This is a genomic window from Pediococcus sp. M21F004 (genome assembly GCF_051122535.1).
GTDB lineage: Bacteria > Bacillota > Bacilli > Lactobacillales > Lactobacillaceae > Pediococcus > Pediococcus inopinatus.
Genome location: NZ_CP177314.1, coordinates 115344 through 173014 on the forward strand (window position 1 = coordinate 115344; position 57671 = coordinate 173014).

Annotated in this window: 44 protein-coding genes (2 of these 44 cut by a window edge); 38 read left to right on the forward strand and 6 right to left on the reverse strand. The window is 39.5% G+C overall.

The genetic code is table 11. The features are described from left to right. From recD2 to ACLHK8_RS00685, 6 genes are all read left to right on the forward strand, one after another. Window positions 1-1826, forward strand: the 3' portion of a protein-coding gene (recD2, locus tag ACLHK8_RS00660; protein ID WP_063697797.1) for an SF1B family DNA helicase RecD2. It extends 655 nt beyond the left edge of the window; only the last 1826 of its 2481 coding nucleotides appear in the window; its start codon lies beyond the left edge, outside the window; it ends in the stop codon at window positions 1824-1826. Window positions 1827-1899: 73 nt separating this feature from the next. Continuing rightward, entirely contained in the window at window positions 1900-2880 is a 981-nt protein-coding gene (locus tag ACLHK8_RS00665) for a ribose-phosphate diphosphokinase (protein WP_063697794.1), read from the forward strand. Window positions 2881-3055: 175 nt separating this feature from the next. Next, window positions 3056-4111 (forward strand): AI-2E family transporter, encoded by a 1056-nt coding sequence (locus ACLHK8_RS00670; protein WP_063697791.1) that lies wholly within the window; start codon window positions 3056-3058, stop codon window positions 4109-4111. Window positions 4112-4185: 74 nt separating this feature from the next. Then, the gene (locus ACLHK8_RS00675) at window positions 4186-4941 is read left to right on the forward strand and encodes a DeoR/GlpR family DNA-binding transcription regulator (RefSeq protein WP_063697869.1); all 756 of its coding nucleotides are present in this window, start codon (window positions 4186-4188) and stop codon (window positions 4939-4941) included. Beyond that, on the forward strand, window positions 4938-5849 hold the full coding sequence (pfkB, locus tag ACLHK8_RS00680) for a 1-phosphofructokinase (RefSeq protein ID WP_063697787.1): 912 nt from the start codon (window positions 4938-4940) through the stop codon (window positions 5847-5849). The genes ACLHK8_RS00675 and pfkB overlap by 4 nt, the downstream gene beginning before the upstream one ends. Before the next feature lie 15 nt (window positions 5850-5864). Then, window positions 5865-7805, forward strand: a complete 1941-nt coding sequence (locus ACLHK8_RS00685; RefSeq protein WP_434520339.1) for a PTS fructose transporter subunit IIABC — start codon at window positions 5865-5867, stop codon at window positions 7803-7805. Between the two features lie 62 nt (window positions 7806-7867). Here the strand turns inward: ACLHK8_RS00685 and ACLHK8_RS00690 are convergent, their stop codons facing one another. Further along, window positions 7868-9091 carry an MFS transporter gene (locus ACLHK8_RS00690; protein ID WP_063697780.1) on the reverse strand — a complete coding sequence of 408 codons (1224 nt, stop codon included), beginning with the start codon at window positions 9089-9091 and terminating at the stop codon, window positions 7868-7870. A 252-nt stretch (window positions 9092-9343) separates the two neighbouring features. Between ACLHK8_RS00690 and pyrF the strand changes: the two genes are divergently transcribed. After that, complete coding sequence (gene pyrF, locus ACLHK8_RS00695) at window positions 9344-10051, forward strand: orotidine-5'-phosphate decarboxylase (RefSeq protein ID WP_063697862.1); 708 nt, start codon at window positions 9344-9346, stop codon at window positions 10049-10051. Between the two features lie 440 nt (window positions 10052-10491). Continuing rightward, the gene (locus ACLHK8_RS00700) at window positions 10492-11811 is read left to right on the forward strand and encodes a C40 family peptidase (protein WP_063697777.1); all 1320 of its coding nucleotides are present in this window, start codon (window positions 10492-10494) and stop codon (window positions 11809-11811) included. Window positions 11812-11911: 100 nt separating this feature from the next. Here ACLHK8_RS00700 and ACLHK8_RS00705 read toward each other — a convergent pair whose 3' ends face one another. Then, a complete protein-coding gene (locus ACLHK8_RS00705) occupies window positions 11912-13201 on the reverse strand; it encodes an ISL3 family transposase (RefSeq protein ID WP_320532055.1) in 1290 nt (429 codons plus the stop codon). Window positions 13202-13358: 157 nt separating this feature from the next. Next, complete coding sequence (locus ACLHK8_RS00710) at window positions 13359-13571, reverse strand: DNA-directed RNA polymerase subunit epsilon (RefSeq protein ID WP_057775369.1); 213 nt, start codon at window positions 13569-13571, stop codon at window positions 13359-13361. A 186-nt stretch (window positions 13572-13757) separates the two neighbouring features. Here ACLHK8_RS00710 and ACLHK8_RS00715 point away from each other — a divergent pair, with 186 nt between their 5' ends. Continuing rightward, window positions 13758-14237, forward strand: coding sequence for a hypothetical protein (locus ACLHK8_RS00715; protein ID WP_057775371.1), 480 nt, complete (start codon window positions 13758-13760; stop codon window positions 14235-14237). Window positions 14238-14284: 47 nt separating this feature from the next. On the opposite strand, the gene def is transcribed toward ACLHK8_RS00715, so the two are convergent. Then, window positions 14285-14842, reverse strand: coding sequence for a peptide deformylase (gene def / locus ACLHK8_RS00720; protein WP_105782197.1), 558 nt, complete (start codon window positions 14840-14842; stop codon window positions 14285-14287). Window positions 14843-14978: 136 nt separating this feature from the next. Between def and ACLHK8_RS00725 the strand changes: the two genes are divergently transcribed. From ACLHK8_RS00725 to holA, 16 genes are all read left to right on the forward strand, one after another. Further along, entirely contained in the window at window positions 14979-15263 is a 285-nt protein-coding gene (locus ACLHK8_RS00725; RefSeq protein WP_057775373.1) for a UPF0223 family protein, read from the forward strand. A gap of 5 nt (window positions 15264-15268) precedes the next feature. After that, window positions 15269-16039 carry an inositol monophosphatase family protein gene (locus tag ACLHK8_RS00730; RefSeq protein WP_179947334.1) on the forward strand — a complete coding sequence of 257 codons (771 nt, stop codon included), beginning with the start codon at window positions 15269-15271 and terminating at the stop codon, window positions 16037-16039. A gap of 61 nt (window positions 16040-16100) precedes the next feature. Further along, the gene (gene typA / locus ACLHK8_RS00735) at window positions 16101-17945 is read left to right on the forward strand and encodes a translational GTPase TypA (RefSeq protein ID WP_057775375.1); all 1845 of its coding nucleotides are present in this window, start codon (window positions 16101-16103) and stop codon (window positions 17943-17945) included. Window positions 17946-18010: 65 nt separating this feature from the next. Continuing rightward, on the forward strand, window positions 18011-18424 hold the full coding sequence (gene arsC, locus ACLHK8_RS00740) for an arsenate reductase (thioredoxin) (protein WP_057775377.1): 414 nt from the start codon (window positions 18011-18013) through the stop codon (window positions 18422-18424). A 420-nt stretch (window positions 18425-18844) separates the two neighbouring features. Beyond that, entirely contained in the window at window positions 18845-19855 is a 1011-nt protein-coding gene (locus ACLHK8_RS00745; protein ID WP_063697759.1) for a KxYKxGKxW signal peptide domain-containing protein, read from the forward strand. Window positions 19856-19947: 92 nt separating this feature from the next. Then, a complete protein-coding gene (locus tag ACLHK8_RS00750) occupies window positions 19948-28446 on the forward strand; it encodes an MBG domain-containing protein (RefSeq protein ID WP_434520340.1) in 8499 nt (2832 codons plus the stop codon). Between the two features lie 217 nt (window positions 28447-28663). Next, window positions 28664-29827, forward strand: a complete 1164-nt coding sequence (locus ACLHK8_RS00755; protein WP_057773581.1) for an FtsW/RodA/SpoVE family cell cycle protein — start codon at window positions 28664-28666, stop codon at window positions 29825-29827. Window positions 29828-29842: 15 nt separating this feature from the next. After that, window positions 29843-33274 carry a pyruvate carboxylase gene (locus tag ACLHK8_RS00760; RefSeq protein ID WP_063697751.1) on the forward strand — a complete coding sequence of 1144 codons (3432 nt, stop codon included), beginning with the start codon at window positions 29843-29845 and terminating at the stop codon, window positions 33272-33274. 16 nt (window positions 33275-33290) lie between these two features. Then, window positions 33291-33566: a YlbG family protein gene (locus ACLHK8_RS00765; RefSeq protein ID WP_057773586.1), complete on the forward strand. Its 276-nt coding sequence runs from the start codon at window positions 33291-33293 to the stop codon at window positions 33564-33566. A gap of 9 nt (window positions 33567-33575) precedes the next feature. Then, window positions 33576-34139 (forward strand): 16S rRNA (guanine(966)-N(2))-methyltransferase RsmD, encoded by a 564-nt coding sequence (gene rsmD / locus ACLHK8_RS00770; protein ID WP_434520341.1) that lies wholly within the window; start codon window positions 33576-33578, stop codon window positions 34137-34139. Then, window positions 34140-34616, forward strand: coding sequence for a pantetheine-phosphate adenylyltransferase (gene coaD, locus ACLHK8_RS00775; protein WP_057773590.1), 477 nt, complete (start codon window positions 34140-34142; stop codon window positions 34614-34616). It abuts the gene before it with no gap. A 12-nt stretch (window positions 34617-34628) separates the two neighbouring features. After that, window positions 34629-35675, forward strand: coding sequence for a SepM family pheromone-processing serine protease (locus tag ACLHK8_RS00780; protein ID WP_057773592.1), 1047 nt, complete (start codon window positions 34629-34631; stop codon window positions 35673-35675). A gap of 102 nt (window positions 35676-35777) precedes the next feature. Next, window positions 35778-36545 (forward strand): helix-hairpin-helix domain-containing protein, encoded by a 768-nt coding sequence (locus ACLHK8_RS00785; protein WP_063697744.1) that lies wholly within the window; start codon window positions 35778-35780, stop codon window positions 36543-36545. 48 nt (window positions 36546-36593) lie between these two features. After that, window positions 36594-37076, forward strand: coding sequence for a ComE operon protein 2 (locus ACLHK8_RS00790; RefSeq protein WP_057773596.1), 483 nt, complete (start codon window positions 36594-36596; stop codon window positions 37074-37076). A 121-nt stretch (window positions 37077-37197) separates the two neighbouring features. Continuing rightward, window positions 37198-39351, forward strand: a complete 2154-nt coding sequence (locus ACLHK8_RS00795; RefSeq protein WP_197460028.1) for a DNA internalization-related competence protein ComEC/Rec2 — start codon at window positions 37198-37200, stop codon at window positions 39349-39351. Then, window positions 39329-40366 carry a DNA polymerase III subunit delta gene (gene holA / locus ACLHK8_RS00800; RefSeq protein WP_434520342.1) on the forward strand — a complete coding sequence of 346 codons (1038 nt, stop codon included), beginning with the start codon at window positions 39329-39331 and terminating at the stop codon, window positions 40364-40366. Before ACLHK8_RS00795 ends, holA begins: the two co-directional genes overlap by 23 nt. 60 nt (window positions 40367-40426) lie before the next feature. Here holA and rpsT read toward each other — a convergent pair whose 3' ends face one another. Then, the gene (gene rpsT / locus ACLHK8_RS00805) at window positions 40427-40681 is read right to left on the reverse strand and encodes a 30S ribosomal protein S20 (protein ID WP_057773602.1); all 255 of its coding nucleotides are present in this window, start codon (window positions 40679-40681) and stop codon (window positions 40427-40429) included. A gap of 277 nt (window positions 40682-40958) precedes the next feature. On the opposite strand from rpsT, the gene rpsO reads away from it, so the two are divergent. From rpsO to ACLHK8_RS00845, 8 genes are all read left to right on the forward strand, one after another. Next, entirely contained in the window at window positions 40959-41228 is a 270-nt protein-coding gene (gene rpsO / locus ACLHK8_RS00810; protein WP_057773603.1) for a 30S ribosomal protein S15, read from the forward strand. Window positions 41229-41651: 423 nt separating this feature from the next. Further along, window positions 41652-43364, forward strand: a complete 1713-nt coding sequence (locus ACLHK8_RS00815) for a ribonuclease J (protein WP_063697738.1) — start codon at window positions 41652-41654, stop codon at window positions 43362-43364. Between the two features lie 79 nt (window positions 43365-43443). Beyond that, entirely contained in the window at window positions 43444-44367 is a 924-nt protein-coding gene (locus ACLHK8_RS00820) for a hypothetical protein (protein ID WP_434520343.1), read from the forward strand. A gap of 189 nt (window positions 44368-44556) precedes the next feature. Next, on the forward strand, window positions 44557-45744 hold the full coding sequence (gene tuf / locus ACLHK8_RS00825) for an elongation factor Tu (RefSeq protein ID WP_057773609.1): 1188 nt from the start codon (window positions 44557-44559) through the stop codon (window positions 45742-45744). A 209-nt stretch (window positions 45745-45953) separates the two neighbouring features. Continuing rightward, window positions 45954-47300: a trigger factor gene (tig, locus tag ACLHK8_RS00830; RefSeq protein ID WP_434520344.1), complete on the forward strand. Its 1347-nt coding sequence runs from the start codon at window positions 45954-45956 to the stop codon at window positions 47298-47300. Between the two features lie 131 nt (window positions 47301-47431). Next, window positions 47432-48679: an ATP-dependent Clp protease ATP-binding subunit ClpX gene (clpX, locus tag ACLHK8_RS00835; protein WP_057773613.1), complete on the forward strand. Its 1248-nt coding sequence runs from the start codon at window positions 47432-47434 to the stop codon at window positions 48677-48679. Window positions 48680-48780: 101 nt separating this feature from the next. Then, window positions 48781-49371, forward strand: coding sequence for a ribosome biogenesis GTP-binding protein YihA/YsxC (gene yihA / locus ACLHK8_RS00840; RefSeq protein ID WP_057773615.1), 591 nt, complete (start codon window positions 48781-48783; stop codon window positions 49369-49371). A 2-nt stretch (window positions 49372-49373) separates the two neighbouring features. Next, a complete protein-coding gene (locus tag ACLHK8_RS00845; protein WP_057773617.1) occupies window positions 49374-49664 on the forward strand; it encodes a nucleoside triphosphate pyrophosphohydrolase family protein in 291 nt (96 codons plus the stop codon). 38 nt (window positions 49665-49702) lie between these two features. On the opposite strand, the gene ACLHK8_RS00850 is transcribed toward ACLHK8_RS00845, so the two are convergent. Beyond that, window positions 49703-49852: a hypothetical protein gene (locus tag ACLHK8_RS00850; RefSeq protein ID WP_156406514.1), complete on the reverse strand. Its 150-nt coding sequence runs from the start codon at window positions 49850-49852 to the stop codon at window positions 49703-49705. 328 nt (window positions 49853-50180) lie between these two features. Here ACLHK8_RS00850 and ACLHK8_RS00855 point away from each other — a divergent pair, with 328 nt between their 5' ends. The 5 genes from ACLHK8_RS00855 to ACLHK8_RS00875 all read left to right on the forward strand — a co-directional run. After that, window positions 50181-51659 (forward strand): ABC transporter substrate-binding protein/permease, encoded by a 1479-nt coding sequence (locus tag ACLHK8_RS00855; protein ID WP_057773619.1) that lies wholly within the window; start codon window positions 50181-50183, stop codon window positions 51657-51659. Beyond that, window positions 51649-52392 carry an amino acid ABC transporter ATP-binding protein gene (locus tag ACLHK8_RS00860; RefSeq protein ID WP_057773621.1) on the forward strand — a complete coding sequence of 248 codons (744 nt, stop codon included), beginning with the start codon at window positions 51649-51651 and terminating at the stop codon, window positions 52390-52392. Before ACLHK8_RS00855 ends, ACLHK8_RS00860 begins: the two co-directional genes overlap by 11 nt. A gap of 158 nt (window positions 52393-52550) precedes the next feature. Beyond that, window positions 52551-54341: an excinuclease ABC subunit UvrC gene (uvrC, locus tag ACLHK8_RS00865; protein WP_063697732.1), complete on the forward strand. Its 1791-nt coding sequence runs from the start codon at window positions 52551-52553 to the stop codon at window positions 54339-54341. A gap of 121 nt (window positions 54342-54462) precedes the next feature. Further along, window positions 54463-55758: a GTPase ObgE gene (gene obgE / locus ACLHK8_RS00870; RefSeq protein ID WP_057773624.1), complete on the forward strand. Its 1296-nt coding sequence runs from the start codon at window positions 54463-54465 to the stop codon at window positions 55756-55758. A gap of 20 nt (window positions 55759-55778) precedes the next feature. Beyond that, window positions 55779-57671, forward strand: partial view of an acyltransferase family protein gene (locus tag ACLHK8_RS00875; RefSeq protein WP_082854854.1) — the 5' portion only. The gene runs 111 nt beyond the window's last position; 1893 of the gene's 2004 nt are visible here — the first part of the coding sequence; its start codon is at window positions 55779-55781; its stop codon lies off the right edge, out of view.

The window sequence follows — 57671 nt, forward strand, 5'->3', positions numbered from 1 at the left end:
CAGATCAAATTGCTGAAGCTACCGGCATTGAGTTTGACGCGCCCGCAAGAATTGGCGGGGCCATTTTAACTTCTTTAAGTGACTTGAGCAATTCAAATGGGGATACATATACGGATGCCCAATCCTTGTTGAAAGCCACTTTGTCCTTATTAGAGAATAGCCGTAATGCAGCGGTTGATCCTCAAAAAGTTGCTGATGAATTGTTAGTATTGGCGAAGGACAGTAAAATTGTTGGTGATGAGAATCGGATTTATTTACGGGCGCTATATGAGGCGGAATGGCGAATCTCTGAACATCTTAAGAGATTACAAGATGCAAAAGAAACCCATCATTTTGAAGACGATGAGATTGATGGTGCCATTGATTTAGCAGAGAAACAATTTAAGATCACGTATGATGACTCACAACGGCAGGCTTTAAGAGAGGCTATGCAAGCCAAAATGTTTTTGCTGACGGGTGGCCCGGGGACGGGGAAAACGACCATTATTAATGGAATTGTTAAAACGTATGCGGCGTTGAATGAGTTATCGTTAGATGTCAATGACTATCATGATACGCCGTTTCCAATTTTATTAGCAGCGCCCACTGGTCGGGCAGCCAAACGGATGAGTGAAGTGACTGGACTACCAGCTGGGACCATTCATCGATTATTGGGATTAACGGGTCGCGAGAACGATCCAGATAAAGAAACGAAAGATTTAGAGGGCGGTTTGTTGATTGTGGACGAAATGTCCATGGTGGATACGTATTTATTTAAAACCCTTGTCCGGGCCATTCCAAATAATATGAAAGTTATTCTGGTGGGTGATAAGGATCAATTACCATCTGTTGGTGCCGGTCAAATATTCAACGACTTGCTCCAAAGCCAAGTAATTCCTAAAATTGAATTATCGAAAATTTATCGCCAGGATGATCAGTCTTCGATAATTCCCTTGGCACATGCAATTAAAGAGGGACGTTTACCAGATGACTTCAGTCAAAATCAAAAGGATCGTTCTTTTATAGCGTGTCCAACTAATCAGGTTGATAGCGTGATTACGCAAGTTGTAAAAAAAGCTGAGGAAAAAGGCTTTACTTCCCAAGATATTCAGGTTTTAGCACCAATGTATCGCGGAATTGCGGGGATTGACCGGTTAAATAGTTCTTTACAACAAATCTTAAATCCTAAGAAAAATGAGCGAACGAAAGAAGTAGAGTTTCGCGGTCAACTTTTTCGAATTGGGGATAAAGTCTTACAATTAGTTAATGTTCCGGAGAATAATGTTTTTAATGGGGACATGGGAATTGTTAAGGGGATAATTTTAGCAAAAGATAAAGGAAACACTGACAAACAGGACAAATTGGTTATCGACTTTGATGAAACTGAAGTTACTTATGGGCGAAAAGATTGGATTCAGATTACTTTAGCTTACTGTACATCAATTCACAAATCGCAAGGTAGTGAGTTTAAAATGGTGATTTTACCAATGGTTCAGCAATATTCCCGTATGCTCCAACGGAATTTGTTATATACAGCCGTTTCGCGAGCTGAGTCTCTTTTAATTCTTTTAGGTGATCGGCAGGCTTTTGAAAGATGTGTTCAAAATCTGGCCGCCAATCGAAAAACGACCTTAAAAAAACGATTAATAACAGTTTTCAAAGGTGAACAAACTGAGAAAAATCCGGCTCCGGCGATTGACAAAGATAATGAAAAGCCTGTAATGACGCCTGAAAAACAGATGACAGAAACAGAAGGTGTCTTAACGCTAGCTAAGGTACAAAGCCAAGCAATAGACCCGATGATTGGTATGAATGGCATTACACCTCAAAGTTTTATGCCAGCTTAGGGTATTGCGCTTTTAAACGAGGACTGCAATAATAGTAATGAGATTAATTTGAGAGTTTTTAATGGAGGATGTCATGACAGCAGAAACTGCTAAACAACGAATGAAAATTTTTGCGCTAAATTCGAACTACCCATTAGCTGAAAAGATTGCTCAAGAGGTGGGAGTTCCCTTAGGTAAGGCAACCGTCAAACATTTTAGTGATGGTGAAATTCAAGTAAATATTGACGAAAGTATTCGTGGCGCACAAGTTTACGTTATCCAGTCCATTTCGGATCCGGTAAATGATATGTTACTCGAATTGGTGATTATGGTAGATGCGCTCAGGCGTGCTAGTGCCAGCCAAATTACAGTCGTTATTCCTTACTATGGATATTCACGGCAGGATCGTAAGGCCCGTTCAAGAGAGCCAATTACGGCTAAGTTGATCGCAGATTTATTGGAAATGGATAAAATTACGCGCGTGGTCACAATTGATCTTCATGCCGCCCAAATCCAAGGCTTCTTCGATGTTCCAGTTGATCATTTAGTAGCCGCACCATTACTGGCAAGCTACTTTACAGATCATAATATTACGGAAAACTTGGTCGTTGTTTCCCCTGATCATGCAGGGGTTTCTCGAGCACGGACAATGGCAGACTTGTTGGGAACGCCAATCGCTATTATTGATAATCGTAATGTGGAGTCGAGCGAATCACTCGATGAAATTCCAACCGAAATAATTGGCGAGGTTGCAGGCAAGACCTGTGTCGTCGTGGATGATATGATTGATACAGGAACGCGAATTACAATTTCGGCAACAGCATTAAAAAATGCGGGCGCGACAAAAGTGTATGGATGCGCAACCCATGCCATTTTCTCCAAACAAGCACCAGAAATTTTGCAAAACTCTCAATTAGAAAAAGTCGTTGTGACTGATACAATTCGAATTGGTGAAGAAAAACAATTTGATAAATTAGTTGAAATGTCAGTTGGTCCCTTGGTGGGAAATGCCATTAAGATGATCTTTAATAATGAACCTTTGGAGCCACTGTTTAGAAGTTCCATTAAGGATTAGTGAACTAGCGTCACCAAAAACGAATTTAAAACATCTTTTCTATAATCAGCGTTTTTAAAGTGAACTGGTGAAAGAAAGGATGTTATTTTTTTTAGCTTAAACAAATTAAGCGACGGTTTAATTCTGTTGGATTTCATGCTATGTTAATAACAAACGCTGGTTGGAGGGATGCATTTTGGAACAAATTATTCATTTTTTAAAACGTGAAGATGTCGAATTGTATGGCACTTTATTAGGAATTATCATCGTCTTATTTTTATTAAAACCATTTCTTTCTTTAATTTTATTTGTCATAATTTTTTCGTTTCTCGGACACGTAGGCACAAAAAAGATCAAAAAATTATTGCCCCTGAATCAGGCCGTAGCAACGGTTTTATTGTACATAGTTGTGATTGGCTTGTTTGTCACCATTGTCGTGGTGGCGGCACCGTTACTGGCAGATCAATTCAGTGGATTGCCGAAATTGATAGAAGCGACCATTAATAAGCATCCCGTATTTGATAAACAAGCGTATACATGGGCACAAAAAGCGATTCACAATTCTTCGATATTGAAACATGGCTCTAACCTTGCCATTACCGGATTGGTCAAATTAGGCCACATTGGGCAAGGAATAGAACACGTGCTGATCGCGATTTTTCTTAGCTTTATTTTTAATTTAACTTATAATCATCTGCGTAATTTTGGACACGCATTTTTGAATAGCCGTTATAAACATTTCTTTAATAATATCTATAAATTGGCCGCAATGTTCATTCATATTTTTGGAACAGTCATTGAAACACAATTAGTGATTTGCTCTATCAATACCGTTTTAATGACAATTGGTCTTTGGATTATTGGTATGCCAAGTCTGCTAGTTTTAGGGTTAGTTGTCTTTATTCTGGGGTTAATCCCGGTGGCAGGAGTCTTGATTTCGTTGATTCCGTTATCAGTAATTGGCTTTTCAGTAAATGGGTTTGTGACGGTCTTAGAAGTTTTGATTCTGGTGGTTTTGATTCATGCTTTTGAATCGTATTTTCTGCATCCACGGCTGATGGCAAACGCGACGGCTTTACCAATTTTTGTCACCTTTGTGACTCTGATTGTGAGTGGTGAATTATTTGGCACATGGGGATTAATTGTGGGGATCCCGATTGTCGCCTTTTTCATTGAAGTTTTGGGTGTGAATATTCGAAAACGACGTCCTAAGAACTTAAAACAAAGTATTGATTCAGAAATTGATGAATAATTTTAAATGATGACCTTTTGTGGTTGAATTTGAATGATTTTAGTGGTATATTATCAAAGGTGGGTGTGTTGAAAGTGCTTACAGAAGAAAGACAAGCAAAGATCTTAGCGCAGTTGGCTAGGGATGGCGTTATCAAGTTACAAGATCTTGTCAAAGATTTAGATAGCTCAACCTCAACAATTAGACGGGATTTACAGGAGTTAGAAGACCAAGGTAAACTAGTACGGGTGCACGGCGGAGCTAAGGCAATATCGACGTTGCAATCTGAACCAGGTGTGGTCGAGAAATCAACCAAAAACGTTCATGCAAAACGTCAAATTGCAAAATTGGCCGTTCAACAAATTAGAGCGGGTGAGGTTGTGTACTTAGATGCGGGAACGTCTACCGAAGCAATGATTCCATTTATGAGTAACTTAGATACTGTGCTAGTTGTGACAAACGGCGTTCAACTGGCTTCTGAACTGGCAGATATTAATGTTAAAACGTATCTGGTTGGTGGTGAGTTAAAAAACACAACTAAAGCTATCATTGGTGCAGATGTCGTTGAAACCATCAAAAAATTTCGATTTAATCGGGTTTTTATGGGCGTCAACGGTGTGCATCCAAAATTTGGAATTACCACCCCGGATCCAAATGAAGCGGCCGTAAAACGGGCTGTTTTGGCCCAAAGTGAAGTTAGTTACTTTCTAGCGGATGCTAGTAAGCTGAACGAAGTCTCGTTTGCAAAAGTGGCTGATTTAGAGGCTGGGGTGCTTTTGACAGATGAAGATGATCAAGATATTTTAAAAGATTTTGAACATTTAAAACAAATTATGGAGGCGGAAAAATGATTTATACAGTGACCCTAAACCCTTCAATTGATTATGTGGTTCAGCTTCCACAATTGGAACTGGGCGAAGTTAATCGGTTGAAAACTAGTTATAAATTTCCAGGGGGCAAAGGGATTAACGTTTCTAGAATTTTAAGTGAGTTAGGTTATGCCAATCAGGCTTGGGGATTTTTAGGCGGTTTTACCGGAGAGTTTGTCAGCCAAAGTTTGCAACGATTAAAGGTGGATGCGAATTTTACCAAAATTGCAGCCGATACCCGCATAAATGTCAAATTAAAGGCCGATCAGGAAACTGAGTTAAATGCGCCAGGCCCAGAAATCACAACGTCTGAAAAACAAGCTTTTGTGGATCAATTCGATGATTTAAAAGCGGGTGATATGGTGATTTTTTCTGGTAGTGTTCCAAGTAGCTTGCCAGAAACCTTTTATTTTGACTTAATTCAAAAGGTAAAGGCCTGCCAAGCGGAATATGCTGTGGATACAACTGGAGAAGCGCTTAAGAAAACATTGGCGACCCATCCAGTTGTGGTAAAGCCTAATAATCATGAATTAGCGGACTTATTTGGCGTTGAGTTGAATAGTTTAGCTGAAATTAAACATTATGGGCAAGAGCTTATTAAGATGGGTGCTCAAAATGTGATGATTTCGATGGCTGGAGATGGTGGCATGTTGGTCACACCAAATGGCTGTTATCGAAGCGCGGCTCCTAAAGGCACTGTTCAAAACTCAGTTGGCGCTGGTGATTCAATGCTTGCTGGCTTTACCGGAACGTTTGATGCGACACATGATCCAGTGGAAAGTTTCCGCTATGGGCTTGCGTCAGGAAGCGCCACAGCTTTTTCAGCTGACATTGCCACGAAAGCAAAAATTGAAGAAATTTTACCACAAATTAAGATAGAGAACTTTTAGAAGGGAAGGACACACATGGATATCCGTGAATTACTGCTTAAAGATGTTATGATCATGGATTTGAAGGCGCAGAATAAAAATGACGCAATTGATGAAATGGTCCATAAGTATTTTGAACAAGGCGTGATTGATGATGAATCAATCTACAAAGCCGATATTATCAAACGAGAAGCAGAGTCAACGACCGGAATTGGGGACGGCATTGCGATGCCCCATGCCAAAGATAAAGCTGTCAAACGCGCAACGGTGTTATTTGCCAAGAGTGAACAAGGCCTTGATTTTGATGCTTTGGACGGTCAACCGGTTCAATTGTTCTTTATGATTGCGGCTCCAGAAGGGGCTAATAATACTCATTTGCAGGCATTAGCCGCATTATCAAGTTTATTAATTAATCCAGATTTGGTAGCGAGCCTAAAACAGGCTAAAACACCAGATGAGGTGCAACAATTATTTGCAGATGCGCAATCAGCAAAAGAAGCTGAGGAAGCAGCAGATGCAAAAGCAGAGGCCGAAAAAAAGGAGACTGAGGTTGAAACAACCGGTAAACGTCCATACATCGTGGCCGTTTCGGCTTGTCCAAATGGAATTGCACATACGTATATGGCCGAAGCAGCTTTGATTAAATCGGCTAAAGAAAAAAATATTGAAATTAAAGTAGAAACAAATGGCTCTGAAGGGGTCAAACATCGTTTAACGGCAGACGACATTGCGCGTGCTGACGGAGTAGTCGTTACAGCTGATAAAAAAGTTGAAATGGGTCGTTTCGATGGTAAGAAGCTTTTAAATCGGCCAGTAATTGATGGCATTAACAAATCAGATGAATTATTGGATAAAATTGAAGCTGGGGATGTCTCAATCTATCATGCAGCGGTGGGTGATGAACCAGCTTCTGATGATGGTGAACAAAAAGGCGGCCTCTGGAACGAAATATATAAAGATTTGATGAACGGTGTTTCCCACATGTTACCTTTCGTTGTGGGTGGCGGGATTATCATGGCATTCTCATTCATTTTGGAACGCTTTGTTGGTTCAGGAAGTATGTACTTCACATTCTTTAATCAATTAGGAAATTGGGCATTTGCTTTCTTAGTTCCAATTTTAGCTGGATATATTGCGGAATCAATTGGTGATTTACCTGCGTTAATGCCTGGGGTTGTTGGTGGATTTATGGCCAATACCGCCGCAGCTAATGTTTTGAAAACGACTAGTGTTTCTGGATTTATCGGTGGATTATTAGCTGGTTTCTTAGCCGGTATTGTGATCAATTGGTTAAAGAAAGTCTTCAAGAATGTGCCCAAGAGTTTGGAAGGTCTCAAACCGATGTTGCTATATCCAATTCTGAGTTTACTCATTGTTGGGGTAGCGATGTTCTTCATCATTAATCCTGTGTTTGCGGCAGTTAACGCGTGGATTACTCATGTCTTAAACGGAATGGGAACCGGGAATGCAGTTCTTCTGGGGACGATTATTGCCGGAATGATGGCAATCGATATGGGCGGTCCTTTCAATAAGGCCGCTTATACCTTTGCAATTGCAGCGTATACGTCAACAGGTAATGGTAAATTGATGGCAGCTGTTATGGTTGGTGGGATGGTTCCACCACTAGCTACAGCGATTGCGACCACTTTATGGCCAAAGAAGTTTACGGAACAAGAACGGCAAGCCGGTATTTCAAACTGGGTACTGGGAATTTCCTTCATTACAGAAGGTGCAATCCCATTTGCGACAGCCGATCCGCTTCATGTAATTGTTTCTAGTGTCATTGGTGCCGCTATTGGTGGTGGATTGACCCAATTCTGGCGGGTAAGTGTTCCAGCGCCTCATGGTGGCCTCTGGGTAACGCCATTAGCCTCACACTGGTACTTCTACATTTTGTCAGTTGTAATTGGCGCGATCATTGCGGGAGTTATTCTTGGAATTTGGCGACCAGCAAAGAAACAAACAGAAAAAGCATAGTTTTACAATAAAAATAAGCCATTGGGAAATTAATCCTAATGGCTTATTTTTGTGCTCACTGATTAGTTTAGTTTTTTAAGGTTTTTGATGGATAACATGCTGATGAAACTGATGATGTACAAGATAGATAACATCAAAATAACAATGGTGATTGAGAAGTGATCAAGCAAGATCCCAATCAATACAGATGAGAAGCCACCAACGCAACGGCCGACGTTCATAATGATGTTATTGGCAGTAGCCCGTATTTCGGTGGGATACAGCTGGCTGATGACTGCTCCGTAGCCGCCGAACATCCCGTTTGAGAAGAAACCGACGATGGTTCCAAATAGAACTAAGGTCTGCATATTTTGCGCTGCTAAGAGTAAGTATACGGACACCGCAGCCATAAGGAGAAAAATGCCAAAGGTTAGCCGAGGTCCAAATTTATCTAGGAGAAGTCCAAATGCGGCCATGCCTAAACTCATACCAACGATTGTTGAGATCATCCATAAAGAAGAACTACCGACCGTTAAATGTAGCCGAGTTTGCATAATTGAGGGTAACCAAGTCATGAGACCGAAGTAGCCTGCAATTTGAACAATGGTCATGATCATCAAGCTAAGTGTTTGGCGGGTTGCTTGTGGGGAGTTAAAAAGAATTTTCAAGGCATGTCCAAGGCCATTATGGGTAGTTTTCTTGGTTGGCAGGGTTTTAAGAAAACTAGGGCTTTCTTTCAAGTGTCGTCTAACAAAGTAGGTTAAAATGACGGGGACAATGCCGAAGAGAAAAAGGGCATGCCAACCAAAACTTGGAAGAATCCAGGCGGCCAAAAAGGCAGCTACTAGCGCGCCTACCTGGCCACCAATGGACGCAATGGAAGTGATTTTACCAACTTGATGACGAGGAAAGCTTTCGGCAATGATGGCCATGCCAATTCCATATTCGCCCCCAGCACCGATGCCAGCAAGAAACCGGCAAACGTAGATTAAAGTTAGGTTGTTAGCAAAATACATCGCGGCAGTTGCCAGGGCAAAAATAAAGATCGTATGGGAGAAAGTCTTAATTCTCCCGATACGATCTGCTAAAATTCCAAATATTACGCCACCAACTAACATGCCAAAGTTAGTGATCGTCCCAATCCATCCAGCTGCGGCACTAGAAATATGTAACTCGCTAATGATGGAGGATAAGGTGAATGATAAGAACATAATGTCCATATTTTCAAGGACAAAACCAGAGGCTGTTGAAGCCACCACCTGTTTTTGATAAGTTGTTGTGCTTTGGTGCTCAAAAGTAGATTCCATAATAATTCCTCCAAAATGATTGATCGCTGCCAATCTTTATTTTTTCAAGAGTTGATTATGCACGTCTTTAAAATAAATTACAAGGCCTTTCGTAAATTGTTTTGAGTGGTTGACAGGTACCGTAGAAATGTTTAGGCTTAATAAAAATTGCAATTTCGGTCCTTAATTAATCTAGAAGAGCACATGGAAATTGAAAAAGTTTCTGGTTGTTTTGTCTGGATGAGGATCTTTAAAGTGAAAGGGGTTATCAGCATGAGTCCAATAATTATCGCTTTAGATTTTCAAACCTGTCAAGAGGCACTAGCGTTTGTCGATCAATTTTCCACCTCTCAGCAATTATTCGTAAAAGTGGGAATGGAACTATTCTATCGAGAAGGTACCCAGATTTTAACGCAATTAAAAAGGCGGGGATGTCAGATCTTCTTAGATTTGAAACTACACGATATTCCCAATACTGTGTTTCAGTCCATGAAGATTTTAAGTCAATTAGGCATCGATATGGTGACGATTCATGCAGCCGGGGGCTCCAAAATGATTCGGGCTGCTCACGATGGGCTAATTGCCGGAACGACCACTGGACAAACTCCAAAGCTATTAGCGGTCACTCAACTCACTTCAATATCTGAAACGGATTTGCATGAGGAACTACATATTGGGCTTAGTTTGGAAGAGTCAGTCCTTGATTTGGCAAAGTTGGCTAAAAACAATGGTGTCGACGGAGTTATTTGTGCCGCAACCGAAGTGAATGCAATCCATCAAGCAGTTGGTCGTGACTTTTTGTGTGTGACCCCTGGTATTCGGCTGCCAGGTCAAGATCATCAAGATCAGAAACGAGTGGTGTCACCTAGCCAAGCGCATACATATGGTGCCAATTACATCGTTGTGGGTCGGGCTATTACGAAGGCACCAGATAAACTGACCGCTTTTAAAGAGGTTCAGCGTAACTGGGATGAGGGATAAATAATAGCTCAATCCTAAAAATCGGCTAAATTAGCGCATGCTAGTTAATGAATTTATACACATAATATCGTCTAAAAAGGAATATTTATACATAAAATGTTCTTTATAGTTTAGCGAATAAATTTGGCAATGTTACAACTATCTGTAACAATCCCAGAAATCTGTAATGTGTTTGTAACAGTGAACGAAACAGGCGTTCTGTTTAGGACTAAGCCGAAAAAAAGTTTAAGATTTTTTTAAGGAAAACGGATACCTTAACAACTTTGGTGGTAAGCTTTCATGTGTTGCTTCCAAAAACAACTAAGAAATATGCGCATAAAAAGGCTATTTTTTTTTAGAATATCATGCTACAATACACCTAGTAATTCGAATAAGATTTTTCTGAATGTATAAAAACAAATATTTAATGATTTAGAAACTAACTTGAAGGAGTTGTGCTTATGGTTAAGTCAATTGGTAATTCTACAAAAACAAAAATAGTTCTCGCAGGTGTTGCTGGAGCAGCTGGTTTGTTTGTTGCTGGAGCTACACAAAGTGTTAATGCTGATTCTGTTAAGGTCGCTCAAAACGATACAGTTTGGGGTATTTCGCAAAAGTATAATGTTTCAATTAAAAGTATCGAAACATTAAACAAGATTAATCAAAAATCGCATATCATTTTAGTTGGTCAAAAAGTTGAGATTCCTGGAACAACTGATCACAAAGCAGTTAAAGCCAGTTCGCAAGAATACATAAAAGTTACCGTTAAATCTGGTGACAGCCTCTGGCAAATTGCTCAAGATAAGGGCGTTTCAGTTGCATCAATTAAGAATGCTAACAACCTTAGCAGTAATTTGATTTTGGTTGGTCAAACACTAAAGGTTCCTGTTGCAGGGAGCACAGCAGCTAAGGCTTCAAGTTCTGCAGCTACTGTTCAATACAGTGCAGCTACATCAGCAACTACTGCAAGTTCTTCAGCAGCAAGCTCTGTAGAAAGTACACCATCATCAGCTTCAGTTTCTAGTTCAAGCAAGGCTGAGACTGCTGTTTCAAGTTCTACATCAGCAGCAAGTGACAGCGTTTCTTCTACACAAAGCAGTTCTCAAGCAACTACTTCAGCTAGCAGCACAACAGCTGTTAGTTCAGCAAGTAGCAGTGTAGCTTCATCATCAGCTGTTTCTAGCGTAGCTTCAGAGAGCTCAAATTCTGTTTCACAAGCTTCATCTAGTGCAGCTTCTTCTACAACACCAAGTGGTGCTGTATCAAGTGCTCCTGTACAATCTGTTGCTTCAACAGTAAGTACTAGCGTAGCTGCAAGTTCAGCTGCTAAGCCAGTAAGCACAGCTTCAGTTGCTAAACCAGCATATTCTGCAGCTACTTCATCAACTTCAACAAGCAATACAGCTAGTTCAGCATTAACATCTGGTTCAGTTGTTAGCTTGGCTGTTAAACTTGCTAATGCAAACATTCCATACGTATGGGGTGGTTCTAGCTTAAGCGGTATGGATTGTTCTGGATTAGTTGCTTATGTCTTTGAACATGCTGAAGGGGTAAGTTTACCTCATTACACAGTTTCACTTGAAAGCTCAGTAACTCAAAAATCTGTTTCAGCTGCTCAACCTGGTGATCTCTTATTCTGGGGTGCTAAGGGCGCAACTTATCACGTGGCCATCTACATTGGTAACAACCAATATGTAGCTGCACCACAACCTGGACAAAACGTAGATATTGAAACAATCAGTAGCTACTTTGCACCAAGCTTTGCTGGTACTGTTAAATAAATTGAAATCAAGTAAAGACTCAGACATTTTGGGGTCTCTGTCAAACTGTATTGGTAGAGATTTTTGAAGGCATGTTCACTTCGGTGAATGTGCTTTTTGTTTACTCATGAATTAAACTGATACGAATGAAGAAGTTATGAATATTTCGAAAACCAAAACAGCTACGCTTTAATACCTTGATTTTGCGATTAAGTCCTTCAATAGGACCGTTAGAATACGGATAACGACAACTGTTGAGCACTGCTGAGCCGTTCTTAACGAAGGTTGAAATGGTGACGTCCATTTGATTACCAGCTACTTGGTAGTTGGTAATCAAATTTTTAAATTCCGTGGCATTCTTTTGGTGGATAGCAGTTAGAATGCCTTGATAAGTTTGATACACAGTTTTGAATTCTGGAAATTCATCTAAGGCAAGGTCGATGGCGTTCTGTTGGGTCATATACTCGTTAATGCCTCGTAAATAGATAAGCTTAGTGTCATTGATTTTCTCTTCCGCCAAATGAAATAAACGCCATTGAGATTTAAGAATGCGGTAAATGCGTGAATGCTTATCTTGAAAAGTACGGATAATGCGTGTACGTTCATTGTCTAGTGCGCGACCAGCAAGCTGAATAATGTGGAAACGGTCAATAATCGTGACAGCATTCGGGAATAAACGATGAATAAAGCTAGCATATTCGGCGTTCATATCAATAGTAATTGTTTGAACTTTCGCACGTTCTTGAACTGAATAACGAGCTTCAAAGTAATCAATGATATCCTTACTGAGACGATCTTTGAGGGTCACAATGCGGCGATGACTAACGGCATCGCAACAGTTAAAGGACATTAGATGATTACAGGACCGAAATTCATCGAAACAAAGATTTGGCGGAAGTTGCTTAACACGGTAAGCCAAGTGAATATTTGCATTTAAAATACGTTGAACACTACTTGGTGAAATGCCACAAATTTTAGCGATTTCTTTACTGGTCAGCATGTCACGAGCTAGCACAATGACCTGATGTTTAACATTGTGGGTAAAAGTTTCATTACGTCTAACGAGGTTAGTTTTAGCTCCACAGGTTTTTAAACAATGTTGGCATTGATATCTTTGTCGTCTTAGCTGCATTTCATAACGTCCGCCTGATAAGGTTCCCAACCTTAGATGACTAACGTGGGTACCGTTTTTAATTAGACTTTTATGGCCACAATGGGGACATTTCACAAGCTGATAAGAAAGGTTGGCGTGAACGACATGAATTCGTTGTCCATTTGGGCAACGTTTCTTGGTAACACCAGTTACGGTTATATTTGGGTCTGTCATTTCAAACAAGCTTAAGATAGAATTAGTTAGGGACATCTGTTTTTCCTCTTTTCGATTTTGTTTGGCGATTAAATCGTAGCACAAAGAGGACAGATGTCCTTTTAATTTTCAAAATAAAAACTGGTATCAGTTATTCACCAATACCAGAAAGTGTAGACCCACATTTTGTCTGAGCCTTTTTTTATTGCACAAAAAAGGATTCATAAGTAGCTGGCTACTCATGAATCCTTTTTGAATGGTTCTAGAAGGTTGTTAACTTGTAATCTGGGTTTTGTTGTTCGTACTCCAAAGATTTGCCTTCAAGTGGTTCTACAAATTCAATATGATAATCTGTGTGCGTTTCAACTAGCTGAATGGCATCTTCTTTAGTTGGAACTTCAAGATAGATTGACTCAGTTGTTTCACGTTTTGGAGTTGCTTCTACTGCTGTCTGAAATAACACTTTAAAAACCATTTTTGTGTGCTCCTTTAAAAAAGTTTAATATTTCGCTGGCCTGTTGTTTAAATGCAGGTGTCACTAATAACTATCAAGCTAATTCTATCATATTGGCCTTCATAAGTATAGAATTGGTGGGCGACATTACGTTGTTTGAATTAAACTTATGCTAAAATGAGGGTAACAAATTAAGGGAGCCTGATTATGAACATATTGATTGGTTTACTTATTATCATCGTGATCGGATTATTAATCTGGGTAGCGATGCGTCGCTCTAAACGCAAACGCGCGCTGACAATGTTACAAGCGACTAGTCAAAGAAATGTCAGCTCTGCCATGGTCAGTGTGGCGGCCATGTTAATGGCCAAAAAAATGATTCAGCCCGGACAACCTGAAGCAACGCCCAAGTTAGTGGCAGATATTTGGGGACGTGGGGTGCTAGCTTTTGAATTTTCATTTGGCAAAACGGTATTACAAAAAGATCAGTTAAAAGATTTGCGCCATCAAATTAATGAATTAGTTGAAAAATATGCTCAAGAACATGATATCCACAGTGACTACGAATTTCCGGTATTTTGCGTCACGGACATTTGGTTATACCAAGAGAATTTGCATGTTGATGTGGCCAATGTGATTAATGACCCAACTAGAGAATATATTGAAGATTTACATCGGGTAGAATAAAAAATAGCCTTAAAACTGAGATTTTCAGTTTTAAAGCTATTTTTAATTTAACCGATCAGGACAGCATCATCATCAATTTTAAGTGGTTCTTTTTGATTGATGTGATCGTAGAAAAGGGTGCCTTTTAAATGATCAATTTCGTGTTGACAAACAATGGCTGGATAATCTTTTAAGCGGATCTTTTTATTTTCACCATCGACTGTTTGGTATTTAATGGTGATGCGATCGTGTCTAGGCACGTATCCGGGAATTTCTTTATCTACAGACAGGCAACCTTCTCCTTCTTCCAAAGCAGCAATCTGGACAGATTCACTAACGATTACTGGATTAACAAGAATCTCTTTGAACAAAGGAGGCTTATCCTTGGCACCTGGTACAAGAACGGCGGCCATTTGCAAGGAAACACCAACTTGAGGTGCCGCCAGTCCAACGCCAGCTCGTAGTTTATATTTTTCGGCAATTTCTGGATCTTGACTATTAATCAAATATTCCATCATTTTGTTGCCAAGTTCTTTGTGATCCGCAGAGAGCGGAAAAGTAGCTTTTTCAGCCCGTTTACGTAAAACGGGATTCCCATCGCGGGTAATATCATTCATTTTAATCACTATTAAAACCTCCAAATGTTTCTTCAAAATAATTTTACCATACTTAATAAGCATTAAAAGGGGAAGAATGTTTTTAAATTGGTCTATTTTGCGGTAGAATGGAAATAATCTAGATTCACGAGAGGCAGAGCCGGTAATGAGCGAAAATTATGCGTACCCATTAGAGCCAGAATGGCAGATCGAAGAAATAACTACGGTTGTGACGTTGTATACGGCCGTTGAAACAGCCTACTTAAATGGGATTGATCGGCAGCTTTTACTCGATCAATATCATGATTTTAAAAAAGTCGTGAAAAGTAAATCTGAAGAAAAACAATTAACCAAGAAATTTTTGGAATCTTCAGGGTTTGACATTTATGTAGCCATCAAAACAGCACAAACTTCCAACAAAAAAAGGGTTGGACCATTAACAAATAGGTGATTAAAATGAAAAAAGTACAAGAGACCGACCGGGTCATTCGTGGTTGGCTTGAAGAGGTTCGGATGGATGTATTAAAGGAGATGCAAGATCCGTTAGCCATTTCTGAAAAATCAAGCCGTAAGGACTTAGTGACAAATATTGATAAGAGCAATGAAAAAAAGTTGGTGAACTTTATTCGCCAGTTTGATCCAGAAGCGCGAATCTTAGGCGAAGAGGGCTCAGGCGATGTGGTTCAAGACATGAAGGGGCACGTGTGGATAATTGATCCCCTGGATGGCACCCTGAATTTTGTCAAACAGCGCGATAATTTCGCCATTATGATTGCTTTGTATATTGACGGCAAGGGGATCTTGGGCTACATTATGGATGTGATGCATGACATTATTTATGGTGGGGGACCAGAAATCGGCGTGTTTACCGATACCCAAAAATTGAGAACTCCGGATAATCTTACTTTACGAGAAGGTTTGTTAGGGGTAAGCGGTCCAATGCTGGTTCATGATCGTTATCATTTGCAGGCCATCGATGAGGCTAGTTCCGGTGTGAGAATTATCGGAAGTGCCGGAATCGAATTTATTCAGGTATTGACTGGAAAGCAAAACGGTTACATTTCCCATTTGATGCCATGGGATTTTGCAGCTGGAAAAATATTGAGCGAAACGCTTGAACTTTCGGTAACAAAGGTTGACGGCACACCGGTTGATATGCTATCATCAAATGATGTATTAGTATCAACCAGAAATACACAAAAAGATATAATCAATATGATTAGGTAGTCTGACTGTGACAGCTAGTTGCAGTTTTTTTATGGAGACACCAGGAAAAGGAGAAACACTTTTGAAACGACGAGATGATATTCGAAACATCGCAATTATTGCCCATGTTGACCACGGTAAGACAACTTTGGTGAACGAAATGCTTAAACAATCAGATACATTGGATGAACATACCCAGATTGCAGATCGGGCTATGGATACTAATGTGATCGAACGTGAGCGAGGCATTACGATTCTTTCTAAGAATACAGCCGTTAAGTATGGCGACAGACAAATTAATATTTTGGACACCCCAGGACATGCGGATTTTGGTGGTGAAGTTGAACGGATTATGCGCATGGTTGATGGTGTGTTGTTGGTTGTTGATGCGCTTGAAGGAACAATGCCACAAACACGTTTTGTTCTTAAAAAAGCCCTTGAACAACATTTAACACCAATTGTTGTGATCAATAAAATTGATCGCCCAGGTGCACGTCCTTCTGAAGTTGTTGATGAAGTGTTAGATCTCTTTATCGAATTAGGCGCTGATGAAGAACAACTTGATTTCCCAGTTGTTTACGCTAGTGCTTTAAACGGAACTTCTAGTTACTCAGATGATCCTGCTGATCAAGAGCATACTATGAAACCTTTATTTGACACAATTGTTAAAACGATTCCAGCACCTGTTGATAACAGTGAGGAACCATTACAATTCCAAGTTGCTTTATTGGATTACAATGATTTCGTTGGTCGTGTGGGTATTGGCCGTATTTTCCGGGGCACAATCAAAGTTGGAGACCAAGTTACAGTTTTAAAGCTTGATGGCTCCACTAAGAACTTCCGGGTTACGAAGTTATTTGGTTTCTTTGGTTTGCAACGTTTGGAAATTAACGAAGCTAAAGCTGGTGATTTGATTGCCGTTTCAGGGATGGAAGATATTTTCGTCGGTGAAACTGTGACTGATCCAGCTCATCAAGAAGCTTTACCATTACTTCGTATTGACGAACCAACCTTGCAGATGACTTTCAGAACTAATGATTCACCATTTGCCGGACGTGAAGGTAAGTTTGTGACTTCTCGTCAGTTGGAACAACGATTGAAGTTGGAATTGCATACAGATGTTTCATTACGAGTTGAAGATACTGATGATCCTGGTGCTTGGGTTGTTTCAGGCCGTGGGGAATTACATTTATCAATCTTGATTGAAACTTTACGTCGTGAAGGCTATGAATTACAAGCTTCACGTCCAGAAGTTATCTATAAGGAAGTTGATGGCAAGCTTTGCGAACCATACGAATCCGTTCAAATTGATACTCCCGATGAATATACTGGCTCAATTATTGATAGCTTGTCACAACGAAAAGGCGAAATGAAGAACATGGAATCCACAGATAATGGACAGACACGTTTGACATTCTTAGCTCCTTCTCGTGGCTTGATTGGTTACTCAACTTACTTCCTATCAATGACTCGTGGATACGGAATTATGAACCATACATTCTCACAATACTTACCAGTTATCAGAAACTGGAATCCTGGCCGTCGTAATGGGGCTTTGGTTTCAATTAATACTGGTAAAGTTACAACATATGCCATCATGGGTGTTGAACACCGTGGAACGATCTTCGTAGATCCCGGTTTAGATGTTTATGAAGGTATGATTGTTGGTCAAAACAGTCGTGAAAACGATATTTCAGTTAATATCACCCGTGGTAAGAACTTAACCAACGTTCGTGCTGCTGGTTCTGATGATATGGCTAAAATTAAAACACCAACGCATATGACACTTGAAGAATCACTAGAATTCATCGATGAAGATGAGTACTGTGAAATTACGCCAGAACATGTTCGTCTTCGTAAACAAATTTTGAATACGAATGAACGTGAAAAAGACGCAAAACGTCGTAAGACTGCTTCAAAGAAATAAATAAGGTATAATAAAGGAAACTCAAGTCTGAGTTTCCTTTTTTGTATCTTAGGAGGGATTAATGAATGCGTAAAATATACTTCTTATGTACTGGCAATTCATGCCGTAGCCAAATGGCAGAGGGGTTTGCCAAACAGATACTAGGATCAGATTGGCAAGTAGAAAGCGCCGGAATTGAAAAACATGGTTTAAATCCATTAGCAGTTCAGGTCATGGCCGAGAAGGGGATTGATATCTCTAAGCAAACTTCGAAGTTGATTGATATGGATTATTTAATGCATGCCGATTTGGTCGTCACCCTGTGTGGGGACGCCCGCGATCGCTGTCCAATCACACCGCCTTCCGTGAGAAAACTTCATTGGCCATTACAAGATCCGGCCCAAGCAACAGGCGATAAAGAAGCCGTTTTGAATGTTTTTCGCGAAGTTCGTGATGAGATTCAGGAACGTATTATACAGTTATATCAATTAGAAAAATAGTTAAAAATGCCGAAATGAAACAGTTAGCTTAAGAAAGCTAGCTGTTTTTTTGTGTCTTCAAAAATGCTTACTAATCCGATTCAACTTCTTGATTTTAATCTTAAAAAATACAATTTAAAATGGCCGTTAATTATGGCTGAAATTAATTTTCGCGATTGTGGTTCTTTATTCGTTTACATACACTATTTTTAAACAATTATGTATGAGGTTTCAGAAAGTAAACGGTATTTTTATGAAATACAGCTTCAAATATAACTATAAAAATATAATTTTCACAGAATGCTGTAATTTTTAGTCAAAAAATGAATAATTTTAATTTTTCGTCAAGTGTTATATACTACTTCGGGTTTAATGGTGCTATAATGAAATTGGTTACATTTAGGGTTAATTAATATCCTTTATAAATAGGAGATGTGCGATATGGACAATCGTCAAAGAAAATTGAAACGTTTGAAACTATTACAAGATATGGGGCAATCTAAAGAGCATTTTAAAATGTATAAAGTACGAAAAAGTTGGTTGTTTGCCGGGATAACCGTCCTGTTTTTTGGTACGGGTATTTTCTTCGGTCATCCAATGGCTTATGCGGACACTACAGCAGAAGTGCCGACAACTGAGGTCGCAAGCAGTGCCGCTTCTTCAGCGAGTTCTGGTAGTAAAGCGGCTGCCAGCAGTGCAACTTCTAGTGCTGCTAGTGAAAGTAGCACGGTAAGTTCTGCAAGTAGTAGCAGCGCAAGTAGTGCAGTTAGTTCAACTTCGAGTTCTGCAAGTTCCACTAGCAGTTCTGCAAACTTAGCTTCAAATAATACATCGAGCGAAATAACTAATAAAAACCAGAAAAGTACTTCGAGTATTGCAAATTCAGCAGATGCCGTAAGCTCATCTGCTGACAGTGAGAATTCAATTGCTTCAGAAAATAGCAAAGCAAGTTCTTCTGCAGCTATCTCTAGCGCGAGTGCATCAACAACGAGTTCGGCAGATAGTGCAACGAGTGGTGTTGCTGAAACTAACAATTCAAGTGCAGCAAGTAACAGTTCTGAGAATAGCAGTAGCGCAAGTTTAAATGGTTTGGAAACTGATGTTGCAAGTAGCAGTTCTGTTACGAGTTCAGCTACCTTGGTTAACCCAACTTCAGCCGAGCTTAATCAAGCAAAAAAAGAAGCAGCAGAAGTCTATGCTAAAACAGGAGTGGCACAGACAATCACGATTGCTGCAGCCTCTTCGACTTTTAATGGACATACAATTCCGGATGGGTATACGGTAATTTATGCCAAAGATGGAGTTATTGTTGCGGTTAACGGAGTTGTTGGTGGAGTCCCAGCCGCAGCTACGAATAATGCCATTGCTTTTTTAGATGATCGTACTGATGTGACTGGTTTGTATATTGGGAGAACTAATCCAAATAGTGCTACTCCGAGTGGTTATATTTAAAAGCTAGTACAACTGGTTCCCCAAATGAAGATGGAAGCTACAGTTTTACAAAGGTCATTGCTATACCTGCAGAAGGAATTACAGAGTTTGCTGTGGGAATTAAGACTACTAGTGATAGTGCGCCTAAATGGAGTCATTATGAGGTACAAGGTGGTCAGGTTGTTGATGATAACGGTAATCCCGCCGTTACAGTACCCGAAGTAGCCGCACAAGTAACCGTCAGCTCAAACCAAAGTGGAACTTTCACTTACACCGTCAATGGTGGCGAGTCACAGACTGGAACCTATGGCACTGCACTCACTGGAATCAATGTTGGTGATGCAGTTGTCGTGACTCCGGGAACGGTAGCTGGATATGCTGCAACACAAAGTCATGCTTCATTTACAGCAACCGATTCTGCAGCAGATAATGCCGATGTGGTGACGTACACAGTAAATCAGACGTCAATTGTCGTTCATTATCAAGATTACTTTGGCAATACACTTGCACCTGATAGTTCGCTAAACGGTGACTACACAGCAACAGTTGATGCTCCAACCGCTACTGGTTACACATTTAACGCAGCAGATGCTAAGAACAGTCCTGCCAAGACAATTACTTTCTCAAAACCAGATGCGGACGGTAACGTAGTTGTGACAGACGCAGCTGGTGCTGCCGTTACGGAAATCACATTATATTACAAGACGAATATTAATTTAACAGTTACGGGCACTAAAGTTTACAACGGTATGGACTATGATTATGGTAATGATGACTTTCCTGACGACCCGGTCAACATTGGGTATCTTATCTTTACGGATGGTGCTGGTAACATTTTCAAGCTTGACACTTCAGGCATAAATAGTTCTAACATTTACTATACTTCTCCAGACGTAGGAGTCTACCCTGGTAGTATTCTAGTCAATACTGGCATGATAAATAGTAAAAATCCCGAATATCAAGTGTCATCAGTGACGGATGGAGACTTTACTATTACGGCTGCACCAGTGAACGCAACCATCGAGTCAGATGATACGGCCACAAAGGCCTATGATGGACAACCGATTTCTTATGTGCCGACTGTTGACTTTTCACGGACTGATACGGATGACACAAGTGCAATAGTGCCGAATACAGGAACTAATCCTAAAGACAAAATTACCTGGGATGCTGCAGACTTTGAGTATTTACAAGACGGTGTTGTGGTTACTAATCCTAAAGATGTTGGTACGTATTCTATTCAATTTAGTGCTGCAGGTAAGGCCAAATTAGCTGCTGCAACGAACTTTGCTATTACTCCTGTTTATGATGGAACGTATACGATTACCGCAGCGGATACGACAGTTACCTTAAGTGGTGGTGAAACTGAAACGTACAATGGCGCACAACAAAAGCCTGACGCTAGTCACTACAGTGTCACTTTGCCAACCGGTGTTACGTACACTTTAACTGATGCAGACGTTGAATTAGCTAGTGGTGGCATTAATGAAGGAACATATGGTGTCGTTTTAAGTGAAACGGGTAAGACGAATATTGAAGCCGCAGTCACGAAAGCCACTGGGACAAACTATACCGTTAAGTATGGTGACGCAACGGGAACGTTTACGATTACCCCAGCAGATACGAAAGTTACCTTAAGTGGTAGTGAAAATGAAACGTACAATGGCGCACAACAAAAGCCCGATGCAAGTCACTATAGTGTCACTTTGCCAACTGGTGTTAAGTACACCTTAACCAATGATGACATTCAATTGGTCAGTGGTGGCAAGGATCATGGCACATATGATGTTGTCCTAAGTGATAAAGGTAAAACAGACATTCAAGCAGCAATTACTGCCAAAACTGGCACTAACTATACTGTTACTTTTGGTACACCAACTGAATCAACTTTCACTATTGATAAAGCTAAAGCTATCATTACGGTTGAAGATGGTGGATCTCAATATGATGGCAGCAGTCACTCACTTCCAAATAGTAACGTTACCATTACGGGTGTAATTGGTGATGAGCAACTTGGTTACAGTCTAACGAACAATGCCAGAACAGATGCTGGATCACAGACAGTTTCTATTGTCTTAACGGATAGTGCTGTAAATGATAATTACAATATTGATGCAACTGATACAGCACAATTAACAATTACCCCAGCAGATACAACAGTTACCTTAAGTGGTAGTGAAAGCGAAATATACAATGGCTCACAACAAAAGCCTGACGCTAGTCACTACAGTGTTACTTTGCCAACTGGTGTTAAGTACACGTTAACCAATGATGATATTCAGTTAGCCAGCGGTGGTACCGATGTTGACACCTATCAAGTTCAGTTGAGTACGGCTGGTGAAAAAAATATTCAAGCCGCCATTACCGCTGCAACCGGTACTAACTACAAGGTTATATTTGGTGAGCCAACAGGTTCGTTTGAAATCACTCCTGCTGCAGGCTCAGTAACTTTAAATGGTGGTTCAAAAACTTATGATGGTGTAACAGTACCAGATTTAACCATAGATGCACCCGTTAAAGTTGCTCTTGAACAAGGCGATTACACAGTTACACCAGTCACGGGAACTGCTGACTTAAAAGGAGCCGGTACTTATACCTATCAACTAACCCAAGCTGGAATTGACAAAATCACAAAGGTCAATAGCAATTACACGCTGAATGATTTGACCAAATTAACATCGACTTACACGATTAACAAAATGAAAGTTACACTAACAGCTAATAATAGCGGCAAAATTTTTGGAGCAGACGATCCAGAATTAACTGCTTCAACGGACGTTCCAATTGTTGCTGGAGATACCCTTGACTATACAATAGCTAGAGTTTCTGGCGAAGATGCTGGTACTTACGATATCACTGTAACCGCCGGAACAAACGCAAACTATGACATTACAGTTGGTAAAACTGGAACTTTCACAATTACGCCTGCTACTGTTACCAATATTAGGATTGAAAATGGGACAAAGGTTTATGACAGCAAGGCAATCAATGCTTGGCCTGATGTTTATGCTACTTTAAGCAATGGAAAAGAAATTCAGCTTATTTGGTCATCTAAGACCCTAAATGTTGATTTCGTTTTTACACCAACGACAGGAACAGCTGATTTAACTGGGGTTGGTTCATATACCAGTCAACTAAGCGCAATTGGCGTTACAAATCTTCTTAGCGTGAACACCAATTACTACTTACCAGGGTTAGCAGCGGCGACTGGAACGTATATAATTACACCCGCCACGGCTTCAATTAACGTCAATGATGGATCAAAATTTTATGACGGTAAAATAATTAGTGATGCACCAACTGTTAGTTTGATTGATTCCGCTGATGGAATTGCGGTTCCGAAAGATGTCACACTTGGAACTGGCGATTATACAATTGAAAATAATGCAAAAGATGCTGGTGAATACACAATTGTATTAACTGAACAAGGAGTTAATACGATTGCCAAGGCATTTAGTAACTTCAGTTTAGGCGATATTAGTGGTAAAACAGCCACTTATACCATTAAGAAACAACCAGTCACAATTACGGTTACTGGTGGTACGTATGAGTACGATGAAGCTAACCCAATTACGCATAGCCCAACTGTTGCTGTTTCTGGCGCCGTTGAAGGTGAAACTCTAGCGTATACGATAAGCACCAAAGGCTTAACATATCCTGGGAGTAAAACTGTCACCGTTACGTTTGATGCAGCAAATGCAGTTAATAAAAATTACGATATTAATGTTGTTTCAGATGCGTTAACAATTACAGGGGATGCTTTCAAAGCGTTTAACCGAGCAATCCATTTTGAGGGTGCTGGTGATCAAACGCCACAAGATGTTGACCAGACGTTAACTTATAGCGTAACCGAAGATGCAGATGGCATCTTACATTACTCGTTAATGGACGCTTTACCAGAAGTTGTGATTCCTTTAATCACAGGATACACACCTTCAAGCGCGGATGTTACCCTTGCTAAAGATTCGGATGGAAATTATTTGCCAATCAAGATGGACAACGCTGGAACCAATTTCGATGGTGTAGATCCAACTAATGGTGACATTACCATTACGTACAGTGCTGATGAAGAACCAGTAACTGTAAATGCAACGGGTAATAAAGTTGGAACTGGGTTTACTTACACCGTAAATGGTGGGGATGCTCAGACGGGATCTTATGGCACAGCTTTAACCGGTATCCACTATGGTGATACTGTTGCGATTACTCCTAACGCGCAAGATGGATATATGATTCATTCAGATACGAATACAATTGTCGTTAGTGAAATTGCTGATAACAACGTGGCAAATGTGACCTACGAAGCTGATGCTCAATATGTGGATGTTCAGGTAATCGAGAAGAATACCGGAAAGATTATTGGAAGTGTTCGACTAAATGGACACACAGATGATAATTACACGATTGCCACTCCACCAGCAAGCTTTAACATCCATTACATGGAGGGAATGGCCAACGATGGCACTCTTGTTAATGAAATTAATGATGCTGTTTTACTGACCTATGCTGGTCTAAAATATGGGGATTCTCTCAGCGGGACTTATAAGGCCGGTGACGGAATCCCAACAATCGTCATTTACTATGAAATGCAGCCATATACGTTAAAGACAGATTTTCTTGTAGCTAATGACGATGGCACGTACAAAACTGTTGGAACAGGAACGGTCACGTATACGCCAGCTATTCCAGCTACAGGAACATCAGCAGAAGTTCCTGAACAAATTACCTACACTGGAATTCCGGCTGGATATGATGCAACACCAGTTGATTCAGCAATTAAATATGTCGATGATAAGACGTATATTCCGTTAGGATCTGTTGATGGCGCTATTATAACCTCTGATGATTTGGCACTCAGAGTTTCTGATGATGGGACAATTAGCACGGCATTGGATGAAACCTTCAATCCATCTTTCGTGCTAACTCCATTAGCTCAGGATGTTAACGTGACAGCAGTTGGTAACAGTGCGGAAAACAACACGTTTACCTATACCGTAAACGGTGGCGAAAAGTTGACTGGCACGTATGGGACGAGTTTGCCGGATATTGTAACTGGTGATGTTATCGCGGTTGCACCTAATGTACAAGATGGTCGTGCATTCACGCAAAGTAGTGCTTCAATCACTGCCAGCGGTGCTGATCCAGAAACAACGGACACTGACACAGTTACGTATAGTACAATTGCACTTTCCGCTCCAGATATAATTTATGGTGATACACCAAGTTATTCTTTCGATATTCAAACTGATAGTGGTGTTAAAACCGTTGAGCTAACTGCCGATGATGTTACAGTAGCCGATGGTAATCTCAATGCTGGTACGCATACAGTTAGTTTAAATGCTGATGGTTTAAAGAAATTACAGGACGCAAATCCAGATTACACGTTTGGGTTAATTACAGGTACGATTACAGTTAATCAAAAACAGATTACAGTGACCGCCAATGGTGATACAAAAGTTTACGGGACTGATGATCCAACATTCACCGCAAACTATGACAAGAGTCAATTAGTTGGTAATGATACTTTGAACTACACAGTCAGCCGCGAAGCTGGTGAAGATGTAGGTGGCTACTTCGTAACCGTCACAGTTGGCAATAACGCTAACTACGCGATTAAACCAGTAGCAGGTCGATTCACAATTACCCCAGCATCAACGACTGGTAATGAAGATGCATCTGTAAAAACGGATGACAAGACCATAACCTACGGTGATACCACACCAACGTTGAGTGTCATAGTTGGCAAGAATTTGACAACCAAGGATGCCGGTTTAACTAATGCGGACTTTACGATTACGGATGCAAAATACACGAATGATGGTAAAGATCTCGCGGCAGGTAAGTATCAAGTTACGTTAAATGCGGATGGCATCAAGAAGTTAGAAGCGGTCAACAAGAACTTCACAATTGATGATGTCACCGCAGGTACACTTACAGTTAATCCAAAACAGATTACAGTGACCGCCAATGATAATAAAAAAGTTTACGGGACTGATGATCCAACGTTTACCGCAAGCTATGATAAGAGCCAATTAGTTGGTAATGATACTTTGAACTACACAGTCAGCCGCGAAGCTGGTGGAGATGTAGGTGACTACTTCGTAACCGTCACGGTTGGCAATAACGCTAACTACGTGATTAAACCAGTAGATGGCCGGTTCACAATTACCCCAGCATCAACGACCGGTAATGAAGATGCACAAATTAAAGTAAATGACGCTTCATCAAATTATGGCGCAAGTTCACCAGACTTTAGTATCACAATTGGGTCAGATCTTAAGAAACCAGGCAACTTAACAAACGCTGACTTTGTCTTTGTAGATAAAGCCACAGGTAAAGAGACTGACGGGGTTCCAACAAATGTCGGTGATTATCAAGTTAGTTTGAACGACAGTGGTAAAGCTAAAGTATCTGCTGCTAATCCAAATTATGATCTTACCGATGGCGACTTTGTAGCCGGAACTTATGTCATTAAACCTGTTGAAACAGCTTTGGGGGATCAAAACAAACAATTTGTCATTAGTGATGCAACTGCAATTTATGGTAATCCAACACCTACATTTGTGGTGACGCCTGGAAAAGATGTTGTAAATCCAGGAAATATCACAAATGATGATTTCACGTTTATCAATAAAGATACTGGTGAGGTTGTAGTTGGAATTCCGTCAGATGTTGGTAATTACGAAGTGGTCTTGAACGAAGGTAGCAAAGATAAGCTTACTGCCGCAAATCCAAATTACGTATTTAGTGATGATGATTTTGTGAGTGGGACTTATACAATCAAACCAAAAGTGACAGATCCAAAAGACGAGACTACGCAAGTAACTGTTAATCCACCTGAGATTACGTATGGGGACGCACCGAGTTTTACGATTAGCGTGGGTAGTAATTTAACTACTGATGGTGTGAAATTAACCAATGATGATTACATGATTACTGATGCAATTTACACGAATGATGGAAAATATTTGGCATCTGGTAGCTATAAAGTTACGTTGAATGAATCGGGTTTAGCTAAGTTGCAGGCAGTTAATCCAAATTACACAATCAGCAAAGATTCGGTTATCAGTACAACATTAGTTGTTAATAAGAAGACAATTACTGTATCTGCCAATAATTCTGGCAAAGTGTTCGGAGAAGCTGATCCTGATCTGACTGGTACCGTTACTGGTTTGGTAGGCAATGACAATGTGGCCTATGTCGTTAATCGTGTTGAAGGCGAAAGTGCCGGAAATTATGATGAGACGGTAACGGCCGAAGAAAGTGCAAATTATAATGTGAAGGTCAGTGGTGGTACGTTTACGATCAAACCCGCGGGAACAAGTACTGGTGATGCAGACAAAGAAATCTTTGTTAATGATGTGACATCAAACTTTGGAGATAAAACACCTAATTTTGGTGTTACAGCTGGCAAAGATGTTGTAGATCCTGGAAATCTTACGAATGATGATTTCATATTTATTGATAAAGACACAGGTAAAACAGTAGATGGTATTCCAACCAATGTGGGTCATTATGAAGTTAAATTGAATGCAAGCGGGCAAGCAAAAGTTAAAAATGCAAATCTAAATTATGTGTTTAATGATGGCGACTTTATCAGTGGCACTTACACGATTAATGATGTCATTACCCACAGTAAAATTACTGTGAGCCAGACCGTTCATTATACCGGGACTGGAGTAAGGACACCTGCTGATAAAACTCAGTCAATCGTTTACGATGTCGCAACAAGCAAGGCGACTGGTGAATCAGTTTACACACCAGAATCTGGCTATGCCACAGTTAAGACGCCTAACATTAACGGGTTCACCAACAGCGGTGATGTGGCTGGATATACACCGGCCACAACGACTAATAAACCAACTGATTCAACCGTGACGGTTACCTACAAGCCAACCAATAACCTAGAATATAGTGAAATTACGGTTACTCGAACCGTTCACTATGAGGGGGCTGGTAAGCAGACACCACACGATGTGATTGAAAACGTTGTTTACAAGGTAGTTACAAACAAGACAACTGGTGAGGTTTCATATACACCTCAAGGAGTTTATGAGGCTGTTGCAACGCCAGACTTGTCTGGATACACGAACAGTGGTGATGTAGCTGAGTCCATTCCAGAAGCGACAACCAACAAACCAGAAGATAGTTTAGTGGTTGTTCAGTACAAGAAGGTTTCTGATGGCAACGGAACGAACCCTGGAAATCCTTCTAACCCTGGCGAAGGTGGAAATAACCCAGGTACACCTTCCAATCCAGGCGAAGGCGGTAACAACTCTGGCAATGGAAATAATAATAAACCAGGTAATGGTGGTACAACACATAACACGCCAACTACTCCTGGTTCAGGCTCCAATTCTGGAACGGGTAATTCAGGTGTAAGTACAGAAGGTATTAAGAACTCTGCAGGTTCACAAGTAAAATTGGAAACCTTGGAGAGTTCAAACACTAAAGGCAAGGCTAATAAGAATATCGCAGTTGTGAAAGCTGGGATATTGCCACAAACTGGTGAACAGCATGAAAATGTTGCTTCCTTGATTGGCATGGCAATTTTAGGTGGATTCACGGCGTTGTTTGGTTTGAAACGTCGGAAACACGAAGATGAAGAATAAAAAGTTTGAAATTTGAGCTTTTGTAGATGATGTCAGTGATGGCATCATCTATTTTTTTAGAATTATAAGAAATATTTTTCGAAAATAAAATAAAATTCGAGGATGCCAACAATTTACTGTAATCTGCGCAGTTTCTTAATTTTTGCCAGCGGTTACGTATGCTATAATATGCAGAGTTAGCACTGTAATTTTTTACAATCAAGGTGGGTTCTTTTTAATGAAGAAGTTGAGAAATTTAGATTATTTTATTTTAGTTCCGTACATCGTTCTATGCGTCTTTGGGATTATCATGGTGTATTCTTCAAGTGCTGATTACTATATTATTAATGGTATTCGCGCGACCAGTTATCTTTTTCGGCAGATGGCTTATACAATGGTAGGAATATTAGTGGCTGGAATTGTGTTTAGCTTAAAACTAAGCAAATTGCGAAGCCCGACTTTCCTTAAAATATTTGCGGTCCTCATGCTGTTTTCATTTATTTATTTGATCTTTTTTGGAACCGAAATTAATGGTGCCAAAGGGTGGATTTCGCTTGGACCAGTTAACATCCAGCCAGCCGAAGTGGCCAAGGTCTTTTTGACCCTTTATTTAGCTGATATGCTTTCCAAACATAATGACAGACTAACGGCGGATCCTAAGAAATACTATCGCGCTCCGTTAACAATGGTTTTTGTGTTTGTACTGGCCATTTTCCTACAACACGATATGGGTGGGGCCACGATCAATTTTGCGATTGCTCTAATCATCTTCTTTGCCAGTGGCATTGATTATCGCAAGGGAATTGGCACAATTTTGTTAGGTGTTTCCGGATTTATGTTTGTGATTTTACCCTTACTATCGCGGATTAATGTCAATACAAAAAATTATATGCTCCAAAGAATTGTTGGTTTTGCGCATCCATTTGAATTAGCGAAAGGTGCCGGCAATCAACTGGTGAATTCCTATTATGCTTTGGGTAACGGGGGCGTTTTTGGAGTTGGACTAGGAAATAGTATCCAAAAAAAGGGGTACTTACCAGAAGCTAATACCGACTTTATTATGGCGGTAGTTTCTGAAGAACTCGGGTTGGTTACCGTTAGTTTGATTCTAATTTTGTTGCTGGTGATTGTAGGCCGGACAATCTGGCTTGGTATTCATGCGCAGCAGATGTATGAAACGCTCGTTTGTTACGGAATTGCAACTTATTTGACAGTCCAAACGGTCTTCAATATCGGTGGGGTTACCGGAATTTTACCGATTACCGGAGTCACTTTTCCCTTCATTAGCTATGGGGGATCAAGTATGTTGGTCTTGTCAGTAGCGATGGGGATTATTCTAAATATTAGTGCAAGTGTTCAAAGAGAACGCGTTGCAACTTTACAATTAATTAAAGAAAATTAGTTTGGAGGGGTACTCATGAAAAAAGTTTTGGTAGCTAATCGCGGCGAAATTGCCACGCGAATTTTTCGTGCTTGTAAGGAACTATCTCTACAAACAGTGGCCATTTTTGCCAAGGAAGATGCGCTTTCGGTGCATCGTTTCAAAGCGGATGAAGCTTATCTGGTAGGCGCTGGTAAAAAGCCAGTTGAAGCCTATTTAGATATTGAAGATATTATTCGAATTGCGAAAGAAAATGACGTGGATGCCATTCATCCCGGTTATGGTTTTTTATCGGAAAATGAAGAGTTTGCGCGTCGTTGTGAAGAAGAAGGATTAACTTTTGTCGGGCCGAAAGTGGCCCATTTACATATGTTTGGCGATAAACTAGAAGCTAAATCAGTTGCAGAAAAAGCGGAAATTGCTACGATCCCTGGGACTAAAGATCCAGTGGCTAGTTTTGCACAAGTCCAAGCTTTTGCTAAGAAACACGGCTATCCGATTATGTTGAAGGCCGCTTTGGGTGGCGGTGGCCGCGGCATGCGAATTGTCCGTGAGCCATCAGAGCTGAAAGAAAGCTATGAGCGTGCCAAAAGTGAAGCCATGCAGTCATTTGGTAGCGATGAGATGTACTTAGAAAAATATTTACAATCACCCAAACACATTGAAGTGCAAATTCTAGCTGATCAATTTGGCAATGTTTTGCATTTATTTGAGCGCGATTGCTCAGTACAACGCCGTAATCAAAAAGTCGTAGAAATTGCCCCAAGTGTGACGTTACCTGAAGCTTTACGAAAACGCATTTGTGATGCTGCGGTCCGATTAATGCAGTCGGTTAATTATGTAAACGCGGCGACGGTGGAGTTTTTAGTGGAGAAGGATCAGTTTTACTTTGTGGAAGTGAACCCCCGGGTGCAGGTAGAACATACTGTGACGGAATTGATTACCGATCGTGATATTGTTCAATCTCAAATTTTAATTGCGCAAGGCAAAAACTTATTTACAGATCTTCATTTTCCTCAACAAAAAGATTTAACGTATCAAGGGGCTGCCATTCAATGCCGGATCACGACTGAAGATCCGACTAAGAATTTTATGCCGGATACCGGAACAATTGAAACCTATCGTTCTCCCGGTGGTAATGGGGTCCGCTTGGATGTCGGAAATGCCTATACCGGTGCGGTTATCACACCATTCTTTGATTCTTTATTAGTGAAAGTTTGTGTCCATGACAGCAATTTTAAGAATACGGCTAAAAAAATGCTCCGAGTTTTAGACGAATTCATGATTAGCGGTGTTCACACAAACATTGGCTTTTTAAAAAATGTGATCAGTCATCCTGTTTTCCAATCTGGAGAAGCAACGACCACGTTTATTGATGAAACACCAGAGCTTTTTGAAGTTGCTAGTGACATGAACCCAACCAATAAATTGCTTACCTACATTAGTAAGGTAACTGTGAATGGCACGGATGGTGTCCAACGGCACGAAAAGAAATATTATCCGGAGGCTTTAGAAAAAATTCAGCTTATCCCGCAAACTGTGGAAACCGGCAAAGATATTTTGGACTCAAAAGGGGCTGTGGGGCTTCAAAATTGGATTGCGGATCAGGAACAATTATTGTTGACTGATACCACATTGCGAGATGCTCATCAGAGTCTATTTGCAACGCGTATGCGAACGCACGATATGTTGCCGATTGCCAATCAGATTGACCGGGGAATTCCCCAGTTGTTTTCTGCTGAAGCTTGGGGTGGCGCAACTTTCGATGTTGCCTACAGATTCTTGCATGAAGATCCCTGGGTTCGGCTCCATGAATTAAGAAAACGGATGCCTCACACACTGTTACAAATGCTTTTCCGTGGGAGTAATGCGGTCGGTTATCAAAACTATCCGGATAATGTTATTCAGGAATTTATTCAACTGGCTGCCAAAAATGGCATTGATGTTTTTCGGATTTTTGATAGTTTAAACTGGGTACCGCAGCTGGAAACAAGTATTCAGGCGGTCCGGGACACTGAAAAAATTGCAGAAGCAACGATGTGTTATACCGGCGATATTTTGGATGGTCACCAGCAAACGTACACGTTAAAATACTACACCGATTTGGCAAAAGAATTAGAACAAGCTGGTGCACAGATGCTAGCAATCAAAGATATGGCAGGGGTATTAAAGCCAGAAGCTGCCTATCGCTTAATTAGCACGTTGAAAGAAACTCTGACAATTCCCATTCATTTGCACACCCATGACACAACGGGGAACGGCATTGCAACCTACTTGAGGGCTGCTAAGGCTGGTGTCGATATTGTTGATGTTGCCGCAAGTAGTTTGTCAGGAACAACTAGTCAACCAAGTATGAGCAGTCTGTACTATGCAATGGCTGGAACGAAACGCCAGCCAACGATTAATAGCCAAAACGTGGAAGAAATTAATCGCTACTGGAAAGGGGTTCGACCGTTTTATCAAGATTTTGAAAACGGGATGACCGGTTCTCAGACTGATATTTATCAAACGCAAATGCCAGGTGGCCAGTATTCTAATTTACAACAACAAGCGCAGGCCTTCGGATTAAAAGGGCGCTTTGAAGACGTTAAACGTGCGTATCGTCAGGTTAATCAGCTATTTGGTGATATTATCAAGGTAACGCCTAGCTCTAAAGTTGTGGGTGATATGGCGCTCTTCATGGTTGAAAATGGACTTACACCAGATGCAATTCTGGAACAGGGTGAGCACCTTGATTTTCCTAAATCGGTCGTTGATTTCTTTGCGGGCAATTTAGGCCAACCTGTAAATGGGTTTCCTAAACAACTGCAAAAATTAGTTTTGAAAAATCAGCTTGCCATTAGCGTGCGCCCAGGTAGTTTAGCGAAACCAGTTGATTTTGTGGCGTTTAAAAAAGTGTTAGATGAAAAATTGAAACGAGAGACTACTCCAGAAGAGGTAATTAGTGCGATTCTTTACCCGAAAGTTTTCGAAGACTTTGATAAGTTTGAAGAGACCTCGGGGCCTGTGACGCAACTAGATACACCAACGTTTTTCCAAGGAATTCGGCGTGGGGAAACAGTTGACGTGGAAGTGCATCACGGCGTGCATTTGATTATCAAACTTAATCAAATCGGTGAAGTAGATGAACAAGGGCGCCGGACGTTGTATTTCGAAGTCAATGGGCGTAAACAAGATATTGTGGTGCGCGATTTAAGTATTCACGAAACAGCGATCACCAAACGAAAAGCTGAACCAACCAATAGTAATGAAATTGGGGCGACGATGAGTGGCTCCGTACTGAGTGTGAGCGTGGCAGCAGGAGATAAAATCAGTAAAGGGACTAATTTATTGGTTACTGAAGCCATGAAAATGGAAACGACAATTCAAGCGCCGTTTGACTGTGTGATTAAACACATTTATGTGTCGGCCGGTGACGTTGTGGACACAAATGATTTATTGATTGAAATTGCGCCACAAAAATTGTAATCTAGGAGGCTTTTTGATGGAATTTAAACTTCAGCCGCGAGAAAGCATTATCGTTACTTTAGGTAATATGCGCCAAGTAAAGCAGTTAAAAAAATTTGGTATTTTATATTTCGTTTCAAAGAGCATGAAGTATGCCGTATTGTATACAGATCAAGATAAGGCAGAGCAAGCTTGTACAGCGATTGGCAAGCTCTCTAGTGTGAAACGCGCCGAAATTTCACCGCGCGCAGCCTTGAGAACCAACTATGATGATGCCGAAAGTACAGACTATAAACGAACAAACGAAGATTAGGTGAGATAAATGCGAGTTGTATCTGGAGATTTTGGGGGCCGCCGACTAAAGGCAGTTCCAGGAGTAAAGACGCGTCCAACTACGGATAAAGTGAAGGAATCCATTTTTAATATGATTGGACCCTATTTTGATGGGGGGATGTCATTAGACTTGTTTGCTGGAAGTGGTGGATTAAGTATTGAGGCTGTTTCTCGCGGAATTGATACTGCCGTGCTGGTTGATAAGCAGTGGCAGGCCATCCAAACAATTGAAGAAAATGTCAAGGTGACGAAGGCTGATGACCAGTTCAGAATTATTCGCCAGGATGCCAAAATTGCTCTGAATATTTTAGCAGACCAAGGGAAAAAATTTGATTTAGTATTTTTAGATCCGCCTTATAAATTACAAAAAATTACCCAAAATATGGCAAAAATGGTAAGCCTAAGCTTGCTAAACGCCGGTGCCATTTTGGTTTGCGAAACTGATCAATTTGCGAAGCTGCCAGAGACGTTGCCAAACTTTAAACTTTGGAAGCGCCAGGATTATGGCATTACAGAAGTGAGCATTTACCAATTTGACGAAGTGGGTGAGTAAATGAAAATTGCAATTTTTCCCGGGAGTTTTGATCCCCTGACAAATGGCCATCTTGATATCATTAAACGCGGAAGTCAGCTATTTGATGAATTAGTAGTCGCAGTGGGCATTAATACCAGTAAAACGGCGTTGTTTAGTACAGACGAAAAAGTTACTCTGATTAAAGAAGCGGTTGACTCACTGCCCAATGTTCGGGTAGTGACGATGCAAGGGCTGACTGTGAATTTATTTAAAAAGTTAGGTGCCACCACCCTTGTTCGGGGATTGCGGGATGAAGCTGATTATCGGTATGAACGTCAGATTGCCCAAATGAATCATCAGATGGATAAAAAAGTCGAGACGATTTTTTTGATGGCCCGGCCTCAGGATACGTATGTTGCTTCAAGTATTATCAAAGAAATTGCCAAAATGGGTGGCGACGTTTCGCAGTTTGTTCCCCAAAATGTCAGTGAACCATTAAAAGCTAAATTTAAGTAGGGATGATGTCGTTTGCAGAAATTACGTAAATTTTTAAAAAGGATTTGGCCCTTTCTTGTCGGAGTCGTTGTTTTATTAGTCCTTTTGTTCTTACCGTTACCTTTTTATGTAGAGGGTCCCGGAACGGCGGACCAATTGAGCCCGTATGTGCGGGTCAATCATCAAAAAGATACCCAAAAAGGTAGTTTCCGGATGACGACAGTTTCGATTGCGCAAGGCACACCGGCACTATATATTTATGCCAAACTGATGCCAAATTATGAAGTGGCCTCCGTTAGTGAAATAACGGGTAATCAAAATAATGCAACGTATAATAAAGTCCAAACTTTTTATATGAAGAGTGCGGTAAACCAAGCGATTTATGTGGCGTATAAACAGGCCCATCAGGAAGTTAAGGTTCAGTTTAAAGGAATTTATGTGCTTGAAATCGAGAAAAATTCGCAGTTTAAAAATGCCCTAAAAGTTGGTGACACGATTACTAAAGTTAATGGCCAACGGTTGGTTAGCGCTGAGGATGCCGTGAAAAAAATTAGTAGTCAAAAAGTTGGAGATCGACTGACAATCACTTATCAGCATAATGGTAAGATAAAGACTACTTCTGGAAAGCTCGTTAAATTATCAACGGGGAAACCTGGGATCGGCATTGGCTTAACTGATAATAACAAAGTTACCACTAAAGTTCCTGTTTCCATTGATTCCCATGGTGTTGAAGGCCCCTCGGCTGGCTTGATGTTCACTTTACAAATATATAGTCAGTTAACTCAGAAAAATTTGCGTAAAGGGCGTAACATTGCTGGAACCGGAACAATTGCCACAGATGGGACCGTGGGTGAAATTGGTGGGATTGATAAGAAAATTGTTGCTGCCAAAAAGGCAGGTGCCACAATTTTCTTTGCGCCTTATGTGAAACCGACGAAATTAGTGGAAAAGTATGAACCAGATCATCTCACAAATTATCAATTAGCTAAAAAGACCGCTAAAAAAGTTGCACCAAATTTAAAAGTGGTGCCTGTAAAAAACTTTAGCGATGCGGTAAAGTATCTAGAAACGCATAATTAAATAGGTTATGAAGAGATTTTTTTAAAAGTTATCGAAAAGCGATAATAAATAAAAAAAATCTCTTTTTTTGTCGTATCTTCTTAAAGAGGGGGATGAACGACTGTGATCGAAGAAATTTGGGAGAATTATAAAAAATATATTATTATTGGTGCTGGCGTGGCAGTGATTGCGATCGGAGCTTTTATCTTATTAGGAAAAAGAACCTCAACAGGCCAATCAGATGCGATGACCATGAATAGCAGCCAAGAGTCATCAGGCACGCAAAGTTTTTCAAGTAGTGCTAGTAGTTCGGAAGTAGCGCCGGCAACGACAAATACAGGATCAACTGTGGCTTCTAGTAGCCAAGTAATTTATGTGGACGTTAAAGGAGCAGTTAAACATCCTGGCATTTTTAAAGTAAAAACTTCTATGCGGGTAGATGATGCGATTAATTTAGCAGGTGGGATGCAAAAAACTGCAGATCGAAAGCACATTAATTTGGCACAGCGGTTAACAGATCAGCAAGTAATCTATGTCCCAATTCGCGGTGAGATCAAAGGGGCAGCTACAGGAACGGTTGATACGGAAGTAGTTGAAGAATCCGCGGGAAGCGCCTCATCTGGTGCGGCTAACAGTGCTGGGGAAATAAGTGATAGTTCGACGTCTGCAACAAGTGCAGGAGGAGCAGCTGCCGGCAACGGGACAGTGAATTTGAATAGTGCCACTAAAGAACAATTACAAACATTGACTGGAGTCGGCGAAAAGAAGGCAGACCAGATTATTCAGTATCGAGAAGCACATGGTAAATTTAAAGGTGTTGAGGAATTAAAAGAAGTGCAGGGAATTGGCGATAAAACATTTGAGGCTTTAAAGCCTCAATTGAGTGTGTAGGTTATAATAGGGTATTGTATATTTTACTAAAAGGGAGGAAAAATCATTATGAGTGATAAAAGAATTCCGTGGGATCAATATTTCATGACGCAAGCTGCATTACTATCCTTAAGAAGTACTTGTAATCGACTTTCTGTTGGAGCAACCATTGTGCGAGACAAACGCATCATTGCCGGGGGATACAACGGATCCGTTGCTGGAGACACACATTGTATTGATGAAGGATGTTATTTAGTAGATGGGCATTGTGTTAGGACGATCCATGCGGAAATGAATGCTATCTTGCAGTGTGCCAAATTTGGCGCGGCTACTGAAGGTGCTGAAATTTATGTGACTGATTTTCCTTGTCTACAATGTACCAAAATGATCCTTCAAGCAGGGATTAAAAAAATTCATTATTTACGTAATTATCATAATGATCCCTATGCCATGAGCCTTTTAAAACGAATGCACATTGAAGTACAACACGTTAAATTTACTGATGACGAAATAGCTGCCATTTCGATGGAAAAAGTTCTTAATCAAGACTAATCGCGAACCTTTCCCGTGGATTTTTATTGCGGTTTTAGCTATTCTTCTCGATGCTGTAATTACTAGTAAATTATGGTTTTTCTTAATTTTTACGAGTTATTGGATTTTTCGGATTTTTTGTTTGCATAGTAAGCGAATTGCCGTTTACACGATTTTAGCAGGAATTGGAATGAGCTTACTTTTTGTAGGCCATAAGGTTGTGCTGACTAATAGAATTCAGCTCAATCAAGCAGACTGGCGAGGAACAATCTTAGTTCAACCGGACGAGATCAAATGTCAGGGTGACTATTTTCAATTTACAGGAGCTGATGCTAACAAGCATCATTTACAAGTTTCAGGCTATTTAAAATCGGCTGCAGAAAAAAAGCGGCTCGAAAAAATTAACCGACCGATTCAGCTGGCAGTTAACGGCCAGCTACAAACGATCGATCAACCAGGCAATCTCAATCAATTTAATTATCGGACTTATTGCTATTCCAAGGGAATTACTAATTTATTAGGCAAGACCACTATTATAGGATGGCAGGAATACAAGGCTACCAATCCGTTAACTTGGGTGCTAAATTGGTTACATATTCTACGCAATAACATGCGGAAATATTGTGAGCAATTGCCTAAATTAATGAAAACTTACGCGCTAAGTCTTTTGATTGGCTTTAAAGACGAGGAATTTTCAGAGGATATGGAGGGTGTGACAACGCTTGGCCTGTTGCATTTATTTAGTTTATCAGGCCTCCATGTTTTCTATTTTTGCTGGTTATTACGGCGCCTCTTCTTACGAATGTATATAACAAAAGAAACAACATCCTTGTTACTTTTGTTATTGCTCCCTGCGTTTTTAGTGATTGGGGGTGGATCAGGCAGTCTGTTTCGTTCCATTATGATGGCGGAATTGGGGATGCTTGGAACAAAGCTCGGCAGACAACGTGTCCAACTAAACGTGTGGAGTGTGACCCTGTTAGTAAATCTTATGTTTGATCCGTATGTAATTTTAAGTATGGGTGGTCAGCTTAGTTACCTATTGTCCTTTTTGCTTATTTTCATTGGTAATTATTCGTCCTTTAAACGGGCCTGGGTTCTAAATATCGCGAGTTTACCCATTATCTTATTTCATACGTATCAATGGCATTTACTGACGTCGTTTGCTAATTTCTTGATCATTCCCATTTTCTCGAATTTTGTGATGCCGCTTGTGATATTAAGTGCCGCTACTTATTGGTTTATTCCTCAATTAACGAAAGTGCTTAATCTAGGATTGAGTCTGTTTCATTACTTAGTGACGGCATTGAGTCATGTGCCGGGACAAATTGTTTTTGGAAAATTGTCACTGGAGTTTACGGTTATTTTATTGGTGGTGTCATTAGGCTGGATTGCTTTTCCACGTTTAAAAAAATATTTTACTTTTACTCTAATAACCTGTTACCTTGGTGGATTTATTTGGATTCATTTTCCGTTGCATGGTGAAGTAACATTTGTGGATGTAGGACAAGGTGATAGTATTATGATTCGGACGCCGTTTAATCGATCAGTGACGGTTATTGATACCGGCGGGAAAGTAGGATTTCTAAAACCAGATTGGGCGCAGGGCCCGCCTAAAAGGCATCTGCCACCGGTTTTAAATTATTTACATAGTCTGGGCATAGCTAGAATTAATACGCTATGTTTGTCACATCAAGACGCGGACCATGTGGGAGATTCCGGAGTTTTGCTCTCAAAAATGACCGTAGAACAGGTAGTTATTCCAAAAGGAATGGAGAATTCCCGTGGGTTTCAATCAAAAGTTCAGCCTTTTCTAGGGCGGGCTAAAGTAACGCCAGTTCTAGCAGGGCAAAAAATAAAAAACTTACCTTTAGAGATTGTCCATCCGTTTGTGGCAGGAAAAGGTGAGAACCATGATTCGCTGACTCTGTGGGGGAAGCTAGGATCTGACACTTTTATTTTTAGTGGCGATTTGGACCAGGCGGGAGAAAAAGATATTATTGCTACTTATCCTAATCTACAGGCAACCATTGCTAAATTGGGACATCATGGCAGTAAAACTGCTTCTGCAGAAGAATATTTAAAGCAAATTCATGTTAAAATTGGAGTTATATCAGCGGGGAAAAATAATCATTATGGTCATCCCAACCCTGAAACGCTAACTACGCTAAAGAAGTTAGATATTCAATCGTTATCAACAATTGAAGAAGGGATGATCAGTTATCGGTTTACAAACCGAGGATTTACAAACTGGCGTTTCGTACGGAGGAATTATGAAAAAGATCCAATACACTGAACTTTTAAAAAGATTGACTGCACACAAAGTGGATTCCATGTATTTAATTTTGGGAAAGGAAAACTATCTTGAACAGCAAATTCAAGAAGCCTTCCAAAAACTTGTGCCTGAAGAAGAACGAGAGATGAATGTGGCTAGTTACGACATGGAAGTCACACCCTTGGGAGCTGCTTTGGATGATGCAACTTCCGCGCCTTTTTTTGGAGAGCGACGCATTATTTTTGTTAAGAATCCGTATTTCTTAACTGGTGAGCGACATAAGGGTGGTCCGGTTCATGATGTTGATGGTTTACAGGCTTATTTAGATCGGCCAGTTGAAACCTCTGTTTTAGTCTTTCTTGCGAGTTATGAGAAGTTGGATGGGCGAAAGAAAATTGTCAAAACCCTCAACAATCAAGCCATAACAATCCAAATCGGCAATCTAAATCAAAACCAAGTCAGTCAATTAGTGACAGCTAAACTTGAAGAAAATCAATATTCGATTGCTTCAGAAGCCTTGGAACAGTTGTTGTTTCGAACCGATTCTGATCTAAGCAAGATGATGAATGAGTTGCCTAAATTGATGTTATATAATGTCAAGGAACGAACAATTACAGTTGAATCAGTTGATGCACTTGTTTCAAAAAGTTTGGACCAAAATGTTTTTGATTTGAGCAATGCAGTTTTGCAGAAAAATTCAAAGCAAGCTATTGATATCTATCAAAGCTTGATCACCCAACAGGAACAACCACTTCGAATCAATGCTGTATTGGTTAGTCAATTTCGCTTATTATTACAGGTCAAAATTTTGCAGAATCAGGGATCCTCTCAAGGAGACATTGCCGGAACTTTAAAAGTTCATCCATATCGAGTTAAATTAGCAATGCAGACTAGTCGGCATTTTTCAATGAATGATCTGACGATGGGATACACCGGTTTGATAGATTTAGATTTACAGTTAAAATCTACTCAAAAAGATCCCGAATTGTTGTTTGAGCTGTTTTTACTCCAATTTGTTGATCAAAAGATTGCATAAAAATAGGTATTATAAAAGCCCGGAGATAAAATATCCCTGGGCTTTTATAATATTCATAAATTATTTAGCAAGTTGTTTTGTTAAACGTGATTTTGTACGTGCGGCTTTGTTAGCCTTGATTAAGCCTTTTGTTTTGGCTTGGTCAAGTTTGCTAATTGCTGAAAGGTATAAATCTTGTTTATCGTCAGCGCCATTAACAGCAGCTGCTTCGAACTTCTTAACGGCTGAACGTAAATTACTTACTTGTGATTGGTTACGTAAAGCTGCTTTTTCATTAGTCTTTACACGCTTCATTGCGGATTTAATAACTGGCATTTGATTCACCTCCACTAATCTGAAATTAATACTACAACAAGTGTTATTATACAGAAGACAGCAATTGAATGCAATAACAAATCGTCAAGTAATTTTACTTGATAGGTAAAACTTGGATTTTTGCGGGCTTTACAGACCTAAATTAAGGTAAAACTTGTATTTTGGATTTGAATTAGGTATGATATAACATGTGCCTAGCGCACGAACCCATACTTGGTTTTTCGAAACACCAACGAATTACCCAGTTTCGGGCAATATATAAAAAGGGGTGAAAAAAATGGCAATTTCACAAGAAAAGAAAACTGAAATCATTAAGAAATATGCTCGTAAAGATGGTGACACTGGTTCTACAGAGGTCCAGGTTGCAGTTTTAACAGCAGATATTAATGAAATCAATGCACATTTAAGTGTTCATAAAAAAGATTTTCATTCACAACGTGGTTTGATGAAGAAGATCGGTCATCGTCGTAATTTATTAGCATACTTACGTCGTACAGATATCAAACGTTATCGTGACTTGATCCAATCATTAGGTTTACGTCGTTAAAAAGAAAAAAGTGGGAGCTTCGGCGCCCACTTTTTTTGTACCCAAAATTTCGAAGCATTTCAATAAAAAATCAAAATATAGACTAAAATCATTTGTTTCTCTCATGTTTAAATACTTGAAACGCAACTCTTACTATAAAATGTGGTAAACTTAAAACAGTTTATACGTCGAGACAGAAAAAAGTTTAAAAACACAATAAGCGTGTGTTTCGTTAGGTAGATAGAATTTATAAGTTCAAACAAGTTACAAATAGAGTTTGATTGAATTTGTACTTGGCAACCGAAAATTCATCTAAAATGACACTCTAGGGTTTTAATTTAACTATGAGATTTTATGAATTTCATAGGCTATTAAGAAATCAGAGTATTTTGATAGATAGACAAGTAAAATAATGAAAGTAATTAAAATTTTGAGGTGGAATAAATGAGTAATAGTATTAAAATAATCCCATTCAGTGGGGTTCGTGAGAATGGCAAAAATATGTATGCCGTTGAAGTTAATGATGCCATTTATATTTTGGATTGTGGCTTGAAGTACCCGGAAAACGAGTTATTAGGAATTGATGTCGTCATTCCTGATTTTTCGTATTTGGAAGATCATAGTGACAAAATTGTGGGTGTTTTCCTTACCCACGGTCACGCAGATGCGATTGGAGCATTGCCTTACTTTTTAGACAAATTTCCAGTGCCTGTATTTGGGTCAGAAATGACGATTGCACTAGCTAAATTAAACGTTGAAAAAGATCCTAAATTAAAGCAATTTAGTGATTTCCATATTGTTACCGAGAAAATGGAAATTGATTTTGGTGACGTGACAGTTGGTTTCTTTAGGACAACCCATTCAATCCCTGAGTCTTTAGGCATTGTTTTAAAAACACCAGAAGGGCAGATTGTCTACACGGGTGACTTTAAATTTGATCAGACGGCCTCACCAGAATATGCAACAGATTTTGGTCGTTTAGGTCAAATTGGAGCAAATGGTGTCCTCGCTTTATTGAGCGAATCTGCAAATGATGAGAATCCCAAGCCTTCAACTAATGAACGAGATATCGCGAATTATATTCTGGAAACTTTTAAGTACCATCAAGGACGTATTGTGGTGGCCTCAGTAGCTTCGAATATTTTACGGATTCAACAGGTTTTAGACGCTGCTGCGCAATCTGATCGGAAAGTTGTTTTGACTGGTCACGATTTGGAAAAAATTGTAAACACAGCTCTAAGCTTAAATAAATTGCATTTGCCTGATGAAAATATTATTGTGCCGTTCAATAAACTTGCTAGTTTAGACAAAGACCGGACGGTTATTTTAGAGACTGGCAAAATGGGCGAACCAATTAAAGCTCTGCAAAAAATGTCTAACGATCCTGGCAAAGGTGTTCATATTGAAGCCGGAGATTTAGTGTTTATCACAACGACGCCATCCCATGCAATGGAAACCACTGTTGCGAAAACGAAAAATATGATTTATCGTGCTGGCGGTGAAGTTAAGGCGATTTCTGATGATTTGAATGCTTCTGGTCATGCTAGCAAAAATGATTTACAACTGATGATTAATCTTTTGAATCCAAAATACTTAATCCCAATTCAAGGAGAGTATCGGCTTTTAAATACTCATGCGCAGCTTGCTCGTGAAGTTGGTATGGCAGATGACCATATATTCTTAACCCAAAAGGGCGATGTCTTAGAATATAAGAATAATGAAATGCATTTAGGTGAGGGAATTGAAGTTGGTGACACCATGATTGATGGTATCGGTGTCGGTGACATTGGTAACATTGTATTAAGAGACCGAAAGATTCTTTCAGATGACGGGATATTTATCGCGGTTGTAACCATCGATCGCAAAAAGAAACTGATTATTGGCGAACCAAAAGTGACGTCTCGGGGGTTTGTTTACGTTAATAATACCGACCAAGATATTTTGAAGAAGAGTGGCAGCATTGTTACTGAAGTTGTGCAAAATAACCTTGATAACAAAGAATTTGATTGGGGTCACTTGAAACAAGATATTCGAGAAAAAATAAGTCGTTATTTGTTTGAACAAACAAAACGACACCCAGTGATTCTTCCTGTAATTATGGAAGTTAATCAACATCATCATAAAATAGTAAAAAAAGCTCCTGCAAAAGAAGCGTAGAGAATTAACGAAACTGGTAATGCTAGGATAGATGGCATTGCCAGTTTCTTGGTTTAGGATAATTATAGGAGATGAAAATGTGATTGAGAGTGAGCAAATAAAGCAGGCCGTGGCAGATGAAAACTGGCAAAAGGTCCTTAATCTAATTGAGCCAAATCTAGATGAAATTCAAACCAATTCAAAATTAAATTATTTTTTTGTGCTTAGTTTATTTCAAACGAAACACTATGTGGAAGGCTTGAAATATGCAAATGATGCCGTGGATTTTTATATGCAGGATGAACAGGGAAGAGAGCTGTACTTTTCTTTAATGTTGGCTTGCCAAGATTTTTTAGATGCTCATCGTTTTTTAGGAGTTCTTCACAAACATCATTTTGAAGATTTACAAGAATTTGAGGCTAAACTAATGACCGCGGAAAGTGAAGCTCGAGAGCAAAGTCAAACGTTGAACCAAAGATTGAAAAAATTCTATCATATAGGAGATTTAGCTATAGTAGCAGCCAACAAAGCACTTGAAGCGGCTAAACAACTACCGGCGACTGAATATTTTCAAGCTGCTCAGTTCATTTTCGTGGATCCTTTTGTGCACCCATTAATTCGAGCGACGGTTTTGGAGAATGTCGTGTTGATGGGACAGCAGGGGACGGTTAGCTATTATTGGTTGGATAAACAAAATCACGATGTGGTCCTCGATGATCTAAAGGGAATTTTGGATAATCCTGCCAATCAAAAATTAACTGATTCTTTACAAAAAAAATTGGCTAATCTAGATCCAATTATGTTGACCGGAATTTCAAAAGAAAAAGATTTGTATTTAAGCTATGTTTATCCGTTTGCAGACCAGGTCTTTTCGGATCCGGATCGTTGGGTGGAATACTGGCTGGACGAGTATTACGGACGGATTCATCAAGATGGAGAAGCCACCCAATCAATAGAAAAATGGCAAAGAAAATTCAAAGATTTTACCCAACAAATTTTAGATGGTACCGATTACAATAAGTAAAAAGCTATAAATAATAAAACTTTTTTAGCTTAATTGGTTTACAAATAACGTTGTTCTTTATATAATGTTTAAGGATTCTCTTAGGTGAGACTTGGCCTTTTTATGAGGATGTAGTATAATAGTTTTTAAAGAATCCAGCCACGTCAAGGGCTGAGTAATTCTTACGAAAAATACAGGAGGTTCGTATTAATGGCAAAAGAACATTACGAAAGAACAAAACCCCATGTAAATATTGGTACAATTGGCCATATTGATCATGGAAAAACTACTTTAACGGCAGCAATTACAAAGGTTTTAGCTGCAAAAGGTTTAGCTAAGGCTGAAGATTATGCTGATATTGATGCTGCTCCAGAGGAACGTGAACGTGGTATCACAATCAACACTGCTCATGTTGAATATGAGACAGAAAAACGTCATTATGCACATATTGATGCCCCAGGACATGCTGATTACATCAAGAACATGATCACTGGTGCTGCACAAATGGATGGTGCCATCTTAGTTGTTGCTGCAACTGATGGTCCTATGCCACAAACTCGTGAACATATTTTACTTGCTCACCAAGTTGGTGTTGACTACATTATTGTCTTCTTAAACAAGACTGATTTAGTTGATGATGACGAATTAGTTGACTTAGTTGAGATGGAAGTCCGCGAATTATTATCAGAATACGATTATCCTGGTGATGATATTCCTGTAATCCGTGGTTCAGCTTTGAAGGCTCTTGAAGGCGATCCAGAACAAGAAAAAGTTATCCTTCACTTAATGGATGTTGTTGATGAATATATCCCAACACCAAAACGTGAAAATGACAAGCCTTTATTGATGCCTGTTGAAGATGTCTTCACAATTACTGGTCGTGGAACTGTTGCTTCTGGTCGTATTGATCGTGGTGAAGTTAAAGTCGGTGATGAAGTTGAAATCGTTGGTTTGAATGACGAACCTTTGAAGTCAACTGTTACTGGTCTTGAAATGTTCCGTAAGACTCTTGATTTAGGTGAGGCCGGCGATAACGTTGGTGTCTTGCTTCGTGGTATTAACCGTGATCAAGTTGTCCGTGGACAAGTTCTTGCAGCTCCTGGTTCAATCCAGACTCACAAGAAGTTCAAGTCTGAGGTCTATATCTTAACAAAAGAAGAAGGTGGCCGTCATACGCCATTCTTCTCAAACTATCGTCCTCAATTCTACTTCCATACAACTGATGTTACAGGTGTAATTGAATTACCTGAAAACGTTGAAATGGTAATGCCTGGTGATAACGTTACATTTACTGTAGAACTTATCGAACCAGTTGCTATTGAAAAAGGCCTCAAGTTCACTGTTCGTGAAGGTGGACATACTGTTGGTGCTGGTGTCGTTTCTGAAGTTGATGACTAATTAATTTCAAATTCACACAGAAAAAAGATTCGGGATTCGTTCCGAGTCTTTTTTTGTAACCAAAATTCCGGATATATTTGTAATTTATTGAGAGTTTACGGGTGATATAGGAACATAAGCATTTACAATTAGCAACGGTTACGGTAAACTAGTACACGTATGCAATAGTAATTGTTAAACTACTTTTTTATTGTCGGAGGGAAAAATTAATGACTGCAAAATGGGAAAAAAAGGGTGCTAATGATGGCGAATTAACTTTCGAAATTAGTACTGATAAAATTAGTGAAGGTTTAGATAAAGCCTTTATAAAAACACGGAAACAATTAAATGTACCTGGATTCCGTAAGGGACGTGTTCCACGCCAAATTTTCAACCAAATGTATGGTGAAGAAGCATTATACGAAGACGCTTTAAATATCGTTTTACCAGATGCTTATGAAGCTGCAATTGAAGAAGCAAAAATTGAACCAGTAGACCAACCTAAAATCGATGTTGATAGCATGGAAAAAGGCAAGGCTTGGGTTTTGAAGGCTGTTGTGACCGTTAAACCTGATGTTAAGCTTGGCGACTACAAGGGTGTAACTGTAGCCAAACAAGCTCATCGTGTAACTTCAAAAGAAGTTGACGCTGACATTGAAAAGAAACGTGAACAACAAGCTGAACTTGTCTTAAAAGAAGACAAACCAGCTGAAAATGGCGACACTGTTACAATCGACTTTGAAGGTTCTGTTGATGGCAAACCATTTGATGGCGGTAAAGCTGATAACTATGACTTGGAGCTTGGCTCAAACTCATTCATTCCTGGTTTTGAGGAACAATTAGTTGGTCATAAATCTGATGAAAAAGTAGATGTTAAAGTTACTTTCCCAGATGACTACAATGCTGAAGACCTTCAAGGCAAAGCAGCTGATTTTGCTGTTACAATCCATGAAATTAAAACAAAAGAGCTTCCTGATTTAGATGATGAATTTGCTAAAGATGTTGACGAAGAAGTTGATTCTTTGGAAGAATTAAAAGCAAAGACACATGACGAATTGAAAGCACAAAAAGACGAAGCTGCTGCACAAGCTAAAGAAGACGAAGCTATTCAAAAGGCTGTTGATAATGCTGAAGTCAAAGAAATTCCTCAATCAATGATTGATGAAGACGTTCAACGTCAACTTGATCAATACCTTGCAAACATGCAACAACAAGGAATCGATCCTAAGACCTACTACAAGATCACAGGTACATCTGAAGACGATCTTAAGAAGCAATTAGCAGATGGCGCTGCAAACCGAGTTAAGACTAACTTGGTTTTGGAAGCAATCGTTGATGCTGAAAAGATTGTCCCAACTGAAGATGAAGTTGCTGCAGAAGTTAAAGATTTGGCTTCACAATATGGAACGGAAGAAAGTGCCATTAAGAAGGCTCTTTCAGAAGACATGTTGAAGCATGATATCGCAGTTAAAAAGGCTGTTTCCGTAATTACGGATTCTGCTGTAGAAGAAAGCAAAGCTAAGGCTGCAAAAGAAACAAAAGATGCAGACAAAACTGACGATGCTGAAACTAAATAAAGCAAATTAAGTTTGCTTAAAGAAAGAATCCATTCAGTTTATTTGATTGGGTTCTTTTTTAAAACGAGTTGTTAGCTTAATATGACGGATTTTGGTATGATAACCGTATAAATAATAGAGAGGTGAGTTGGTTGTTAGATAACACTGATACCACAGGGACAATTACATGTTCATTTTGTGGCAAGACTCAAGATCAGGTTAAGAAAATTGTCGCTGGTCCTGGAGTCTACATTTGTAATGAATGTATTGACTTATGTAAAGAAATTATTGATGAAGAAGTTTCTAGAGAAAGCGCAGAAGAGTTCTCCGATGTACCAACTCCTGCAGAGATTGTTGCTAAATTAAATGATTATGTAATTGGCCAAACAGAGGCTAAACGAACTTTATCAGTAGCTGTATATAATCACTACAAGCGAATTAATCAAATGGAGAATGCTGACGAAGGTGACGCTGAATTACAAAAAAGTAATATCAGTATTATTGGACCAACCGGATCCGGAAAAACATTTTTAGCACAAAGTTTAGCACGAATTTTAAATGTACCTTTTGCGATTGCTGACGCGACCACTTTGACAGAGGCCGGATATGTTGGTGAAGATGTTGAAAATATTCTTTTGAAGCTATTACAAAATGCCGATTATGACGTTGAAAAAGCTGAAAAGGGAATTATCTACATTGATGAAATTGATAAAATTGCCAAGAAAAGTGAAAATGTCTCAATTACACGTGATGTTTCCGGTGAAGGTGTGCAACAAGCACTTTTGAAAATCTTGGAAGGCACGATTGCCAACGTCCCACCTCAAGGCGGACGGAAACATCCACAACAAGAGTTCATTCAAATCGACACAACTAACATTTTGTTTATTGTTGGGGGTGCGTTTGATGGAATCGAAGAAATTGTCAAAAGTCGTTTAGGTGATAAGGTCATTGGATTTGGAACAGACTCTACAAAAGTGATTGATGAATCTAAGAGTTTAATGCAGCAAGTTATTCCAGAAGATTTGTTACGTTTTGGGTTAATTCCAGAATTTATTGGTCGTTTGCCAATCTTGTCAGCACTTGAAAAACTGACCACAGACGACTTGGTACACATTTTGACAGAGCCAAAAAATGCCTTAGTTAAGCAGTATAAGACGTTATTGTCCTTGGATGATGTCAAACTGCACTTTACTCCTCAGGCTTTACGAGCAATTGCCGAGGAAGCCATTACTCGAAATACAGGGGCTCGTGGTTTGCGATCAATTATTGAAGAAGTGATGCGTGACATTATGTTTGACATTCCATCTCGTGATGATGTGGAACAAGTAACAGTTACGAAACGAACGGTGATTGATAACGCAGAACCAGAATTAATTTTAAAAGATAAAAAAGCTTCTTAACCCGAGATTGAGACGAAAGATGATTTCTAGAACTTAGAAACCATCTTTTTTTTAATCTTTGTGTGTTAAAATTAAACAAGATTAAAAAGGTGGTTCAAGAAATGGAAGTTCATAATGTAGAGCTCGTCATGAGTGCTGTAGCTCCAGCACAATATCCTACAACTGGTTATCCTGAAATAGCGCTGGTGGGACGCTCGAATGTGGGGAAATCTTCTCTAACAAATGTTTTAATTAACCGGAAGAGTTATGCGCGGACCTCGTCTCAACCTGGCAAAACGCAAACATTGAATTTTTATAATGTGGAAGATCAATTATATTTTGTGGACGTGCCAGGTTATGGTTACGCAAAAGTATCTCGTTCAGAACGAGAAAAATGGGGAAAAATGATTGAAACTTATCTGAGTACACGTCCCCAATTAAAAGGCGTGATCTCCCTGGTTGATGCCCGTCATGAACCTAGCGACGATGATGTTTCTATGTATAACTGGTTGCATTACTATAAAATTCCGATTCTAGTAGTTGCCACCAAAAGTGATAAAGTAGCTCGGGGAAAATGGAATAAGACAGAAAGTGTTGTTAAGAAGGGCCTTCAGCTTAGCGATCCTGATGAATTTCAGTTATTCTCAGCACAAACTAAGATGGGTAAAGATGAAGTTTGGAATTGGATCGAAAAGCGAATTGGGGAGGACTAGACATGGAGTTTAATGATTATCAAAAAAAAGCAAACCGAACATTATTTGGTAATGAGCAGGTTTTGACAAACTGCGCATTGGGATTAGCAAGTGAAAGTGGACAAGTTGTTGATCTTGTCAAAAATTACACGTTTCATGGCAAAGACCTCAATCATGAAGAACTAACAAAAGAAATGGGCGATGTGTTATGGTACTTATCTCAAATTGCCGAGTGGGCAGACATTCCCTTTGAACAAATCGCACAAGAAAATATTGAGACTTTAAATAAACGGTATCCAGCCAGTAATGAATAAATAAAAAAATGAGTGAAACGACAGTTTAGTCGGTTCACTCATTTTTTTGATGATTTTTGTTTCGTATCAGTGTCGTCACGTTTTAAAAACTTGTTTTTCTTGTCCGTAGCTTTTTTATCTTCCACGGGGGCAACGAACTTATCCAACATTTTTTCTAAATTAATTTCTTGTTTTACTTTTAAACTCATTTAGTATTCTCCCTCCGGCGCATATGACCAAGTTTCTTACAGCTTCCATACTATGCGCTTATCATACCAGATTTCATTTTATCTGTCAGGTAATCAAGCAGCAGATTCGGATAAACTTAATAAATGGCCTGAATCAGAATTTAGGCAATTAACTCTTTAACACTCTATTGTTTAGGAAATTATTTAAATGAAAACGATATTATATACATTTTATAATGAATATTCCTATTAAAAATGAATAAAACACATTATTTTACAAAAAAGCTTGCATAAAAAACCAAAAGCGCTTATACTTCATATATTCTATTTGACGTAGGGAGTTGCAGTTATGAAGAAAAAATTTATTGAAATTATCGCAATTATCGGTTTGCTGGTTACAATGATTCCATTTGGGAATGCCCAGGCAGCCGATTCCAAGACAAGCTCAAATGATCAATCACTAGCTGAGATCCAAAAGAAAGGTGTTTTAGTATTAGGGACTAGTCCTGATTATGCCCCGTATGAATTCCAAACCACCAAAAATGGTAAGAGCGTGGATGTTGGGATGGATATTAGTATTGCTAAGCAAATTGCAAAAGATTTAGGCGTAAAGCTAAAAATCAAAAATATGGATTTCGATTCTTTACTGGTGGCTTTACAGACCGGAAAAGTTGACATGGTCATGGCGGGGATGAATCCAACACCAGCTCGTCGTAAAAATGTGACATTTTCTAATATCTACTATCAAGGTGGACAGGATATTGTCATTAATAAAAAAGATAACAAGATTTACAAAAACAAAGATTCGTTTGCAAATAAAACGGTTGGTGCGCAAACGGGGACAATGCAATATAATATGGCCAAGAAACAAATCTCAAATGTAAAAGTTAAGGGATTTGATAAAGGGGCCGACTTAATCCTTGCTTTGCAAACCAATAAAATTGACGGGATTGTCATGGAAAAACCTAGTGCTGAAGCCTACGTGAAAAATAATCCCCAACTTAGTTTAGTTAAGGGCGGCTTTACACTAAGCAAAGATGAGAGTAGTTCAGCAATTGCCTTTCAAAAGGGTTCTAACACATTAGCTGCTGCTGTAAATAAGAGTCTTGCTAAGATTAAGAAAAAAGATTTAATTAACAAAGAGTATTTAAAAGATGCTGGTAGTCATATGAAGACCAATACGGTTGATACTTCGATGACTCATTACTGGAAGTACTTTGCTAAAGGAATTGGCTATACGTTGCTAATTTCAGTGTTCTCAGTATTCTTTGGATTTATTTTAGGAACCATTCTGGCATTTATGCGTTTGAGTCGTAATAAATTGTTTAAAGCAATTTCTACTGCTTATATCGAATTTGTGCGAGGCACGCCTTTGATGGTTCAGATTATGTTTGTCTACTTTGGAATTGGACTGATCGTGAATATTCCTGCTTTAACATCTGGGATCATCGCGGTTTCGTTAAATAGTGGTGCGTATGTGGCAGAAGTCATTCGAGGCGGAATTAATTCGGTTGATAAAGGACAAACGGAAGCTGCTCGTAGTTTGGGGCTTTCTAAGAACGGGACCATGCGCTATGTTATTTTGCCACAAGCGATTAAAAACATCTGGCCGGCACTAGGTAACGAATTTATCTCACTTATTAAGGAAAGCTCAATTGTGTCGATTATCGGAGTTACGGATCTTATTTACCAACTTAAGATTGTGCAATCAGATACTTACCGAGGGGTAGCACCAATCGTTGTTGCAATGGTCCTCTATTTCGTCGTTACTTTCGGGCTTTCAAAAGTTTTAGCTTACTTTGAAGGGAGAATGAAACATGCCAACTAATATTTTAGACATTCAAAATTTAAATAAAAAATATCATGAAACAGAAGTTCTGAAAGATATTTCAGAAACAGTGAAAAAGGGCCAAGTAATTTGTGTGATTGGACCCTCAGGAGCCGGGAAAAGTACCTTCCTGCGTTGCTTAACGTTATTGGAACATCCTAGTGATGGGCATATTTTGTTTGAAGGAACTGATTTGACCACATTGAAAGAAAAACAGCTAGATGAATTGCGTGAAAAAATGGGAATGGTTTTTCAAAGCTTTAATTTATTTCCCAATATGACGGTTTTAGACAACCTCAAATTAGCACCCATGAAAGTTAAAAATTTAACTGATGAACAAGCTACAGAAACTGCACAGAAGCTCTTGGCACAGGTTGGACTGTCCGACAAAGGTTCTGTCTACCCAAGTAGTTTATCAGGTGGTCAGCAGCAACGAGTGGCCATTGCACGTGCTTTAGCAATGGAACCTGAAGTTATGCTCTTCGATGAGCCAACTTCCGCGCTAGATCCTGAAATGGTTGGTGACGTTTTACAAGTTATGAAGGATTTGGCTAAAGCCGGCATGACGATGGTAGTAGTTACCCATGAAATGGGATTTGCTCGTTCCGTTGCCGACCAAGTTTGGTTTATGGATGGGGGCTACATTCAAGAAAAAGGCACTCCAGAAGATTTCTTTGACCATCCACAAACAGAACGTGCTCAAGATTTTCTTTCAAAGGTTCTTATGCAGTAAACTTAATAGATTTAAAAAAGCATCCGCACAAAACAAAAATTGCTGCGGATGTTTTTATAATTAGAGTCCGAATGTACGTTTGCTTTTTGTTTGCGACTGCCTCTAAAAGGCGGTATAATGTTACAAGTTATTTACATTATCCGGGGAGGTGAAACCAGTTGGCGTCAGAACATATTGAACATAAGTTAGCTTTGTTACCAGATTTACCGGGCTGTTATCAGATGAAGAATATTAATAGTCAGATTATTTATGTCGGAAAGGCTAAAAATCTAAAGAACCGGGTGCGCTCTTATTTTAAGAGTTCGCATGATGGCAAGACTGCGCGGCTGGTTTCCGAAATTGCGGATTTTGATTATATTGTGACTTCTAGTGATAAAGAAGCATTTTTGCTAGAAATTACCTTAATTCAAAAGTATCAACCTTATTTTAATATCAAATTAAAACGAGGCACTGGGTATCCGTATATAAAAATTACTAATGAGCGGGATCCCCAAATGATTATCTCTGGAGATCTAAAAAAAGATGGGGCTTATTATTTTGGACCATATCCTAATGTTTATGCTGCCGAAGAAACTTTGAACTTCTTACAAAAGGTTTATCCACTGCGGCGTTGCAATGGATTTCAGCACCGTCCGTGTTTGTACTATCATATGGGTCAATGTTTGGGAGCCTGTTTTAAAACAGTGCCTGAAGAAGCTTATGCTAAGCAAATTACCCGGATTAAGTCATTTCTAAATGGCAATGTGAAAACTGTTAAGAAACAGTTGACTACCAAAATGAATGAAGCAGCTCAAGATTTAGAGTTTGAAAGAGCTGCGGATATTCGGGATCAGATTCACTACATTGAAGTAACAGTCGAGAAGCAAAAAATCATTTCTAATGATCATACGCCTAGAGATCTGTTTAATTTCTACATTGATAAAGGGTGGTTATCAATTCAGGTATTTTTTATTCGCCAAGCACGACTCATGAAACGAGAAAAACGACTTTTTCCCGTTGTTAGCACGGCAACAGAAGAATTGACGACATTTATCTTGCAATTTTATAATCAAAAGAATAATTTATTACCTAACGAGGTTCTTGTGCCGGCCGGGTTGGACAATCAAGTGATGAGCGATATTTTAAAAATCCCGGTTCGAACACCACAACGAGGACAAAAACGTGATTTAATGCATCTTGCCAAAGAGAATGCCAAAATTACCTTAGAAGAGAAATTTCGTTTGTTGGAGTTAGACGATTCTAAAACAGTTGGTGCTATGAAAGAGATTACCGACGCATTGGGAATTCCAGAGGGTCATCGGATTGAAGCTTTTGACCATTCACATATTCAAGGAACTGATTTAGTCTCAGCTTTGGTCGTTTTTACGGATGGGCAACCAGATAAAAAGATGTATCGTAAATATAAACTTGCTACCGTAGATCATGCGGACGAAGCGGCAAGTACCAGAGAAGTGATTCGTCGCCGTTATACGAGGTTATTAAAAGAGCATCAACCAATGCCGGACTTGATCTTAATGGATGGCGGGGAGATTCAGCTCAATGCTGTGAAAGACATTTTAGTAAATGAACTAAACTTACAAATTCCAGTTGCTGGAATGGTTAAAAATGATAAACATAAGACTGCAGATTTATTGTTTGGACCAGATGATCGGCATGTTGCACTGGATCCTAAGAGCCAGGGATTTTATTTGGTTCAACGAATTCAAGATGAAGTGCATCGGTTTGCGATTACATTTCATCGTCAAGTACACACAAAGCACTCCTTAAGTTCCCGACTAGATGATATTGCGGGGGTAGGGCCAAAGACGCGCAACAAGTTATTACGTAAATTTGGCTCAATGAAACACATTTCTGAGGCAACGATTGCTGATCTTCAGAAATTAGGGATTCCAGAAAATGTTGCTAAAACAATCAAAATTTCACTGAATGGAGCAGCAAAAACTAAGTAATTTTAGACCTTAATTCAAAATAAGTAGACGGGTTTAATAAATAGTATAATTTAGGGCGATTCTCTGCTAAAATAAGAGTATTCGTAACAACAAGTCAAGCTAGATAGCATTGGAGAAAAATATGTTTGTTGATCAAGTTAAAATTAATATAAAGGCTGGGAACGGTGGAAACGGAATCGTTGCTTTCCGTCGTGAAAAGTTTGTGCCTAATGGTGGACCAGCCGGTGGTGATGGCGGCCGCGGTGGCGATGTCATTTTAAAAGTTGATTCAGGAATGAGAACGTTAATGGATTTTCGTTACCAACGTAAGTTTAAAGCGCCTTCTGGTAGTAACGGAATGAATAAACAAATGACCGGCCGTAGTGCTAGAGATTATGTGATTAATGTCCCAGGGGGAACCATCGTTAAAGATACAGAAACCGGTGAAGTAATTGGCGATTTAGTAGATAACGATGAAGAACTTGTCATTGCAAAAGGTGGTCGTGGTGGTCGTGGTAACATTCATTTTGCAAGTCCCAAAAATCCGGCTCCTGAAATTGCAGAAAATGGGGAACCAGGGCAAGAAAGAAGTATTCAGTTAGAACTTAGAGTTCTTGCTGATGTTGGGCTCCTTGGTTTTCCATCTGTTGGAAAATCAACCTTATTGTCAGTAGTTACAAGTGCTAAGCCTAAAATTGCCGAATATCATTTTACAACCTTAGTTCCTAACCTTGGCATGGTCCGATTAGATGATGGACGAGACTTCGTAATTGCTGATATTCCTGGATTAATTGAAGGTGCTTCACAAGGAATTGGCCTAGGCTTCGAATTTCTTCGTCACGTAGAACGAACAAAAGTTTTATTGCACTTAGTAGATATGAGTGGTGTTGAAGAAGAAGATCCGTTTGACAGCTATCAAAAAATTAATCAAGAGCTGAGTAAATATGATCCAGATTTGATTAACCGCCGTCAGATCATTGTGCCAACTAAGATGGATATGCCCAATGCTGAAGATAATTTAAAGAAATTTGAAAAGAAAATTCGCGAATCAACCAAAGAAACTGACTCACCAGATATTTTTCCGATTTCTGCTGTTACGCATAAAGGACTTGAGCCTTTAATGCAACATACAGCAGACGTGCTTGAAAGCACACCAGATCCAATTCCGGCACCAGTTGTTTCCGATGGTTCTGTTACGTACGCTTACGAGCCAAAACAACCATTTACAGTTGAACAAGATGAGGATGGCACATGGGTTCTCGCTGGTGAGAAGCTTGAAAAGTTATTTAAGATGACGAATACGGAACATGATGACAGCATCGTTAGATTTGCTCGTCAGATGCGCGGGATGGGTGTTGATGATGCACTCCGTAAGGCTGGCATAAAGAATGGTGATTCAGTTCGTATTCTAGATTTCACATTTGAATTCGTTGATTAAACGATTATAGAGGGATGCATATGGATTTAGAAAAGACAACTTCTGTGGGGAAATCCAGATCAAAAATAAGTGCACTTCAAAAGAATGAAAAACCAGTAAATGAAACTCATGGAAAACGGCTGAAACATAGCCGATACATATCTGGGTTTGATGGACTGCGAGTCCTTGCGCTACTTGGCGTTATTTTGTATCATTTACTCCCTTATGACATGAAGGGTGGCTATTTGGGAGTTCCGATTTTTTTCGCGATTTCGGGATACTTAATTACCGATTTATTTGTTCAAGAATGGGATCAAAATGGCTCAATTAAAATATGGTCATTTTACGGACGTCGGTTGAAAAGACTTTATCCGACTTTGGTAGTTATCTTAGTTGCAAGTACGGCATACATGACTTTGTTTGCACAAAACTTGCTGACGCATATTAAGAGTATTTTATGGACCAATCTTCTATTTGTTTATAATTGGTGGCAGATTGGAAACGGACAATCGTATTTTGATCGCTATAATGGCGAATCACCGTTTACCCATTTATGGTATTTGTCTGTTATCGGTCAATACTACTTTATTTGGCCAATTGTGATGATTGCGTTGTTATTTACTTTCAGAAATCGTAGTCACATTTTGGGTATTTTAGCTGGACTAGCAATTGTGTCTGCTTTGCTAATGATGATTCTTTATGATCCAAGCAATACCAATCGTGTCTATTATGGGTCTGATACGCGGATGACACCTTACCTATTAGGAGCAGCATTGGCGTTCTTTTGGCCTTCAACGCATCTTAATCCCAATTTGAATAACCGGGGGCGGTGGTTCTTAAATCTGCTTGGTTTGGTTTCGCTAGGGGTTATTGTCTGGATGGCGTTTGAGTTAAGCGGGACTGAGAGTTTTGCTTATCGCGGTGGAATGCTTATCTTTTCTATTTTTTCTATAATCTTAGTTGCCGTTATTGCCCACCCAGGTGCAAGTTTTAATAAATGGTTTACTAACCCAGTCTTTGCTTGGATTGGAAAACGGAGTTACGGTATTTATCTGTATCAATTTCCGGTAATGATTTTTTATGAAAAAGCCATTGTGAACATTGCTGCTCATCCGTTATGGAATGCACTAGCAGAGGCAGCCATTATTGTGGTAATTAGTGACTTGTCCTATCGATTTATTGAAACACCGTTAGCTCATTTTGATTACATGCATCCATTACGGGGGTTAGGGATTATGTTTAAAAAGCACAAAAAAGGACGCCTTTTAGTTATTCCAGTTGTGGCAGTGCTTGCAATTGCGGTTGTTGGAATTGTGAATGGCTCAAATAACAATGGTAGTCAACACAGTGCCTTACAGCTTAATATTACGAAAAACAATAAAAAATCAAAAAAGCAAAATGATAAAGCTTTGAAAGCTCAAAAGGAAGCTGCAGAAAAGAAAAAGCAGCACGCTGAAGAAGTAGAAAAATTAAAAAAAGAAAAATCAATTAAATTGAATGACAAGGAAACAGCAATTAAAACGAAATATGGCCTACAGCCTTCAGAAGTTAAAATTGCTGAAAAGATGTCTGTTACTGGAATTGGTGATTCAATTATGGCGGATACTTCTGATGATTTACAAGAAGTCTTTCCAACAGCTTATATTTCAGCCAAGGTTGGTCGTCAAGTGTACCAAGCCGCTGATATATTGAATCAGATGAAGTCACAAGGAACGTTGAGCAGTAATGTTTTGCTTAATTTAGGAACAAACGGTCCTTTTACTAGTGAACAAGTGAAATCGATTGTTTCTATTATTGGAACTAAGCGCCAGATATTCTGGGTAAATGTCCATGTGCCAACTCAAAATTGGGAGTCGCAAGTTAATGATGAAATAGCAGATGCAGCTAAAAAGTATAAAAATGTTCATATAGTTGATTGGTATGGAGCTAGTCAG

Bases quoted from the DNA above. Each gene is read 5' to 3' on its own strand.
- ACLHK8_RS00745 (WP_063697759.1), top strand. From the start codon at position 18,845: ATGGACAATCGTCAAAGAAAATTGAAACGTTTGAAACTATTACAAGAT.
- ACLHK8_RS00850 (WP_156406514.1), bottom strand. From the start codon at position 49,852: ATGAGTTTAAAAGTAAAACAAGAAATTAATTTAGAAAAAATGTTGGAT.
- rpsT (WP_057773602.1), bottom strand. From the start codon at position 40,681: ATGCCAGTTATTAAATCCGCAATGAAGCGTGTAAAGACTAATGAAAAA.
- ACLHK8_RS00815 (WP_063697738.1), top strand. From the start codon at position 41,652: ATGAGTAATAGTATTAAAATAATCCCATTCAGTGGGGTTCGTGAGAAT.
- ACLHK8_RS00755 (WP_057773581.1), top strand. From the start codon at position 28,664: ATGAAGAAGTTGAGAAATTTAGATTATTTTATTTTAGTTCCGTACATC.
- ACLHK8_RS00860 (WP_057773621.1), top strand. From the start codon at position 51,649: ATGCCAACTAATATTTTAGACATTCAAAATTTAAATAAAAAATATCAT.
- ACLHK8_RS00725 (WP_057775373.1), top strand. From the start codon at position 14,979: ATGAGCGAAAATTATGCGTACCCATTAGAGCCAGAATGGCAGATCGAA.
- holA (WP_434520342.1), top strand. From the start codon at position 39,329: ATGAAAAAGATCCAATACACTGAACTTTTAAAAAGATTGACTGCACAC.
- rpsO (WP_057773603.1), top strand. From the start codon at position 40,959: ATGGCAATTTCACAAGAAAAGAAAACTGAAATCATTAAGAAATATGCT.
- pyrF (WP_063697862.1), top strand. From the start codon at position 9,344: ATGAGTCCAATAATTATCGCTTTAGATTTTCAAACCTGTCAAGAGGCA.
- ACLHK8_RS00790 (WP_057773596.1), top strand. From the start codon at position 36,594: ATGAGTGATAAAAGAATTCCGTGGGATCAATATTTCATGACGCAAGCT.
- pfkB (WP_063697787.1), top strand. From the start codon at position 4,938: ATGATTTATACAGTGACCCTAAACCCTTCAATTGATTATGTGGTTCAG.
- tig (WP_434520344.1), top strand. From the start codon at position 45,954: ATGACTGCAAAATGGGAAAAAAAGGGTGCTAATGATGGCGAATTAACT.
- ACLHK8_RS00765 (WP_057773586.1), top strand. From the start codon at position 33,291: ATGGAATTTAAACTTCAGCCGCGAGAAAGCATTATCGTTACTTTAGGT.
- ACLHK8_RS00690 (WP_063697780.1), bottom strand. From the start codon at position 9,091: ATGGAATCTACTTTTGAGCACCAAAGCACAACAACTTATCAAAAACAG.
- yihA (WP_057773615.1), top strand. From the start codon at position 48,781: ATGGAAGTTCATAATGTAGAGCTCGTCATGAGTGCTGTAGCTCCAGCA.
- ACLHK8_RS00710 (WP_057775369.1), bottom strand. From the start codon at position 13,571: ATGGTTTTTAAAGTGTTATTTCAGACAGCAGTAGAAGCAACTCCAAAA.
- ACLHK8_RS00845 (WP_057773617.1), top strand. From the start codon at position 49,374: ATGGAGTTTAATGATTATCAAAAAAAAGCAAACCGAACATTATTTGGT.
- ACLHK8_RS00715 (WP_057775371.1), top strand. From the start codon at position 13,758: ATGAACATATTGATTGGTTTACTTATTATCATCGTGATCGGATTATTA.
- ACLHK8_RS00685 (WP_434520339.1), top strand. From the start codon at position 5,865: ATGGATATCCGTGAATTACTGCTTAAAGATGTTATGATCATGGATTTG.
- ACLHK8_RS00760 (WP_063697751.1), top strand. From the start codon at position 29,843: ATGAAAAAAGTTTTGGTAGCTAATCGCGGCGAAATTGCCACGCGAATT.
- ACLHK8_RS00665 (WP_063697794.1), top strand. From the start codon at position 1,900: ATGACAGCAGAAACTGCTAAACAACGAATGAAAATTTTTGCGCTAAAT.
- obgE (WP_057773624.1), top strand. From the start codon at position 54,463: ATGTTTGTTGATCAAGTTAAAATTAATATAAAGGCTGGGAACGGTGGA.
- rsmD (WP_434520341.1), top strand. From the start codon at position 33,576: ATGCGAGTTGTATCTGGAGATTTTGGGGGCCGCCGACTAAAGGCAGTT.
- ACLHK8_RS00700 (WP_063697777.1), top strand. From the start codon at position 10,492: ATGGTTAAGTCAATTGGTAATTCTACAAAAACAAAAATAGTTCTCGCA.
- ACLHK8_RS00730 (WP_179947334.1), top strand. From the start codon at position 15,269: ATGAAAAAAGTACAAGAGACCGACCGGGTCATTCGTGGTTGGCTTGAA.
- tuf (WP_057773609.1), top strand. From the start codon at position 44,557: ATGGCAAAAGAACATTACGAAAGAACAAAACCCCATGTAAATATTGGT.
- arsC (WP_057775377.1), top strand. From the start codon at position 18,011: ATGCGTAAAATATACTTCTTATGTACTGGCAATTCATGCCGTAGCCAA.
- coaD (WP_057773590.1), top strand. From the start codon at position 34,140: ATGAAAATTGCAATTTTTCCCGGGAGTTTTGATCCCCTGACAAATGGC.
- ACLHK8_RS00855 (WP_057773619.1), top strand. From the start codon at position 50,181: ATGAAGAAAAAATTTATTGAAATTATCGCAATTATCGGTTTGCTGGTT.